The following is a 57,671-nucleotide window of genomic DNA, read 5'->3' on the forward strand; positions in this document are numbered from 1 at the left end:
AGTTTGGTAGCGGCGATGAAAAACCAAATCCGCAATCTGCCGAACGGCAAAGGAAAAGGCGTATTCTATTGGGAGCCTCAGGCTACCCCTGGTTATAACGGTGGCTATAGCAAAGGCGCATGGCAATCGAATGGTGTGCCAACTGTGATCATGGAAGGATTTATTGACTAGGAACGGTGGGTAGAAGTACGGGCTTTGGGGCAGCGTGGTGGGCGTTCCGGTGGCGGATCGTTCTTATGATCGCTGTTATCCCCAGATTTTTATGAATTCCCTTATAGGGGGAAAATCCGGGGATAGCCTATGCTTCCGATGTAGCTTTCTTGCAGAAAGCTTTTAGGCGCACGCTTCGCTTCTTCAGAATCAATTCCGCCCCCTCCACTACGTTGCTGCTCTATGAGGTACTTCTAAAACCGTGTGTAGTCAAATGGATTAAGTAGTAAGGTAAAACAGGCAGAGAGCGCTACCCCGGTGGGAGTAGCGCCTTTTTTTTGCGTTGAAGCGAGCTGTACAGCTGAGGGTTGCAATTTGGTGTGTTGGAGGGTGCTGCGGGTGGCAATTTCAGGGGCAGACCGTTCTTATGAGCAGGCTGAACGCAGATAGTCTTTTCGCTTATATATGAATATAATAAGATTACAATCATGCAAGACTTGGGATAACTTATTTCAGAGATGGGGAATATGTATGAGTTTTTTAAAAGGCATGGGTCAATTGGCTGGGGAAGTTACCGGGAAAGTATTGGGCGGCAGTGTGAGGGTTGTGGGTGAACTTGCGGGAAGTCCCTTTATCAAAGAAATTGGGAACGGCGTAGAAAAAGCTACCATTAATACAGGCAAAACTGTTGGACAACTGGCTAGCGGGACATATGATCTGGCGAGTGGTGCAATTCGAAAAGACGATACCGCCATAGACGCGGGGCTTGCCGATATTGGAGGTGCCGTAACCAATACTGCAAAAGGTGTAGCGATATCAGCTAAGTATGTGTATAAAGGTGGTAAGGATGTCGTCGTGGGCTTGAAAGAAGATGATACGGACAGAGTTAAGCTTGGCGCCAAGAATCTTTTGGCTGCTGCTGCGGTGACAACGCTCGCTGTCGGTGTGGTTGATGCAGTTGATGGGGTTGAAGGTGTGGAAACGGCAGAATCCGGATTAGATCATCAATAACACGATAACCGAAGAAACACAGCCTAGCAGGGCAACAAAAATATGGAGACAACTAAATGAGATTTTTTCAAGTAAAATCCGTTGTTTCTTCTGGATAAAGCATGAGTAGATGAACACCGTGACCACAATGGGCAGATATAAATGAATATCCGGACCATCCGTGCTCGGTAATAGTTCATTAATATATCTACCTATCGTTTCGTTGATCATCATAAATCCATATATAATACCGAGTATTGCTGAAATAAAAAACTGAAACAATATCTGAACTACATCATTCTTTAAAAAGAACAGACCACGTTTACGATACAGGTCACTAACCATAATATATCTGTTGCCTCCTCGTTTTTTAATTACTCTTTTTGATTACCGCTCCTGTATTTTACCATATTGATGATCCGCTGCCTTCTTAGTTTTGTCGATCCATCGTTCCCCAACAAACGAAAAACGGCCCTATCCACCTTATTGGTAGACAGGGCAGTTTTGACGATGCCAGGGATGCTCCCTTGTTCAGCTTGCCTTAGCGAGTCTCGTGGCACGCACCGATGCGGCAGCGTATACGACGAGTGATGTCCAGATAAGTGCGAAACCGACGAGCAGAACTGGCGATACCGTTTCCTTGAACACAAACACGCTCAGGATCAACATGATCGTCGGTCCGATGTACTGTACAAAGCCGAGCGTGGACAGTGACATCCGGGCAGCTGCCCGTACAAAGAAAAGCAGCGGCAGCGCCGTCACCACGCCGGAAAGCAGCAATTCGAAGAACATCGGCGCAGGCAGCGTCCATGCTGTTGCTTTTCCCACGACGGCCAAGTAGATCCAGTAGCCCAGCGCCACGGGCAGAACTACAGCGGTCTCGGAAAATAAGCCTACAGAAGGATCTTGCTTGATCTTCTTCTTCGCCAGACCGTATAAGCCGAATGACACGGCCAACGAGATCGCAACCCATGGGAAACGCCCGTAGTCGATGGCTATGATGAGTACCGCTACCCCAGCGATAGCAATCGCGAGCCATTGGCCGCGGTTTGGCTTCTCACGAAGGAAAACAACCGCCAGTAGCACATTCAGCAACGGGTTCAAATAATAGCCAAGACTTGTCTCAACGACATGACCGTTGTTAACTGCCCAGATGAAGATGAGCCAGTTGATAGCAATTAGCAGCCCACTGGCGGTAAGGGACAGCAGGGTCGAACGACTGGTCAGAATTCGCTTCATGTCACCCCAACGACGCTGGATGGCAACAAGAATGCCCATAAAGACGAATGACCAGACTACCCGATGTGACAGAATTTCTCCTGCCGGTACTGTGCTAAACAACTTCCAATAAAGTGGAAGAACCCCCCACATGATATACGCAATAATAGCGTTGATTAACCCATTGTTCATCTTCCATTCATTCCCTTTCTTCTGTGCTCCAATGCCTCAACGGATTATACACCTCGCATGATGAAGAGTACAAATGAACTTGTATAGCCCTTATTCAGTTGGTCGTAACCGCACAGGACGGTACTGTAAAGCCGTATACCTTTGTCATGCATTAAGTTCATGGATAATCATGGCACGTACTAATAAATCGCCCGCACTTGGTCACAGTATGCGAGCGATTTTATTTTTTGGACGCTATTGGTTTAGAGCATTTTTTTCATCTCATAATACTCGGCTTTTGTCTCATCGCCGCGCTCCCTATAAAACTGAATCAGAATATTCAGTGCATTGTCGAACATTACCTCGTAAGGTTGCTGTATACTTAACGTCCATGAATAAGGCTTATTTTCAAATAACATGCCTTTGTACACTTCCACCAGCTGCTTGAGGCTTTCCATGTTACTCTTATCTTCATTATAACTTTCATTGAAGTGTTCGAACTCCAACAAATCCACTTTCATGTCTTCGAGATTGAGACTAATATTCCCGAGTCTGCTCTTGAGCAAATGATGGATTCCAAACGTGTCAAACCGCTTCTTTAAGTTATATTGCGTTGTATATAAGTTCGCATAACCTTTATCCATCACCAAATCCGGCCATAAGTCATTAATGATTCGTTCTCTGGACACCGACTTGCCGTTCATACATACCAAATAGGCAAAAAGCTCCTCTGTTTTTTTGGTTCTCCAATTGTCGTCGATCACTTTCCCAGCTATAGAAACGGCAAAATCGCCAAAACACTTGATCTCGACTCGGTGCCCCATACTGCTTTTACTTCTAATCTTCTTTATTTTTTCCACTGTGACATAAAGCTGTTCGAACTTCACCGGCTTAACGAGAAAATCCAATGCTTTTGTTTCAAGTGTGTCTGTCACATAGGCATGGTGAGCCGATGTAAAAACAAAATCCATATCCGGTCTTTTTTTGAACATCATCCCGAGCAAGGCTATCCCATCGATCTCTGGCATTTCGATATCCAGAAAAGCGAGGTCAGGCTGTATTCTGCTCATTTCATCCAAAGCTATTGCAGGATCTTCATACATGGCAACAACTTCGACACCCGCAATTTTCTCCAACTTGCTTTTCAAGTTCCGCAGCGCATAATATTCGTCGTCTACAATAATAACTCTCATGGCTGCTCCTTAATGGGTATATGAAAATGAACCGCAGTTCCTTTACCCTTCTCGCTGACGATTTGAAGCTGTGTTCCATACTCGGCCTGAAGCCGCGCGTTTATACTGGCAAGCCCAATACCCTTGCCTTTCGAGTATTCAAGCAGGTTATGTTGGTCCGCGTCTTCAATGCCGACACCGTCGTCTTCTACCGATATGAAGTAGCCCTGTTGTAGCTTTTTGATTTTGATCGTAACTGTTCCTGCAATGTTCCTTTTTCGTATCCCATGTTTAATCGCATTCTCTACCAAGGGTTGAATAACGAAGCGCGGCACCTTCAACTCAGTATCTGTATCAATGTCATAGTGGATAACTATTTTCCCAGGGAACCTGGCTTGCTCAATGCGAACATAAAACTTGATTGCATCCAGCTCCTCATCGATAGAAATATATCTCTCCGAATTGCTGTAATCGAATATATTTCTGAGATAATGGGATAAATCGTTGACCAGGCTTCCCGCTTTTTCTTGGTTTTCAGCAATAACTCCTTCGATCACGTTCAATGTGTTGTGAATAAAATGTGGGTCCATCTGCGCTCGTATAAAAGCAAGCTCAAACTGCCTGGATTGTATTTCGGAATTTTCAAATAATGTTTGATTGTATTTCTTCTCTTCATCTAGACTATTGATGATTTCTGCGAGAGATAAGGCAAAGGCAATAGCCGACACACTAGAAAGAAAAAATATGTAATATACCATAATGTAACTTTGAGGTATTACTCCGAAAGCCATCATATAAAACAGAACTACCGACACAAAGCACAGGAGCCATGCAGCTACGAGTTGTGGTGAACGCAAGTTTTTGCGCCTGATTCCTCTAATCATAATTATAAAGTACAATACAAACATCATAGCAGATGCGATTGCACCCAATCCCCCCAACTCTTTACTGATGAAAAAAAAGATCAATAGAGTAATGGGGAAGCAAATGATGAGCACCTTCAAACAAGAATCGATCATGGGAAACTTGGTTTCAGTCTGAAAAATCGCTCTAATAAAAATGGCTATGGAAAGCGACATGAGAATACCGAACCCTGTGGAATATTCCGCAAGCAGGTAAACGTATTTGAAGCCCGTGATATTTATAAGTCCGGCTGTCGCTATGTTCCACAACAAAGTAGTGAATACATAGAAACAGGATTTTAAAAACGTTTTGTTTTTTATAGCTAAGCCCATGATTAGATTATAAAAAAACAATGCCAGCAAAACGCCGAATAAGATGCCACTCGCCCAGACGTTTATCATACTTGTCTTTCTGAAAAGTTCATCATTTACAATTTGAACAATAAAGTTCTGTCCGTATAACGATTGGCTTGTCATGTATATGTACTGATTAGGATCAAAATGAGGCGGAATTTTGATTGCTGGGTAGACATAATCGATCTCATCCGAATGGCTCTTATATGCGTACCCGAAATGCTTTGTTATGTAATCGTTACTTGTCGGGAGGTACAACGTTACATCTTCAAACAGAGGGTTGTTTATTGTAAGGTAATTCAATTCATCCGCGTCATATTGGTTTACTTTTATTTTGAACCATAAGCGAACCGGAGAATAGCCAACTTTGGAATAGTTTCCAGGTAAAGCTGCGAATTGATCGCTGACTTTAACATCGGACAAGGTCATGTTTCCTGATTTGTCCCGTAGAACTTCCATACGGATATCATCTTTAGATTTGTTCACATCCTGAAAGTAAACGACGAAAACGAATCCGGTGCAAAGTGATATTGCTAAAAAAATAGTTATTACTTTGATTCTAAATATAATGAATTCTGATCTCATTGACATACTCCCCAGTAAACTCGAACGTTGTCGACTCTTGGAGTAATTTTACCATGGTTCCGTCCATCCTTCAAAAAGATTTATTATCAATTTTGTTATACTAGGCACTATTACAGAACAATAAGTAAACGGACGCCAATCTGTCGAGATCAGCGTCCGTTTGTTATATTCATTATTATATTTAAAAAGTATTATCTCACTTCTCCAACAACGGTAAAGCGCTCGTTTTTGTGTTGTGGATTCTCGATCTCATCAACCAAAGCAATTGCATAGTCTGCATAACTGATGTAACTGTTACCTTCGCTGTTGACCATAATTACGTCATTACCTGCTTGATATTTGCCTGTGCGTACGCCTTCCGGATTAAAGAATCCAGCTGGGCTTAGGAATGTCCATTGCATACCAGAGGATGATTGCAGATCCTTCAAGTTAAGGCCTTGGTTCGTTGCAGTTGCCTTGTAAGCATCAGGGAATCCTGGGGATTCAAAGACACGCAATGTCTTGGACTCGTCTGTGAACAGGCTCCCTGCCCCGCCTACAACGATCAGACGAGTGTCTGGTGCATCCTTCAGAATGTTGATTAACGCTTGTCCTACTTCTACATGCAGGTTTTCTTTCCCCGCTGGAGCACCAAAAGCATTTACAACTACATCGAACGCTTTAAGATCTCCAGCTGTGAGGTCGAATACATCTTTCTCCAGCATACTCAGACTTTTATCTTCCAATTTGGATGCATTACGAACAATCGCCGTCACTGCATGCCCTCTGTCTGCCGCTTCTTTCAAAATCACATTTCCTGCTTTGCCTGTTGCACCAATGATTGCAATGTTCATCATCAATCTCTCCTTTGATTTCACGTTATTCATGTTTGAACTTCATAATGTAACTATATAAGTTACAACTATTTTTGTCAACTTTCTTTATTCTAACGTTTCGTTTTTTCTTTGAAACTATGCGTTTACCTTTATTTATAAATGAATGAATCAATTTCATAATACCTTTAGCTGCTTCAATTAAGGCTAGATATAGATCGAAACGGTTCATTTTGTCTATATCTAGTTACAAAAAATCCATTTTAGTGAGTTATGAAATTGATTCGAATCCATAAACAAAAAGACCTCCACAACGTCATTAGTACAAGACTAATACGCCGCAGAGGTCGTAATTACAATCTTAACAATCTTTATCCGGTACGCCCGCTTCTTCCTTCGTACGGAAGGATGATCCGCAGCCACATGTGGCTACTGCGTTCGGGTTATGAATGGTGAATCCACCGGTCATGCCGGATTCTTCAAAATCAATTTCCAATCCATCCAGGTATTTCAGGTTTTCCTTCTCTACAACAACCTTCATACTTTGAATATCCATATACAGGTCCTCATCGGACTCTTTATCGTCAAAGCCCATGGCGTACGAAAACCCGGTACAACCGCCCGGTGTTACGCCAAGACGCAGGAACATGCCAGGTGCCTCTTGCTGTGCAAGCATCTCTTTCAATCTGTCAGCAGCCGTTTCGCTGATGTTAATCATGCCAGGTCACTCTCCTTTTCATTAACGCTTCCTTAAATTATACTCCACCCCGTCAAGGGTCTCAAGTCATGTTTGCCTCTTTCCGCGTTCCCCCTGAACTCCTTTTTCTTCCCAGTGTATTGAACCCCCGGGACACGAGGTTTATAATGAATAGGTGGTCGCACTGAAATGTCGATAGTTTGTCATGACTTATTCAGGTGTTGGTCGTAATTGGAGTTGTAATTTTTTTCACATTTCGAGACTGCAACGCAGTCCCCAATGCATATATGAGTCAACCGACTCAAACTTTTTCGAAAAAAATAGCTTTCACTTGCAGCATACGCTGCACCGGGTAAATAAGAGTTAGTCTATATAAGAAAGCGGCAGATGACCGCATCTTTGCTATGTAGTTCTGTATGCAGATCCTACACACAACTCAAGTCCGGTTAAGAACAGGAGGAAACAGTATGTCTACATTGGTAACACCGTTCACAGACAAAAGAATGGCTGAGATCGTTGAGAAAGTGCAGAACGGCGTAAGGCTGAACTTAGAAGACGGCGTATATCTGTACGAAACAGATGATCTGCTGACTTTGGGCCAGCTGGCCAATGAGGCCAACCTACGGAAGAATGGCAAGAAAGTATATTTCATTGAGAACATGAGTCTTTATTTTACAAACGTATGTGAAGCTCACTGCGCTTTCTGTAATTTCCGCAAAGACCAGGGCGAAGATGGCTCTTACACATTATCCGGTGAGGAAATGATCGAGTATGTTGAACAACATATTCATCCGGGCGTACGTGAATTCCATATCGTAGGCGGACATAACAACCATGTTCCTTTTCAGTATTATGTCGATTCCCTACGTGCTCTAAACGAGAAATATCCGGACGTTACGCTGAAAGCCTACACTGCAGCCGAAATTGATTTCTTCACTCGCATTAGCGGTCTGAGCATCACGGAAGTTCTCCAAGAGCTCCAAAAAGCAGGCTTGAAGTCTCTAACAGGTGGCGGCGCCGAGATCTTGTCCGATGAATATCGCAAAAAAATGCGTGTGGACAAAGCGAACGTGGATCGTTATCTCGAAGTACACCGGACAGCGCACAATCTGGGTATGCGTACTCATACAACGATGCTGTACGGTTCCATCGAGTCTTATGCAGACCGCGTCAACCATATGATACAGATCCGTGAGTTGCAAGATGAAACCAACGGATTCATGGTCTTTATCCCGCTCTCCATGCAACCTAAGAGCAAAAGTGCGAGCATTATGCGTCGTAACTCGGCGTATGAGGATCTCAAAACCATTGCGATCAGCCGTCTGATGCTGGATAACATTGATCATGTTAAAGCATACTTCATTAATATTGGTCCACAACTGACTCAGGTAGCGCTCAGCTTCGGGGCTTCTGACGTGCATGGTACGATTGTACGTGAGAAAATCAGCCACGCTGCCGGTGCTCTTACGCCCGAAGGATTAACACGCAAAGAGTTGATCTGGCTGGTCAAAGGCGCAGGCCGTATTCCGGTGGAACGCGATACGTTCTACAACGAAATTCAGGTCTACGAATAGCATAAGCACTTATTTCCACCTATATTGCACCCGCATCACTCCAGAACGCTACTTTCATTGTACAGGAAGACGTTTGAACCCGAGTGATGCAAACTGCTGAAATATATCTTTAATTTTCAATTCCCATTTTTCAATTATTCAAATAAAAACAAAAGGAGCAGCTATGTTATTGCATAGCTGCTCCACAGGTTGCAGCCCCGTTCACACGGGACTGATGTAGAAAGGAAGCCGAGTCATGAAAAATTTCGTCATTCTTGGAGGCGGCTATGGCGGCCTCACGATTATCAAGGAACTTTTGGAAGGCAAGATCCCGTCAGACACCCAGATTATACTCGTGGACCGTAGCCCCTTTCAGGGATTAAAGACCGAATATTACGCACTCGCAGCAGGGACCGTATCCGACTATGACCTGCGCATCCAATTTCCAGTGAGCGATAAAGTGACGTACCGTTATGGAGAAGTCACTTCGATTGACCTGGAACAGCGTCAGATTGAATTTGAAGGCCAGGACCCGCTCGTTTATGACAAGCTTGTCATTGGACTTGGCTGTACAGACCGTTTTCATGATACGCCAGGTGCAGAAGAATACAGCTGCACGATTCAAAGCTTCAGCAAAACACGTGAGACCTACCTGCGTCTTAATGAGATCAAAGCCTATGGAGACGTGCATATTGTTGGCGGTGGGTTAAGCGGCGTCGAGATCGCAGCCGAGCTTAGAGAGAGCAGACCGGATCTGAATATCAGCATTCTGGACCGCGGTGAACGTGTATTATCCGCTTTCCCGCAACGGTTGTCCGTTTATGTTCATGAATGGTTCAACGAACACCAAGTAGATACGCGCGGGCATATCGCCATTTCACGCGTTGAACCCAACGCCATCTTTAACCGGGATGAACAGATTCTGACCGATGCTGTAGTCTGGACCGCAGGTATCCAGCCCGTTAAAGTGGTACAGGATCTGGATGTTACCAAAGACCCTCAAGGTCGTGTCGTTCTGAATGAATACTACCAAATTCCGGAATATACCGATGTTTATGTCGTTGGTGACTGTGCCAGTGTACCTTATGCACCTAGCGGTCAGGCTGCAGAAGTACAGGGTGAACAGATCGCTCATATTCAGCATGCCCTCTGGAAAGGCGAAAAACCCAACCCGCAATCACTCAAGCTTCGTGGCACACTCGGTGCTCTCGGCAAGAAGGCTGGGTTTGGGCTAATGGGCAAAACGTCCATGATGGGACGTGTACCTCGTATTCTAAAAAGTGGTGTGCTCTGGATGTCCAAGCGCCATCTCGGTTAGTCGAGATCAAGCGCATCCCAAGCATCGGCTTCAGCAATTTTGGCCAGAATGGCGTTATATAAATCTTCCACTTTGTCCGTGATGACAACTTCGCCGTTCACCAGTGCATAAGGAGTCATATAACATTGACCACAGCTGGTCAGGCAGCCATATTCAATCACATCATAGTCTGGATTTTCATCCAATTGATCCATGACTTCATCTGTGCCAAAGTGCATATTGTTAGCACAAAATTCAATAATAGGTCTCATTTAGGTTCACCTGCTTTGTTTGACCATTTTAATTTATGGTCATTTGTAATATAATATAGGAAGGAAAGGAGTTGAACAATATGAGCGAAAACGCACAAGACACCATGTATGATGAGGTATCTGATGTTCTTGACAAGCTTCGTCCGTTCCTGCAACGCGATGGCGGTGACGTGGAACTGGTCGACGTGGAAGACGGGATCATTAAGCTGAAACTGGTCGGTGCCTGCGGCAGTTGCCCAAGCTCCACCATTACCTTAAAAGCCGGGATTGAACGCGCCCTTCTCGAAGAAGTTGAGGGTGTACAAGAAGTCGTCCAAGTATTCTAATCAATCCTTCAAGAAATAAACCTCAAGAGCCTTTCGCTTCGCATGAAGCGGAGGGCTTTTTTTTGTTTAAGCTCAGGCATCCTCACGCTGTATTGTAGGTCGGATCGGATCAAGCCCTCCCGATATATCCATAATGTTGCCTGTAATAAAATCAGAATGATCCAGACACAGATACGTAATGACTCGTGCGATATCTTCACCACTGCCAGGACGTCCGCGTGGCGTCTCCTCGTCCGTTATACCTGCCACTTCATCGATCGTTTTCTCTTTGTTCGCACCGCGAATGTCACCTGGACATATCATGTTGACCGTAATTCCGTAAGGAGCTTCTTCAACCGCAAGTGTCTTCGTAAAAGATACCAGACCTACCTTGGCAGCCGCATATACTGCACGATGAGGCCATGATCTCGCTTCTCCGGCATGACTGAAGCCAAAATGGATAATGCGCCCCCACTGCTTGCGCCGCATCTCCGGCAAAACACGTTGATCCAGCAGCATAGGTCCCAGCAAATTACCCTGCACCAGCATCTGGACCTCAGCTTCGGAATATTCGGCAAATAATCGACGCTCGCGGACAAATGGACCCGCGTTATTCACCAAGATATCGATACTGCCCAACTTGTCTTCCACCTGTTCAACCAGTATGGCTATCTCTTCAGCTTTGGATATATCAGCCTGGATGGCAATACACCGCACTCCCTTGGCTGTAATCTGAGCGCTTAACGCCTCAGCTTCTGTTCTACTGTGTACGTAATTAAGGGCAATATGACATCCCTGATCTGCCAGACTGAGGGCTGTCATTTTACCAAGACCTTTGGCACTTCCCGTTATGAGGGCAATCTTCCCCTTCACGTCCATCCCCCTCTTCAAAGAGCAGTCACTCATCCAGTATAAAAGATTTATCCTCCCCTCACAACTTGCTTATCGCCGCCAATCTGTCCCATATTTACATTGAAGGAATTTTTGAAGAAACATTCATGCCCATAAGTCAGCATGCATACAGAATAAAACATAAAATAAGCCGTATACCTCTTCTGGAGAGATATACGGCTTATGGTGTCGATATTCATGTCAATCACGTAAAGTTAAATCAGGAACTCAAAATTTAATTTATTCCGTTGCAGGTTCAACTGCACCTTGATAGCGCTCTTTAATGAATGTTTTCACTTCTTCGGAATGCAGGGCAGCGGCCAGTTTCTGGATGGCATCTGCATCCTTGTTGTCCTCACGGGATACGAGGATGTTCGCGTATGGATTACCTTGCAGATCTTCGATCAACAAAGCATCTTTGGCCGGATTCAGGTTGGCTTCCAATGCATAGTTGGCATTGATGAATACCAGATCCGCTTCATCCAGTTGACGAGGCATCATAGCAGCATCCAGCTCAATGATCTCCAGGTTCTTCGGATTTGCTGTGATATCTTGAATCGTAGATGTGATATTTGTGTTGTCTTTCAGGGTAATAATGCCTTCCTTCGCGAGCAACAACAACGCACGTCCACCATTGGATGGATCATTTGGAATGGCTACTTTTGCACCATCTGCCAATTCATCCAACGACTTAATCTTTTTGGAGTATCCACCGAATGGTTCAACATGGACAGGTGTTACGGTAACAAGATTGAACCCACGTTCTTTATTCTCAGTGTCCAGGTACGGCTGATGCTGGAAGAAGTTCGCATCCAATTTTTTATCAGCGAGTTGCTGGTTAGGTTGAACATAGTCATTGAACGTGACCACTTGCAGACGAATACCTTGTGCTTCAAGTTCAGGTTTGATGCTTTCCAAAATTTCTGCATGTGGTGTAGGTGAAGCTCCAACTTTCAATTCTACTGTACGTGGAGCACCTGCTGCATTGTCTGCACCGCTATCGGCGTCCTTATTGTTTCCGCAAGCTGCGAGTACGGCAATCAGCATAAGACTAAGTAGAGCAAAAGACCATTTTTTCATCTGTAAAACCCCTTCTTCATTCAATTTTGTTGTCTATGTGTTATTTCCTGGTGAACCTTTTAACCAAGTAATCGCCAGCCATCTGAAGAACCTGCACCAGAATGATCATGGATATAACGGCTATAATCATAATCTCATTTTGATACCGATAATATCCGTAGTTGATTGCCAGTGTTCCCAGACCTCCACCGCCGACCATACCTGCCATAGCCGTGTAGGAAACAAGCGTAACGATGGTAATGGTGATTCCTGCAAGCAGGCCAGGCAGTGCCTCAGGCAGTAATACACGTCTGACGATCTGCCCGGTTGATGCTCCCATTGCCTGTGCTGCTTCAATGACACCCCGATCCACTTCACGAAGTGTATTCTCCACCAAACGGGCAAAATAAGGAGCTGCCGAGATAACCAAAGGCGGGATCACGCCGAGTACCCCTGTTGCTGTACCGACAAGTGTACGAGTAAATGGAATAAGAGCAACAATCAATATAATAAAGGGTACGGATCGCAAAATATTAACAATCAGGGATAGTATCGTGTACACGACCCTTGACCGGGTTGAACCAGATCGAGCTGTCATGAATAGCAGCACCCCAAGAGGTAAACCAAGAATAACGGTGAACAAGCCTGATACGGCCAGAATCTGCAAGGTTTCAATTGAAGCCTTACCAACCTCTTCCCAACGCACGGTTGAAAAATCCATATTAACGTAGCACCTCCACATCAAGTCCCTCTGAAGTCAATTCGGATATAGTCCGGTCAATCGCACCCGGCTCACCCTCAAACCTAACGGTCAGTTGCCCATAGGGAACCTGTTTGATCGTAGAGATCGTGCCTTGCAGGATAGCAAAGTCCACGCCGGTTTTACGTACCGTTCTGGACAAAATGGCTTCGTATGTTTTGTTGCCCAGAAATGATATCTTCACCAGCTTGGAAGCAGTACCCGCCTGCATATTAACATTTGAATTCGCCAAAGCCGTCTCTTCCAGAGCAAGTCCAGCTTCCTGGTCACGCATCATGAAATCCCGCGTTATGGCATGCTGTGGCTTCAAGAATACTTCCGTTACAGGACCCTGCTCCACAATACCACCTTGATGAATGACAGCAACCTTATCACAGATGCTCTGGATGACGTGCATCTCATGGGTGATCAGAACAATCGTAAGATTATACTTTTCGTTAATGTCGAGCAACAACTTCAGGATCGAATTCGTCGTCTGCGGATCCAGTGCAGAGGTAGCCTCATCACAGAGAAGTACATTCGGATCACTCGCCAGAGCTCTTGCAATCCCTACACGTTGTTTCTGTCCCCCGGATAATTGAGCTGGATATTTGCTGCTATGGTTCTCCAGACCAACCAGGGTAAGCATTTCTTTTACTTTGCGATCGATGGCTTCCTTGGGTGTATTCACAAGCTTTAACGGAAAAGCTACATTGTCATATACTGTTGCCGAGGATAGCAGATTAAAGTGTTGAAAAATCATACCGATCTTGCGTCTCTGTTGCTGCAATCCGGTTTTGCCCAGTTCAGTCAAGTTGATCCCGTCCACCCATACTTCGCCCTCCGTAGGACGTTCCAGCAAATTAATACAACGGATCAATGTACTTTTGCCCGCTCCAGAGTGACCGATGACTCCATAAATTTCACCTTTTTGAATACTCAAATTCAAATCGGATAGCGCCGTTGTCGTTTTTGCACCTCTGCCGTACGTCTTGGTTAACCCATGTAGTTCAATCAATATTGCTTGCTCCTCCCCACCACTTACATCTATCTTTACCCGAAAGAAAGGAAATCTCCCCTTTACGTACAAAAAAGAGCCCTTTGCAGATACAAAGAGGGCTCTTCACGTGAATTTACCTTCTCATCTGCCAAAATCGTGTCTTGCACCATTTTGTAGGAATTAGCACCTAACATCTATAACGAATGACACAGTGTCATCCATTATAAATCGGTTGCCGGGCTTCATCGGGCCTGTCCCTCCGCCGCTCTCGATAAGAAATATGAGGTTGTAAGATTCTATAAGTTCATTTTATATTCTGTTCCAAAGTTAAATATAAACTGTAATTCATGTACCATTCGATCTGGAACTCAGTATAATCAAAGTATTCCGATTTGTCAAAGGGAATTATTGCATTCATTTTATTGCGTTAACCTTCTGATTCCTTGCTTATGCCATATATGATTAATGTAATTGTACGAAGTTTTTAATGTTTCACAGACCATTTCTACGCCCTGACGCATTTCCAGCACATGCTGATCCAGATCCTCAAGCTTCACTTTTCCTTGCAATGTCTGGTGTAATTGCCACAGATCATCCTGCATTTCAGAGTTCATGTAATGAATCTCCATATTACGCCGTTTGCGAAGTTTGCTCATTGGTTCACGATATGAATCCTTGATCTGAATCAATCGCAAGGCAAGATCATGATGTTCCCTGACATAATCAAATTGTCTTAACATTGTAAAATAAGAAAAATGGGCTTTCGTATTCGACGTATTCAGCTGGAATATTTCATTTAATACTGTACCGATTTTATCCAGGATGGCGAAGCAGCGAATGAAGCCATCTTTATAAAAATAAACATACCGGGCATACTCCGCTTTTTCGGCCAGTGTCATATCGTCCGTGGAACCCGCAACCACTTTTTTGCGAAAATGAGCAGCAGCGAAACTACTTTGCTCCAGCTCATCCAGTGAGGAGATGAGTCCCTGGGTCCACACATACAATTTACGATAATCAAGAGTGGGATCATGGTCCACAAGCATTTGTCGCTGAAATAGCTCAAGCGTATGTGCCATGGATTCCATCGCTTCTTTCAATACCCCTTCGTTTATACGCGGCTTTTCTCCCAGCAACGTTCGCAGCATAAATAACCTCCTTTGTCCCAATCGAATCAACACACATTCATCACCATAATACATAATCAGATACATAACCCATTCCGTGTATACGTGTAATTCCTGCTTGCCATAGGTTGCCCTGATCCCTCTGACATCAAACAAAGTCCACCTGTCCAATGATGTGCATCACTGGATGGTGGACTTTCATATTTAGGCCGAGCGAAGGATTAAATTTAGAAACGATTAACCGGACGATGAAGCTTATACACCAGGAAACTCATATACGTTAAGACCCCGAACAATATGGCGATATCCAACATGTGAGCCAGAGCTACAAACATGTATACTTCCGGACGACTCATGGTCAGCATCATGCCAATACCAATGACCACTTGCATCAGAATCAGAACTACAGATACCACGCCCAGTGTCCGCATTTCCTTGTTTTCCGGATGATTACGATAAGCGAAGTGACCTAGAATAGCAATAACAATGACAAGTGACGCCGCTGCCACACGGTGAGCAAAAGCAACGGCTACACCGCCCGAAAGCTCAGGAATAATCTGCCCGTTACAGAGTGGAAATCCGGAACATCCCCCTGCTGAATCTGTATGGCTCACAAATGCGCCCGTGTATACAACAAGGTACGTGTAGATCGTGGAGAACCAGACCAGATTCCTGAATTTTTTACTGACCCGAGGGTATTTATTCAGGCGCTCCAATCCGCCATCCCGTGCTTCCTGCCTTATGCCCAATGCCATCATAAGGGAACTGGCAAAAGCAATCAGCGCGAAGCCGAAATGTAAAGCCATGACTGCTGAAGATTGAGAGAAGACGACGGCAAATGCCCCCATAATTCCCTGAATAATTACAAATACCAGAGTCAAGAAAGAAAACAATTGCAGGTCACGGCGTGATTTGCCAAACCGCAGAAAAGCAACAAACGAGGCGATAGCCAACAATCCAGCCAGTGCGCTTACAGCGCGGTGGGAATATTCAATAAGTGAGGCCACAGTATGAGCGGGAACCAGTTTTCCGTTACATAAAGGCCATTCCGTTCCGCAGCCAAGGCCCGATTCCGTTTTGGTTACGATGCCTCCACCAAAAGTGGCTAGAAACATGACGATACAGGTTAATACGGTTAACCATTTAAACAATGTTAAGTGCTTCAACTTTTTCTCACCCGCTGTTGGTTTAAGATGGCGAAGAATATTCTCCGCTTGTTTCGGTACTTTGACACTTCTTTCACAACTAAACTTATTATACCGGATAAAATGTTCATTGACGTCGCCCTTTGTGACAAAATGTTAACGTCTGACGAAATATTGACCCACAGGTCATTACGGGATTATGTATCTGATCATCCTACCCGGATAAACGCTGAACATGCAAACGCCACTTCCCTGTACCAAGAGAAATGGCGTTCCTTTTATTATAACCTTTCACAACATGAACCTGTCATGCTTTTATATAAGTTCAATTAAACATTTACACAATAACGGAGAGGACAGAAATAACCAGAAGAAGCAAAGCGTTCGCCTCTAGCCCCGGATTTCCCCTTTATAAAAGGGATCAAAGAAATCTGGGGATAACAGCGATCAGAAGGTTATTCTGGCATCGGAGTGTCTGTGTAAATATTCTATAGTTGAACTTATATAATATTATTTATGAATCGTGTTGTACACTTCAACTGCACGATCCAAGAACTGCTCAATTTCTTCCCGTGACTTGCGAAGCTTGTTCACATATCTCACGAGTTCCCGGCCATCCGTATACGCCACAAAGCTGGGAATACCAAGAATATTCTGCTCCTCACTAACGGTCCCTACCTGATCCACATCGACCTCAATCAATGTCAGTTCACGTGCATACTTCTCTTCAACCTCAGGCATAAACGGATCGATGTATTTACAGTCTCCACACCAGTCTGCCTTGAATACGGCAATCGTCAAACGTGGGGATTGGATCGAAACATCAAATGCCGGTTTGGATGTAATCTGTTCCATTCAATTCATCTCCCTTTCTGTACCTTGTCTAGACCTAAGTGAAGCAAATTGGCGAGTGGAAGTCAAATGTTCAGCGCATACTTAGAATAAACCACATGACCCGAGAAATTAAACACAGAACATCATGAAAGGATGTCAACTCATGACTTCCACAAGAACCGATTCTTCTTCTAGCCATCCGCATCACGAGTCCATTCTGCAAATCATGCGTTCCATTCCGGGTGCAGCCTGGGAGGTATGGCGTGGCAAACAGGCTGCATGGCAGGCTTCAGCACAGTTACGTCACCCCATCCGAGACATAGACTGGAACACGGATATGGCCACTGCCCTACAGTCAGAGGTGGAGCGTATATTGCCAACGAGCGGAAAGCCTTTTACACGTAACGATCAGGTCCAAAGTGCACTGGTCTGCGAAGAGGACTGCATCATTCTCGAAGAAATTAAGTCCCTGACACAAGAACATAACCGGAGTAACATCACCCGTACGGCAGCTTATCTGGATTGTTACGAGCAATATCCCGAACTGCATTGGGCACTGCTGGCCCATATGGTCTCTCGCAACGGTGGATATCACATGACTGATCTTCGAAGTGACCTGATGCATAACTTGCAAAATCCTATCGATCGCGAGCATATGTATCGCCTGCTGGAGCGATGCAATGCACTTATATTCCAGGATGCGTATCCTCAGCTGCTGCTCTATATGAATAGCCGCCGAATTGGGCGAAGCTGCTTCCATCTGTTGCCACACTTTCACGTATCGGCGTTCATGACGCCGTTCTGGGAACGCTTTTGGCTGGAACGATGCAGTTCCTTGCTTAGTGTGGCATTAATTATTAATGAGCAGAACTACATTGAGAGCCGGGTGGTGCAGCATCCTTATTTTCAAAAAGCAGTACTCTCCAAGCCCGCATTCCATCTGCATAATCTGGCAGGTCTGAATCATATCGTCTTTCCTCTGGGACAGGGAGCGGGACTTGCAGGGCGGGTGATTGAACATTTTGGTAAGCTTGATGAGCGAATCATGTTTGGCAAAGGTCTATATGCCCTGTTATTTGGCGTGGAACAAGTATTCAACGAAGTACTGAACTTTGCACGTTCCGTACCTCATCGGGGTTCGCGAGCCGAATATTGGCCAGGCCTGTTTACCAAACATGAGGAGGAAGCTGATGATGATGAGTTGTATGCGCAAGAGCTTCTGAATGAAGAGTGGCTGCCTGAAGGACAACGTTTATATAGTCCGGAACTTCTTGCTGTATGGGGAGACACGCCTTATGAACCGATCACCAGACAGGACTGGCTTGAGACATCGGATTGTCTCGGTTATCTAACAGCACCACGCCGTCCATGGTTATTTGAAATGAGTCATGAACACCGATATGGCATGCTGAAAACGGCTCTGGCTCATGATGTAAAAACCTTAACACACTGAAATGTTCCCTTTTCTTAGAGAAAGGCAAGATGGTATGTAATACAAAAAAAGCCCTGTCCGCTTCAGCAGCAGACAGAGCTTGTATCCTATTTTGACAGGAAAATCATGTTTGAATGGAAATTTGCAGGTTTATCCTCTTTGCCCCGCTCCACGTTGGAGACGCATAAGTGGACGAAGGATTTTTTGCAGAATACGCGGGTAATTGCCCAGCTCGTCCTTGCGCAATACACGCAGCACAACCATCAGGACCAGATACACCACAACCACAAGCACACCAACCACAAGACATGTAAGCAAGAAGGATACACGTGCTGGCAGGAATAGTCCAAAGATCTGATTTCCAATCCAGTTTGTTGCAAAACCAACACCTGCTGCAAACAACACGGTTATGATGAAACCTTTCCAGCGATCTCCCATGATGGAGAAATCAACAATCTTGCGAAGTACCCGCAGATTCAGGTACGTGATTACCAGGAAACATAAAGCTGTAGCAATAATGATACCGTAAATGCCAAAAATTGGCGCCAGAATCAGACTTGCAATCAGTTTGATCACAACACCTGCTGCCACACTGACCATCGTAATCCGCGGTTTACCCACCCCAAGCAAAATGGAGTTGGTGGTCATCATCGTAATCTGGAAAATGGTACCGAATGTCAGCAATGCAATGATCGGCGTTCCATCCAGATTGGTAAACAGTAATCCGTTAACCGAATACGCTGCCGCACAAAGTGCAATGACAATCGGCATTCCTGTCAGAATCGAAATGCGCAAAGCGAGTGTAACCTGATTCTTCAGATGGGCTTCATCCTTGCGCACAAAAGCGGCCGAGATGACAGGTACCAATGATTGACTCAATGCAATCGCCAGAATGGGCGGGATACCCGCAATACTCTGAGCTTTGGCACCCAGGATGGCGAGTACGCCTGTCGCTTCATCGAGTCCGATTTGACCACTAAGCAGCGGGACCACAAGGGATGAATCGATAAAGTTAATGGCCGGAACCGCAAGTGAGGACAACACAATCGGAATCGAAAGCTTGAAGATATCACTGTAGATACCTCGCATAGGCAACTGTTTCACACGCTCAACATCCAATTGGGCCGCACGGTCACTACGTCGCAATTTCAAGGTGAAGTATAACATGACACCAAACGCACCAACGCTTCCTAATACGCCACCAAATGAGGCACCTGCAGCAATGGTCTGATCATCGTAATTCCACTGTAACATGACATACGCCACAATGATGGCTGTACCTACGCGTGCAAATTGTTCCACAATCTGTGAAATGCCGCCTGCCGTCATGTTGCCGCGTCCCTGGAAGTATCCACGCATCATCGCAATGGCCGGGAAGAGCAACAACGCTGGAGCCAAGGCTCGAATGGCGCTTGCCGATTCCGGTACTTTGGAGATATACGTGGCATAATAAGGCGCAGCGAACCATAGCAAGGCAGACATGACTAATCCGGCGACAGCCGCAAAGATCAGCGCTGCACGATAGATCTGCTGTGCTTCCCCAGCGCGTCCAAGCGCGTAGCGTTCCGATACCATTTTGCTAAGAGTGCTTGGTATGCCCGCCGTTGCTACGGTTAACAGCATTAAATACACCGTATTGGAGATGGTAAACGATGCGTTACCGATATCGCCGAGGATATGCTCCAGCGGCACCCGTTGAACCAAGCCGAGTACCCTTGCGATCAACGCAGCTGCCGCCAGAATGAGCGTACCCCTAATGAATGTTTCTTTCTTAGACAAACCCATTCCCCTTCTTTCCCCCACACCGGACATGCATCCAGTTGAAGCTAATCCCGAACTTTTATGCGAATCTTACGACCCAGATAATAAACAGAACAATCATGACGATCTGCAAAATAATTTTCATCACCGTGCTTGTAAACAGCCCTACCACAGAACCAAACCCGACTTTGGAAGCTTTGGAAGGCGAAGACCCGCCGATCAGTTCCCCGATAAAAGCACCGATAAATGGTCCTAACACCAGTCCGAATGCCGGAATGACAAATGGTCCAATGATTACGCCAATCGTACTGAGCGTTGTCGATAGCTTGGAGCCGCCGAACTTCTTCACGCCCCATGCACTGACGACATAGTCAGCCACGAACAGCACCACCACAATCAGAATCTGGATAATCCAGAACCATACACCAAACGGATCAAAGCTGAAGAACCAGCCGTAAACCAGAAACGCGAAGAAAATCGCTACAGCACCAGGCAGTATGGGATATACTGTTCCAGCCATTCCCACTGCAAACAGCAGCACAATTAAAATCCAGGCAATGGTTGCGAGCAAAGGTTATTCCCCCTTCAGAATATGTTCGCGGATGAGATGAGCGATGCCATCCTCGTTGTTGCTTGCGATGACCAAATCTGCCGCTTCCTTCACCTGCTCCTGGGCATTACCCATCGCTACACCCAGACCCACAGCCTCAATGACGGACAGATCATTCAGGCTATCTCCAACGGCTACCACTTCGGACATCTGTATGCCCAGCAGCTTGCAGACTTCTGCTACCCCGCTTGCTTTGGATATACCCGCTGGATTAATCTCAATATTGACCGGTGAGGAGTTCGTCATTTGTAAGCCACCCATCTGTTGCAGCTCCATCATGATCTGATGACGGACCTCATCCACTTCGGTATTGAATCCGAATTTCAGCCATTCTAGACTTTCAATATTATCCGTCCAGCGATCACGGTTGAACAGTTCTTCCACGGAGTATGCCCAGTACCAGCTATTATATTTCTCACCAATCTCCTGCATTTGACGAATCAATGCCGGGTCCATCAGATGACGCATATGCAGATCATGCGGGGCTTTCCAGACCTCACTACCGTTTACTGTAACCATCGGTGTTTCAAGCCCCAGCTGTACTGCATATGGCATCGCATGGAATACGGCTCTTCCCGTGGAAAGGCACACATGTACACCCCGGCGAATAGCGATCTGAATCCACTTGGCCGTCTCCTGCGTTATCTCATGATTATCATTCAGCAATGTCCCATCCATGTCCAATGCCAGCAGTTTGTATTTAAGTTCACTCATGCCGTATTTCCTCCTAAGTTGTCTCTCTCCAAATTGAACTCATGGATATCCATTCAGGCACTACGCGGGCAGAAAACCTTTCGATCGCTGTTATCCCCTGATTTTCTTGATTCCATCTACAATGGAGAAAATCCGGTTATAAACGCGACCACTTCGTTTCTCTAGGTCCTTTCTGCCCTCTCCGTTCCACAATGGTTCTCCAGTTCAACTTAAAGGTTCTCTTTATCTATTTTAAACATTCTTTCACAACAAGATCGCCCGGCACCCGTAACAACGGACGCTCCGGACGTCACAGCTAACGACATTTTACCACAGATCATCCGTATGCAACAAAATAACCCGGAATCGGAAGCCTGACACGTTACTACAGATATATATTTTATATCCCACATCAGATTGCTCTGTTAAAGGATAGGATACTACGCGCAAAAAACCGTCTGCATCGCAGACGGCCTCTGGTAACTTGCTTGTAGTTAAATGTTACATTGCATTTCAGTTGCACAGCACTTGAGATTCGATTAACGTGACGCGAATTTGCGACGAGCGTAGCGGAATACAATGCCATGTTTTGGAGATAACAGCAGTGCGAGAACAAATAAAATTCCAGCAACCGCCACCATGCAGCCAGCGATCGAAGCATCCAGGGCATACGCCATGATGTAACCTCCAACCGAGGAAGCAGCTCCAATTAGAACGGCATACAGAATCATTTTGCCCAGTCGATCCGTAAGCAGATAAGCCGTAGCCGCAGGTACAATCAGCATACCTACAACGAGGATGGACCCTACACTTTCAAAAGAAGCCACGGACGTCATGGAAACAAGCCCCATGAGCAGATAGTGGAACAATACTACCGGAATGCCGCAGGCCGCAGCCAGCGCCGGATCGAAGGCACATAGCTTGAACTGTTTGTAGAACAGTCCGATAACCACGAGGATCACCAACAAAGTGATGCCCAGCATCCAGACTGCCCTCGGTCCGACATCCGTACCCCCAAGGGTTAATGTATCCCACTGGACATAAGCGATCTCACCGAACAACACACAATCCAGATCCAGATCAATATGCTGGGCGTTCAGACTAATTAGAATGACACCTACTGCGAAGAGAGCTGTGAACACAATCCCGATGGAGGCATCAGACGATAGTCCACCCGCCTGCAAACTCTGGATGAAAAATACCGTCAGTAATCCAAACACCGTTGCGCCGAGTAGCATCCACAATGAATCCCTGGAGCCGCTCCACAGGAATGCAATCGCAATACCGGGGAGAACGGCATGACTGATGGCATCACCGACCAGTGCCATTCGCCGCAAAATCAGAAAACAGCCGAGGATGGCACAGGCTGAAGATACTAATACCGCCGTTAATATAATCCAAAATGTTGCCATTACATCTCACCCCGTTCCTGCTGGTTTCGCTGTGCGGCGAGAGTCTGGAGTGTAGCCCGCTCTTCACGCATATAAGCGGACTTCGCCTGCATACTACGCAACCGTCGAGCCAGCAATCCACGGCGTGGAGCCAGCAAAGCTGATCCGATAAACAGCACCGTAGCGGCAAGCACCGTTACAGGTCCTGTCGGCAGATTCGGCACAAGCGTGCTGAAGATGGTACCTGTCGCTCCGCTCAATGCACCAAATATGCCTGCCAACAATACCATGAATGCAAGGGAGTCGGTCCAGCAGCGCGCCGCTGCTGCAGGTGTCACCAGCAAGGCCGCAACAAGCACTACACCAACCGCCTGAATTCCAGCAACTACGGCGATGACCGTCAAGAGCAGAATCAGCTGCTCCAGCATAGCCACTGGCAGACCCATGCCTCGTGCAAATCCCGGGTCAAAACTCACCAGTTTGAATTCCTTGAACCAGGCAAGGCAGGCGATCAGTAATACGAGACACACACCACCCATAACATATACATCCGTCATGACCATGGATGCCGCCTGCCCAAACAAATATTTATCCAGTCCGCTTTGACTTCCACTCGCTCCATGTTGGATACGCGTCAGCATGACTACACCAATCCCGAAAAATACGGTCAGCACAATCCCCATCGCCGCATCCTGCTTGATCCGGGAGTAGCGTGTAATCCACGAGATTCCAAACGTAGCCACAATGCCGGCCACCAGAGCACCGAACAGAAATAATCCGACGGACTTCGTTTCCGTTAACATAAACGCAATACAGATCCCGGGCAGAGCTGCATGAGCGAGTGTATCCCCCATCAGGCTCTGCTTACGAAGAAAGGTGAAGGTGCCAATAATTCCACTACTGAATCCCAGTAACAGACAGCCAAGCAATATCCAACGTGTATTAGGGTCTGACAAGATGGCGACAATCCAGTTCCACATGCACTACACCTGGCCTTTCTCCGTCCGGCTTCCGATCATCGCAATCCGGCCTCCGTACGTCTCTTGCAGGGTATCCGGTACAAACACTTCGCTTGTCGGTCCACCTGCCACCAGTCGTCCATTGAGCAGCAACACATGGTCGAAGTATTCCTCCACCGTCGCCAGATCATGGTGGACCACCAGTACCGTTTTGCCTTGTTTCTTGAGCTGTTCCAAAAGCGAAATGATAGCCTTCTCCGTTGTGGCATCCACACCTGCAAACGGCTCATCCATGAAATACAAATCGGCGTCTTGTACCAACGCTCGCGCCAGGAAAACACGCTGCTGCTGTCCGCCGGACAGCTGGCTGATCTGGCGGTACATGTAATCGCCCATCCCAACCTGCTCCAGACAATGTGCGGCGAGATCACGTTCCTTTTTCCCCGGACGACGGAACCAGCCCAGATGACCATAACGCCCCATCATAACCACATCGAGCGCATGAGTGGGAAAATCCCAGTCCACTGATTCCCGTTGTGGTACATATCCGATCCTACGACGTTGTTCACGGTAAGACTGACCGAAGATTCGCACCTCGCCATGCATCTTGGGTACAAGTCCCAGAACGGCTTTGATCAGGGTTGATTTCCCTGCACCATTCGGTCCGAGAATACCGATGAGCTGGCCCTCCGGGATATCGAAGGATACGCTGCTGAGCACCGGCTTTTTGTGATATGCAACGGCCAGATCCCTCACACTAAGAGGAGCCGATGTTGGCTGCGTTCCCTGCAAGTGACTGTTGTTCAAATGGGAAAAAGATTGTTCTGATAAGGTTGCATCATTCATCATTCATGTAACTCCTCTCTTCACGTGTTTTTCTATTTCAAGGCGGCCACGATCGTCTCCACATTGTGACGAATCATACCGATGTATGTGCCCTCTTCTGTTCCTTCCGCACCCATGGCATCCGAGAACAGTTCTCCGCCAATCTTGACTGTATGCCCTTTTTGAGCTGCTCCGGCAATAATGGCTTCCATCGCCTTCGCAGGTACACTTGATTCAACAAATACGGCTTTGATATGATTATCTACGAGATAATCCCGCAGTTCGCTAACATCCTTCGCACCGTACTCCGCGGCAGTGCTGATGCCCTGAAGCCCCATCACTTTCATCCCATAAGCTTGACCGAAGTATCCAAATGCATCATGCGCCGTGACCAATACCCGGCTTGCCTCCGGAATCTCCAGGATCTTCTCTCGTACCTCGGCATCCAGAGCTTCCAGCTTCGCCAGATACGCCTCCGCCTGTGCATTGTAATCTTCGGCATGTTCTGGATCTGCTTCAACCAGCGTATCACGTACAGCTTCTGCCGCATGCATCCAGTGGCTGACGTTAAACCAGACGTGTGGATCATATTCCGTGCCGCCTGTATCTTTCCCTGAGTGCAATTCCTCGACTGGAATATTCTCAGTAACGGCTGTAACCAACTTACTGTTGGACATTTTCTCCAAGATGTCTGTCATCTTGCCTTCGAGATGCAGTCCATTATAGAAAATGACTTTCGCTTTCTCCAACTTGCGAATATCCCCTTGGGACGCCTTGTACAAGTGGGGGTCAACACCCGGGCCCATCAGCCCGGTAACATCAACATATGCCCCGCCCACCTCACGTGCTACGTCTGCAATCATACCCGTTGTAGCTGTTACTTGTACTTTGCCGCTACTGCCTGTCTCCCCATTGCTTGAGCAAGCAGCAAGCACGATTACCAGAACCAGAGCCGCAAGCGTAATGAATCCTCTTTGAATACTCCTCATTTTCACCATCAACAATCCAAACCTCTCCTTTCCCTCACCTAAAATATTTGTCCACATCTAATTTTGTTGTACAAGGTATTTAATTTTAACCAAGTCTAATAATGTTTCCCTTGTGCAAATTTTATCCGAAGCTAAAAAAAAAGGCAAGGGATAATTTCCCCTGCCTGTCCAGATTCATATGTTATTCACTTCATTAACCTGTTGGATATGATGTTATAAGAGCTACATCTGCCTCGTTTCTTTTACATTACTCCTTGTCTTTCCCTCCGTCTTTCTTCCCTTTTGGTGTTCCATCGAGACCATATACTTCATCATATGCATCGAAAATTTTCCGTGCAATTGGCGAAGCACTGACTGACCCGAAACCACCTTCAGGTACAACGACAGCTACAGCTAGCTTCGGATTATCCCGTGGTGCAAAGGCAATAAACACACCGTTTTCCTTTTTATTTGGCCCTGTACCCTGCTCTGATGTTCCTGTCTTTCGAGCATAGTCGTACGGGAACCCGTCAAATGCACTTACTTTAGTGACCATACCTTTATGAACTTCATTCCAGTATGCATCGGCGAAATCAACTTCATTGAGTACCTTAGGCTTGATCGCTTTCACCACATTGCCATCCGCATCACGGATTTCCTTCACTAAGTGAGGCTCCATCCGTTTGCCTTTATTGGCAAGCATCGTGGTGTATTGTGCGAGTTGCATCGTAGTGTACTTGGCTTGCTGCCCAAAAGAGGCAAATGCCAAACGTGTTAGAGCCGATTCGTCTTTATTAGTATATTCTAGCCTACCCAGAAATTCATTAGGCAGATCTACACCAGTGGACACACCCAAACCGAAACCCTGCATGTATTTGTGCCAGACATCGATGCCTTTTTCTGAGCCATATTTGCTTAACAAACGTTTACCCACCATATCGATCATGAACGCATTCGAGGATTTCTCGATTGCTCTTCTCGCCGTAATAGAACCATTATAAGCAGAATGCGAGTTCTTCACTTGTCGTCCGTCTTTCCCCAGAATGGCATATCCCTGATCATGATAGGTTTGTCCGGCTGTAAATAGTCCCTCTTTCAATCCGATCAGCACACTTAGCGGTTTGATAACCGATCCAAGAAGTACTACGGATTCGGCACGACTAGGCTTAGCATCATTCGGTGGGAACGACTCCGTGGTTCCATTCCGAAACACATACTTGATTTTGTCATAATCCCAATCGTTCGGATCATAATCGGGCATACTCGCCATGGCCACTATATTTCCCGTATCTACTTCCATGGCTACTGCGTATCCCGTAATCGCCTTTGGAAGCCTGCGCAATTCATCCGTTATCGCCTCTTGTGCAGCCATCTGAATTTCCTTATTGATTGTGGAGACTAGACTGTAACCTTTCTCCGGTGGAGTCTGTAGCATCGTTCCATCTGGCAGATTACGTGCATCAATATCAATGGACTGATATCCGCTACGTCCACGAAGTTCTTCCTGATATTGCAGCTCCAGCCCATCGAAGCCAACCTTCTCCTCCTCATGGTATACAAGTCCAGGATCACGCTGGGTACTTGCCCCCTCACGGATGGCTTTGTATTTGACAAGGCTATCTGGTGCTCGCTTGAACTCTCTTGTATACCCGACCACTTGAACGGCTACCCCATCCGGGTCATATTTTCTTATGTTCTCTTCCAGCACCATAACGCCCGGATATTCTGCTTTTTTCTCCATAAAGAACGCAATTTCTTTGGTCGACAGATCCGACTTCACCAGCCTGGGCACATAGCCGAATGTTTTCTGATAATCCAGATCCAGTCGTTTGATAATCTCCTCTCCATCCGGTTGCTCCTTGTCCCCTGGATTAAACTGTTTGAACACAGCGGCTAGATCATGAGCCAGTTCCTCCGCTTCCTGTCTGCGTTCATCATTCCGATAATCCTCATACAACAACACATACAGGGACTGTACAGGTTCTGAATAGGCAAGTGCTACTTCCCCTGTCGCATCATAGATGGGACCCCGAACAGGTGCAAGGGGAATGTCTTTGGTATTTCGACTCGTTTCCATATACGTCAGTTCAGGACCCTCCACAAATTGCACAAAGGCCAATCTGAAAATAAGGATGCTGAATATCACAAATGCCGCGAAAAAAAACAGATTCAGCCTTGCGCCTGAAGGCTTGTTGACGGGTGTGTCTTCCTCAGTCATGGATTTCTTTTTCAATCGGTTAAACATATTTTCAAGTCTCTCCCGTTCCTCTATAAAAATAATGTCCTATCTGTATTGTGCACGTGTTCAATCCGATATTTAATCATCTCTCAACCAAGTCTACCAAAGCTTAGCTGTCACGTCTTTCAATTTTTGGTTACATTTTCGTAAACAGAACCGTTACATTAACCAATCTACCGATTCCAATGTAAACACTGACATATAAATTCTATCCCGTTCTTCCAACAGCGTTTACCCTTCTCCTTTATAAACGTGGTACAGCTCATTTGGTTACACATTAATGCAATTAATTAGTTCACTTCCACGATCCGTTCTCTGCGTGAATACAAAAAAAAGGACCCAAAGGGTCCTCTCTGTAACCAATGCCGCACATCACTGTGTGCCTGATTCCGATTCTGAATCTTTATTTTTGTCTTTTTTCGGTACACCGTCGAGACCAAATTCCTCGTCATAGGCATCGAAGATCGCACGTGCAACCGGAGCGGCACTGCTCGAACCAAAGCCCCCTTCGGGGATAACCACAGCGACAGCAAGCTTAGGATTATTACGTGGTGCATAGGCGATAAACACCCCGTTATCCACCAGTTTACCGCCGACGAGTTGCGTCGATGTCCCTGTTTTTCTAGCAAAATCATAAGGAAAACCGCTAAATGCCGAGACCTCGGTTGCCATGCCTCGTTGCACTTCATTCCAGTAAGCATCGTTAAATTCGACCGTACTGAGTACCTTCGGTTTAACTTTCTTAACCACGTTGCCTTCCGAATCCCGGAACTCGCTAACCAGTTGTGGTTCCATCCGTTTCCCTTTGTTCGCAAGCATGGTCGTATACTGTGCTAACTGCATCGTTGTATATTTCCCTTGCTGTCCAAAGGAGGCATATACCAGACGTGTTAAAGAACTTTCCAATTTATTCTCATATTCTTTGAGACCAGACTTCTCATTGGGCAAGTCTACTCCTGTAGACACACCAAGACCGAATTGCTCCATGTACTTATCCCATACGCCAATTCCCTCTGCGCCATACTTCGAGTATAGCTTCTTCCCAATTTCATCGATCATGAACACGTTAGAGGAATGACGAATCGCATCATGCGGACGCAATGCGCCATACACATGGCCCGATGAGTTCTGCACTCTGCGGTTGTCTCCACCGAAGGTCGTTGAACCTCTATCCGAATATACGGTATTGGTCGTAAAGAATCCTTCCTTCAAACCGATCAATACACTGAGCGGTTTAATCGTTGAGCCGAGCAATACGACGGATTCTGCACGTTTACCTGATTCATCCGGCGGGAAACCTCGAATCGTACCATTCTGATAAATATATTTAATTTTATCGTACTCTTCATTGCTAATACCGCCTGTTCTCCACACATTGGTGTCGTAGTCAGGCAAACTCGCAGCAGATACAATTTTCCCCGTATCAACTTCCATCGCCACGGCAAATCCCGTCTTCGCATTCGGATGCAATCTGCCGGATACCGGATTCCGATGAAGCCAGCTCAACTGATCCAAGATGGCCTGCTCCGTTTTCACCTGCACGTTCTTGTTGATGCTGGAAATCAAGTCATACCCTTTCTCCGGTGGGGTAGAGCCTGCCACACCTTCAGGCAAGTTTCGCAAATCAACATCAACGGACGTATATCCACTTTTACCACGCAGAACATCCTGATATTGCAGTTCCAGTCCGTCAAAACCAACAAATTCATTCTCTGTATACACCAGGCCAGGATCAGTCTGCTTTTTATTGGCCTCGTCCACCTCTTTATACTTGTTCAAGGTTTTCGAACTTTTGAATTTCTTCAAATAACCAATCGTCTGGACCGCAACGGTATCGGGATCATAGAATCGTACACTCTCCTCAACGACCTGAATGCCTTTGAATTCATCCTTATGTTGCAGGAAGTAAGCTACCTCACCCTCAGACAGATCGCTCTTGATGAGACGCGGCATAAATCCGTTCGCCTTACGTGAATTCAAGTCCATCTCTTCGATAATCTGCTCCACCGTAAGTGGCTCTGATTCCTTCAGCTTGTACTGTTCAAACACATCATGCAACCGGGTTGCCATGTCCTGTACTTCAGCTATATTCGGATTCGGCTGCCCGTCCACATCTCCATAGTTTTTATACAACGTCAGGTACAGGGATTGTATTGGCTTGGAATAAGCCAGCTTCACCTCACCTGTGGAATCGTAGATCGTTCCCCTCACAGGAGGGAGAGGCACATCCTTGGTGATGTTGCTTGCTTCTTCCTGACTGAGTTCAGGGCCTTCCACAAATTGCAAAAACGCCAAACGTACAATAATAACGCTAAAAATAACAAAGGAAGCGAAGAAAAATACGTTCATTCGGTAACTGAAACGCCGTTTGTCCGTTAGTTCATCCTTCTCTTTTGAATGATTGTTCATCCATCCTACCTCTTTCATGACTTGATGCATACCGTTCGAATCACATCGTTCTGGTATGCTAACCTGATAACTTCGTCATATTCCCGGCCCATATCCGGCGTAGTGCTAAGCTGTCTGATCTTTCAGATGGGTGTCGGCAAAGTTCGGAGGATTAAACCAGTCTCCACTGATCGCCCATGTCGGGTCAAGCGGAATCCAGCTCTCGGAATCACTTAAATAAATTTCATTCCATGCATGCGGGCCGTAACCTCCCTGACCGTTATACCCCAGACCTGTTACGACCTTTACTTCCAGGCCCTGTGAACGAGCCATAACCGCATATAGACGGGCATAATCAATACATACCCCAGTGCGTGTATCAAATGTATTCTGCGGCGTCTGTTCATGCCAGATTCCCTTTTGCTCATAGTCATCCACTTTGCCATAGTCATATTGAATACGGGAACCTACCCAGTCGTACAGTGCCCTTGCTTTGGCTTCTTCTGTCGATTGGCCTTTCACAATCTCACTTGCCGCAGATTCAATATCTGCCGGAATACTATGGTCAATAACTTCATACTTTCGTTGCAGAATGCCGCCCAGTTCCTTCTGAACCGCCTGCGTAAATACAGGAAGCTTGTCCTTGATCAATGTTCCAGACAATGGTTCAATAACCGATTTGGCTCCTTGCATATAGATGGGAGATGCCTCCACATATCGGCTAAACATGCTACCTGGATAGAGACTGACAATCATGAACAGCACCGCAATGACAATCATTCCACGCACTGAACCTATAATCGTGCCAATCAACGCACCTGTTACTCGGCTAATCATGCCTTTGGGGGCACTTTCCTCGGCTCCCCCTTGTCTTCTACTAAACATAAATGAAGAGAACAGTCCGAGAATCAATCGGATGATTCCATAGCTAAGCACAAATAACACGGCAAACCGCATCAGCGGAAAATCTGCAATGGCTGTAACCAACGTATAATACATCTGTTCCCACCGGCTCAGCTCACGGTTAGGCATGGCTGAAGCATGCTCAGACAGCCACTGCTGCACATATGGCGCAAGCCACAGCGTTAAACCGATGGACAACAGAATACCGATCACCGCCATAATACCATCCATCAGGAAGCCAAAGAGCCTTCCCGCGGATCGTGAAGCCCCTCTGGACCATCCCTGCAATAAAGAAGCAGCTACAATCAGCAACAGCATAATCGTGATGCCGTTGAACTCCTTCAGGCTGTCCAGCCAATTCTGCAGCACGAACTGATTCCCCCTTTACTACGATGCTGGTGCTGTCTTGTTCTCCTGTGCCTGTTCGACAAACGTACGTATCGTTTCATTGTCGAGTTTCCATTCGCCAAGTGAAACCCCGCGGAAGATCACATCGACTTTATTCGATTGGTTTCTTCCTTTAATTTCAACATTGGGACTTGTAATGGTAAACGCTCCATCCTGTCCCGTGACGTATGTCGCTTTGGAAGCTTCCTTCAGCATCATGCTGGTCGCTTCCTTTTTCAATGTGTCCATCGTACTAGACTGCACATCAGTAACGGTCTGCTTGATTTGATCCATGGAGATGCCGCTGTATATCAGTAGAGCCGCAATAATGATGATGGCAATCGCCCATTTCAACACGGTTTTGACCACATTCAGAACAAAGAACAAAATGATCAACGCAACCACAATCACCAGCCAGTTCTGCATCACAAACTCTTTGATTACTTCTATGTTCATGACTACACCTTCCGTATTAGAGTTCATTCGTAACACTTCCCGAATATTATACATGATTTCCGAACCTGCTGTCAGCTAAGCCCTCTCTCCGAAAAATAAACGGTCTAAGTTCGTCCTGCCGGGCGTACAAGTAGTACCATGAGGTTCTGCCGGGCGAACGGGAACATGTTCTAGACCTGTAGTTCGAACATGCATCGCTTAACAAGGAGGGGCTTATGTGAAAACAGCCATCTGGCTATACCTGTTTTTGTTCCTTGCCGTATTTGATTTGCACGCTCAGTATCCCATTCTAACCCCTTTTGCCATCTCGCTCGGAGCCGCTCCTACCTTCATTGGCTGGATGATGGGCATCTATTCATTAACACATCTTCCCGGCAATCTGATTGCCGGAACGCAAATTGATAAACATGGCAGTCGCCGCTATATTGTATTCAGTCTGCTTGGGGCAGGATTCATCCTGCTCTTGCAAGCCCATGTCCATACGCCTTGGCAACTGCTGGCTCTGCGTTCCATCAGCGGTTTTGTGCTTGCCTTCCTGTCTCCTGCATGTCTCGCCCTACTTGCCCAATTATCCAGCGATCCGGTGAAGCAGGGGAAGTATATGTCAGGTCATGGTGTCGTGCACACATTGGCCTCTGTTGTATCTCCAGCAGCCGGAGCGATTATCGTTGGCTCCATGGGATTCTCGGCTACCTTCTCAAGCCTGGGCTATTTGCTCCTTCTCACAGGGGTCATTGCTTTCATGACGATGCCTCGTGGCCTCGTTCAGCAACCGGAGAGAGTGACTGAACCTGCCAAGCCTGAACCTTCACCAGCCACTTCGACCAAAACGTTCATACCCGTATCCTGGCGATACTTCGCCCTGCCTTTGGTCATTGCCTGTGCTCAAGGGATTCTCTTCTTTGAATTGCCCCTGCGAGGAGGAGGACATTCATCCATGATGTCTACTGGACTACTGTTCTCCATCATCAGTATCGGGGCCCTCTTCACGCTCAGCATGCTGTTTCTCAATCGGTATTCACCCAAACTACGTTTGGTTGCGGGCGTGCTGCTGATGTCCCTGAGTTTTTTTGTCATGGCGGCTATTCCACAGATTCCGTTGTCTACCGTATTATTTGTACTCGGAATGTCCAAAGGCATCATCTTCCCAGCAATGGCCACCCTCTTTATCCGCTTGAGCGGAGGTAGCAAGCTGGGACGAATTTTCTCGCTGCAATCCATCGCCACCTCTATTGGTTCTTTCATCGGCCCCATCACAGCCGGGCAACTGCGTGTTGGGTTATCACCCTATTTCATCGCCTTTGTTTTGTTAATGATTGGTATGCTGCTGCTTCCATACTATACATCCAGACGCGAAGCTTCCCTGTCCGATCCGAAAAGTATACTACATTAAATTTCGATCAGTCTCTGTATCCTTACTGTTATGACAGCAATTAGGCCAGTATTTTCATTAGCTTTGCATCATTCCCCCATTTACAGCTAAACTATATAAAATGGACTGATGTTTTACACACGAACGGAGCGGCTCAGGGATGATAAGCGCCGTCTTCAAGATTTCATCTTTTTCTTAAATATCATCATTAGGTATGGACGATCATTAGAAGTAGTAAAGGGGACGGAATCGATTTTGAAGAAGCGATAGCGTTCGCCTTTGTCTCCATATTTCAACCTATAAAAATTCAATCAGAAATTTGGAGACAACAGCGATCGAAGGAACGATCCGTAACCGTAACGGCCACTTCTGATCAGAATTAATTCCTGATGTATGTGAAAAAGAATTTAGAAATCAGAGGTGCTCCTGTCCGCGTGGTGAACAGTGTAAAGAAAGGAGTCCATTTTATATAATTAGTCGATTTTCGCTGCAACATTTCCCGGGGAATGTCGACATAAGCTCTCGAACAAGAGGTGAATATCATGCCTATTCATGTCATTGTGGAAGGTAAGAATGACCGAAGCAAACTTAAACGTCTGGTGGGACCCGAGATCAACATTCTATGTACGTTCGGAACACTTAATTCACTCAAGCTGGAGACACTGCGCAAGCAGGTCGGCTATGATGAAGTCTTTTTATTCATGGATAATGACAGTTCAGGCAAAAAAATCAGAGGTGTGCTTAGGGATGCTTTCCCGGATGCAGTACAGATGTATACACGACGAGGATATGCGGGTGTGGAAGGAACACCTGATGAGTATATCATTGCCCAGCTTGAGAAAGCCGGGTTAGAGACCTACATCCAATATCCCGAACATCCCTCCTACTAAAAGGAAACAACAAAAAAGGCAGTCTCTGGGTTGATTTATCCCCTGAAGGCTGCCTTTACTGTTTTAGAGCAGATTATCATTCGTTGATCAGATTACGAATATCCTCGACAATAACAGCAGGCACCACGTCCTCTGTATTGAACGCATTATATACCTTGCGCAGCTGATTGTTCTGGTCCACTAGCCCAATCATATTCATATGGGCAAAATTGTCCTTGTTCTCCCCATCAATAAGGATCTGGAATGATTCTTTGGCGAGCTGCTTCGTTTTGTCCATATCCCCTCGCAAGAAGTACCATCCGGAATAATCCGCATGAAAGCGGTCCGCGAACGTCTTAATCTTCTCTCTTGTATCGACTTTCGGGTCAAATGAAATGGATACAAACGAGACATCTTTGCCAAACGTATCGTCCTCTTTCAACAGATCCTGCACTTGGGATAACGTAAATGTTGTAATCGGGCAGACATCCGGGCAACTGGTGAAATAAAAGTAGAACAAACGGACTTTCCCTTGCGTATCCTCCAGTGTTACGGTACTGCCATCTACATTTTCCATGGAAAAGGATTGGATCTCCCTGATCTCGGGTAATTTTTCCTTACTGGCAAATACGGTGCCCCACATCAGATACACAGCCATGATCAATGCAAGCCCCAATAGCATCCATGTCCATTTGTACTTTTTTAACATCATCTTCGTCCCTTTCTAAACGCTCTCTTATGAATACGCATACATATTTGAACCCAAAAATACACTTTCATTTCGCTTAACCCATGCCATGTGACATATGTATTCAAAGAAACCTACTTTTTATGAGATTCTATATTATTGTAACGGTTCGACGACATAATGCCCATGAATTTATTTTTCAGGAATCTAGCTAGGCAATCTCTGGCGAATTCCCCCTTATGTATCCGACATAAAGTTTATCATAGGAATTGCTGAAATAGTTTGACAAACTTCGTACATTTGTTGGGTATAATACTTATTATTGTCATAACCTTGAATTTAGGGATGTTTTGCATCCTGACAGGTGGATATTATACACTATATATGGGTATCACCTAGATACAGAAGTATTATGCCTTAGAACGATACACCACACAAAGGAGACGTTTATGGATACCTCTACACATTTTGTCATGGGGATTGGATTGGCCGGTCTGGCTTATGTCGATCCTGTCGTCGGGTCAAATCCCATGCTTGCAGCTGCAGTAATGGTGGGCACGATCGCTGGTTCCCAGGCTCCTGACATCGATACTGCACTACGTCTCAAAAGTAATTCGCTCTATATTCGGAATCATCGGGGCTTATCACACTCACTGCCATTTCTCCTGTTATGGGTTCTGCTCATTACTGGCGTTATTGCACTGATTTTCCCGGGAGTCCCCATCGGGCACGTAGCTACCTGGACTGCTGTAGCCGTAGGCGTTCATGTATTCACTGATCTGTTCAATACCTATGGGACCCAGGCAGCCCGGCCTTTTACGGAACGCTGGATCGCCTGGAACATCATTCATATTTTTGATCCATTTCTATTCACCACGCATGTCGTGGCGATCCTGTTATGGGCCTTCGATCTGATCGCCCCTGCACCACTATTCGTTACGTTGTATATCTTGACTGGTTTATATTATGTATGGCGGACGATTGCGCGTGCGCTGGCAGTCAGCAAGGTCAAACGACTCGACAAGAGTTCGGGTCATCCAAGCTATATCGTCATTCCGACAATTTCCTGGAATCGCTGGCATGTGGTTAAAAAAGTTGAAGATGGCAGTTATGAGATCGGCAAAATGGACGGGTCCAACCTGGCATGGAGTCTGCACGCCTCGTCTTCCACACATGCGGCCGTTGCTGCTTCACGCAAATCGCCCGAAGTCAGTGCATTCCTGTACTTCACTTCATACGCCGTGGCTGAGGTAGAGGAATTGCCTGCCGGTTATAAGGTTCGCTGGGCAGACGTACGTTATCGACACCGGAAACAATATCCATTTGTCGCTGTAGTGGTAATGGATCGGAATTTCGAAACAGTCGATACGTATGTGGGCTGGTTAAGCGATGAGAAGATGGATAAAAAACTTTTATCCGCGCGCCCTTGACGTAGTGAGTATGGCAAGGCACAATCAGACATAGGAACTGATGCGCGAGAAAGCCCGGAGCGTTTCCGCTCCGGGCTTTCTGTTTTGTTGCTTGTTTGGTTAAGATAAATTATTTGCCAGACCCAGCCAGAGACTGCTCAGCGATTTGCACCAGACGTTTGGTGATATACCCACCCAGAGATCCTGTCTCACGGGAAGTGTAGTTACCATAGTAACCGTCTTGAGGGATAGTTACACCCAGTTCCTGTGCAGCCTCCATTTTCAATTGTTGCAGTGCTGCGGTCGCTTGAGGTACCACCAAGTTGTTTGAAGAACGAGATCCTTGAGCCATATTTTATAATCTCCTTTCAATCTGTGTCTGTAATGTATTGCAAGCTTGCAAGATTATTATGGCTCGCACGCTTCAGGTTATACGGGATTTCATTAAATTTGTAGATGGAGGTTTTTCCCAATGAGCAAGGGTTTATCCTTATGGTTTGCATTCTCTTCGATTATTTTGTTAGCGGTTACGGCGATTATGATCTCCTACTCCGGTTGGTTGGCCTCCCTGCTGTTTGTCCTGTCCATTGCCAATATCGGCTGGGGATTTGTCATTCGTGCCAAGAAAGAGCGTCAGGAAGGTCGCGCAGCTTCAACTTCAGAGTCCGCCTCTTAAACAGGCGCATGGCGTAACTTTGGCTGAATCTTCATAAAAAAAAGAATGAAAAGCGGCTCTTCCAAAAGTTTTAACAACAAAACACGAAAGGGACAAGGCAGAATGAATCTCTGCTTCGTCCCTTTTTCATGCGTGGATGTTATGGGTTTTCACCCATATTCTTTTGAAGGGCTTTTGAGACAACCCTTTATTCATATTAACCATTCATTACGTTAATTGTAGTTAAACCGCTCACGATTACTAATGTTTACTTGCGTCTAGGAACAAACCCCATACGCTCTTTCACTGCATCCAGCGTTTGGGATGCGGCCTCTTCTGCGCGGCGGGCTGACGTCTCCAGCACATCCATGAGTTCGCCAGACTCGCGAATCTCCTGATACCGCTGCTGCAGAGGTTCGATTACAGATACCACTACTTCAGCCAGTTCTTTTTTGAACGGACCATACATTTTACCTTCATACCGTTCTGCCACTTCTTTTAGCGTAAGCCCTGCACATTCTGCATAGATACTCATGAGGTTGCTGACTTCCGGTTTGTTCGCAGGATCGTATACGACTTCGCGACCAGAATCCGTTGTGGCACGGCTGATTTTTTTGCGAATAACATCCGGCGGGTCCAGTAGTGCAATATAGCTACCTGCATTGGGATTACTTTTGCTCATCTTCGACGAGGCATCGTCGAGCGACATGACCCGCGCACCCACTTGTGGAATATACGGATCTGGAATGGTGAAATACTCCCCATAACGGTGGTTAAAGCGCCCTGCCAAATCACGCGTCAGTTCCAGATGTTGCTTCTGATCCTCTCCTACCGGCACAAGGTCAGCATTGTACAACAAAATATCAGCAGCCATCAATGATGGATATACGAAAAGTCCGGCACCAACGGAATCTTTACCCGCTGATTTATCCTTAAACTGGGTCATGCGTTCAAGTTCACCCATAGAAGTCAGCGTAGTCATCAACCAGCCCAATTCCGCGTGCTGTGGCACATGGGATTGCAGAAACACATTCGATTTCGACGGATCTATTCCTGCTGCAATGAACAGAGCTGCTACGGCTTCAGACTGCTCACGCAGTGCTGCTGGTTCCTGTGCCACGGTAATCGCATGCAGATCAACCACCATGAAATGGCACTTATAGTCATGCTGGAGTTTTACAAAGTTTTTGATTGCACCAATATAGTTGCCCAATGTGAGCTTACCGCTTGGTTGAATTCCTGAAAGTACTGTTTTCATTTCACATGACGCCTCCCTGATTGGTATATTATAAAGCTCCCGCCATTCTCTGCGAACGCAAAAAGGCCCCACATCCGCAAGGGACGTGAGACCGTGGTGCCACCCTTATATTCGCTTTTCTTCAATTGCCCTTGACCTGAATCAAGTCAAGCAGAAGAAATGCCTTCATTGTTCCGTAACGTGGATTATCCGGCAGATTCTAGTGGGGCAGCCCATCTCTGGCGATGCCTGTTCAAATCTACACTCAAGGGTCCATTCGGTAAAGAGTTCACACCGGTTCACATCAACCACCGGCTTTCTGGAGAGAATTCTCTTGGCCTACTTATCCCTGTCATCGATTTCATGTCATTCAATTTAAATAAAAGCTTTTAGAGTTCCATCTTAATGCGCACAAGCACGAATGTCAAAATGAGATGAGCTTTTTTTACCCGATCCACCTAAATCTGTTATGATGGAATTGCTTATCCTATTGCCCTGCTTCACTCGAAGTAGAGCAGGAAATAGCTGGCATGTACACAATGACACGCCTGCAGCAGTATAACATAAAGACTGTTTGCAGACAGATTTCAAGTGGGAAAAGGAGCATCGATATGAAACAAGTGACCAAAGGCCAATGGAATGGTTACGACACGTATATCCTACATAGCCGTGATTTGGAAATCACCCTGCTGCCGCGTCTTGGTAATAATATCATCTCGATTCGTGATTTAGTGCAGGATCGCGATGTCGTTCGACGTCCGGATGAAGACGATCTTGCCTTTTATTTGCAAAAGCCCTACCACTTTGGCGTTCCTCTTCTCATTCCACCAGGACGCATTCATCGGGGCAATTCGAATATGAAGGTGTTCGTTACCAGTTCGATCAGAACACGGCGAATGACAACCATATTCACGGTCTCCACCGCACCCAATCCTGGTGTGTCAGCGACATTGAAGAAGATGAAGATGGCTGTGCAATTACAACCGAATTACTAACTGAAAATGAAGAACACTGGATGGCTCAATTTCCGATTCCCTTGAAGCTTGAGATGACGTTCAGATTGCAAAATGCTGTACTTAGCCAGCGTTTGCGCGTGACCAATCTGAGCTCAACGCCTGCTCCTTTCGGGATGGGATATCATACATGGTTTTTGCTAGACGGCAAACCTGCCGACTGGACGCTGCAACTGCCTGTTTCCGGCATATACGGACAGAATGAAGAACAACTCCCCACAGGTGAACTTGAATCCTTGGGTGAATGGTCTGCGCTTAACGAAGGGATCAGCATGCAAGGACGAAATTGGGATACCCTGTTGAAAGCTACTGAGAGTGTACCCGCCACTGCCTACTTGCGCAGGCAAGACGGTTATACATTGAAATATTCAGCTGATGAAGCATTTTTCAAACACTGGGTTCTCTATACCAAAGGAGAATCAGATCAGTTTTTGTGTATTGAACCTTACACATGGCTCTCGGATGCGCCCAATTTGGCATTATCGGATGAGGAAACCGGATTAATTCGTCTGGAACCGGAACAGCCTGTTGAGCTATTTACGCGCATTGAGGTTATGCAACCTACAGACTAAGGGAGCTTACCTCTTCCATGTTGTTCCTGAGCATATCACCTTATATTCTGACTTTTCTATAAAGCTTGCCGACCCGCACTGGGTCGGCTTTTTCATGTGACATATCCATGCTTTATTACCCATATTTTCCCTTACGCCATAACATGTATATTTCCTTATTCTCTAACCATACTAACATCACCAAGCTATAAGGAGGTGAGACATATGTACGGAAATCAAAACCAAGGTAGCGGTAGCCGCTCCAACAATCTGGTCGTTCCCCAAGCATCAGCAGCATTGCAACAATTGAAAATGGAAGCTGCGCAAGAGCTGGGTGTAACTATTCCACAAGATGGTTACTACGGTAACTATACTTCCCGTGAGACAGGTTCTCTCGGTGGATACATCACCAAACGTCTGGTACAAATCGCTGAGCAGCAATTATCGGGTCGCTCGTAAGCTCGTAATTATTGCTTGAAGTGTGAAAATCCAAAGCGGCCTTCTTAGGAAGTGCCGCTTGTTTTTCTTGTGCGTACAGTTATGAAGTGGACTCCATTCCTGAATCTTTGTATGTATTGGTTCTAGGATAGCGAATCATCAGATTTGCCATATTGTAATTGGATTCCATCGTTGCATCTACCAAAATCATACCTTGTCTTACTCCAAAGTCATACGATATTTCTCCATGTGTCCAATTGCGCTTCAATTTCAAAGTTTCCAGTGCCATCGCTCGGAAAGATGATCTCTGGGTTTCGTTTAGCCCCCCTCCTCTACATCCATCTGCCCATCACGTCCGGTTATCGGATTATGTCGAATACCGAACTTCCCAATTACGTTATTTCGTATTTGCACAAAAACAACACCTGAATCTAATCCTGACAACTCATGATCTAGCTCTTTGAACACCAGATCCAACTGTCTTGCTAATGAAAGCTGGTCAATTTTCATATTAACGCTCCTTCTATATGCTTATAGTCCTATTCATCAAGGACTTACGACTCATTATATGACATCATTTGCACTCCTTCAACAAAGAACAACAAACTTGGGTAATTTTAACTACAATTTGCACAATTAATTGCCATTCAGGTTCCTTAAACCGAGTTTTTTCACTTATTTACGACAAAATATTCGAAGAGTTGAACCTTGGGATTGTGAACAAAAATAGCTGCAATCCGTGTCTGTTAACACAGGATTGCAGCTATTTCATATATACAACCTATTTTTCGATTGCTGTCATCTCCATAAATTGCTCGATATCGGCTATGACCAGGTTCGCTGCATTTTGCCAGAAATCCGGTTTTGTCAGATCTGTACCCAAATGCTTCTGAGCAAGTTCCTCAACCGTCATTCGGCCAGTATCACGTAACAAATCATCGTATTTATCTGCAAATGCCGTCCCTTCCTGCTGGGCTCTGGCGTAGATCCCTGCACTGAACATATAACCGAACGTGTACGGGAAGTTATAGAACGGTACACCTGTCAGATAGAAATGCAGTTTGGATGCCCAGAAATGCGGATGATCTGTTGCAAGCACTCCGCAGAACGCTTCATGTTGTGCCTCCACCATTAATTTGGATAGCTCATCCGCGTTGACCAGACCTTTTTTGCGTTGTTCATAGAAACGATTCTCGAAGAGGAAACGGGCATGGATATTCATGAAGAAAGCTACACTTCTCTGGATCTTGTCTTCCAGCAAAGCCAGCTTCTCTTGCTCATCTGTTGCCGCCTGCACCAGGGCATCCGCTACAATCAGTTCAGCAAAAGTGGAAGCCGTCTCCGCCACATTCATCGCATAGCGCTGATTCAACGCAGGTAACTCTTCCATAATGTGCTGATGATACCCGTGACCAAGTTCATGTGCAAGAGTCGATACATTCGACGGCGTGCCGGAGAAGGTCATGAAAATCCGGGTTGCTTTGCTACGTGGCAAGGATGTACAAAATCCTCCAGGACGCTTGCCAGGACGGTCTTCTGCTTCAATCCAGCGTTTCTCAAAAGCCATCTCCGCAAACGTAGAAAGTTTGGGACTGAATTTGGCAAACTGTTCAACTATATTGATTGCTGCCTCATCATACGTCATTTTCCCACCCGACTTGCCTACAGGTGCATCTACATCGCTCCAACTGAGTTGGTCTACCCCAGCAGTTCCGCTTTGCGCTCCAGATATCGAACCAGCGCCGGTTTAGCCCCGTTAATCACATCCCACATCGTATCCAGCGTTTGACGTGACATTCGGTTGATCGCGAGCGGCTCTTTGAGGATATCATCCCAGCCACGCTTCTCATATAACTTCAGACGGAATCCCGCAAGGTGATTCAGAGTGTCTGCACAGAAATCTTCGACATCGGTCCAGGCCTGCTCCCAGCTTGCGAATACCGTCTCACGCACATTCCGATCACTGTCACTTAACTTATTTGCCGCCTGTCCGGCGGACAGCATCACTGTTTCCCCAGCTTGCTCAAATGGAATGTTCACCTTGCTGACAATCGTATTGTAGAATTTGCCCCAACCATGGTAACCATCCACACCCAGATCCAGAGCAAGACCTTCTAGTTCTGGCGACAGCTTCTCACGAGCCAGCGTGCGACTCTCGTTCAATGCAAATGCCAGCGGCTGGATATCTTCCCGAGCAATCCACGCATCCCACACCGAATCGGATGTCTGACTAAGTGTATTATCGAACTTCGACTTACTGCCATTCAACATCGCACCAAGGGAACTAATGGCTCCCTGAAGCTGCGTTGCTTTCTTGTCCTTCTGGTTTTGTGATGAGAGGCAGGATACAAACGCAGATCCTTCCGATATGCGGACATAGCAGCTTTGCAGCAGTTCCAAAATGGGATAAAATGCAGCCGTCTCTTCTAATGAAGTCGGTGCGGGTGTTTCGTTTAACAGATGTTGCAGTTGTCGAACATCCTGTTCCAGTTCAATCAGATACGTGGCAAATGCTTCGGAGGAAGAACCTCCACTAAAAATGGACTCCAGATCCCATGTAGGCTGTAATGGCGTTTTCATTTAATAAGGCACCTCTCTCTATAGATTGGATCGTTAGGATTGAATTAAAAACTGGTTTTATGCGTGTCATATCTCTATACTAGAGAAATAGTTATAGAGGTTGTTCAAAAAGTCCACTTTTGATTACGAATCATGCCTAGCGGCATCATCAGCATCGAACATGAAATTCAGCCGAAATGAGCAACTCCATTTCTAGCTTCATTCCATCTTCTCGGTACTGAAAACCAGACTTTTTGAACTCTCGCACTTATAGCAACTTTCAGGAGGTAAACGTATGAAACCTTTACAAGTATCGGCTGACACAGCCGTCAAATTAGCAGAATCTCTGGGCGTACCTTTGGAGCATCTGATGCATATGCCGCAACATATTTTGATGCAGAAGATTGCGGAACTTGCCAAACAAGAAGCATCCAAACCTGCCGCAACAGAAGGCGAACAGGAATGATTCCGTTTGAAAACAGCTGGCCTTACGATATTGTCATGGGAGACATCTATGTACAGCAATGTCCTTTCTGTCACGCAAGCAATGTGCTGCTTCCCTCAAACCCAAAGAGCTTGTGCTCATTCGCGAAGGCAAAAAGAAATTGCTCGTCTTTCCCTGCTGTAATGCCAGCATAACCGTGATCGACAATGACAGTGACTACTTACTATCCAGCCGTCCTGTCCGTAACTAACCCATATTAATCTAAAGGGGGCTGCGCTTCGCAGCCCCTTTGTCTGCTTCCAACATCTCTTCAGGAAGTTCCATTTTGCCTGAGATCATCTGTTCGCGCAGCAATGCCCATTGTTCCCTTGAGGCACGAATCATTGAAGCATCGGTGATCCGCTTGTCGTGAATGACTTTGCCGAACCATTGAACAGCTTCATTGAACCGACCTACTCTGCGGTTCAATTCCCCGAGCAGATACAACAGTTTGGCTTCATTGCCGCCCGTTCCTTCCCGTTCGAACACCTTAACATAAGCTTCAAGGCTAAATTCAAGAAACCGATGTTCCTGTGCATGATCCTCCATATACCGATACAGCCAAGCAATATGATGCAACAAGCCGGCGACAACACGGTCTTTCTCCTGAATAACCTGTGCACACAGTAAGGCAAGCTTGTACGTAGCCAGCGCCTGATCCAGTGTCCGCGCTCCACTATAATCCCGTTTTACCCAGCGGTTACCGACCTGTTCTTTGAAGGCTTTGCGTTGAGCATCATTCAAATTCTCCGTTGCGTTCTCCGTGGAGGCAAACCCGCAATGCGGGCAGATGCGGACCACATAAAAATCCGGGTTCTCCAGCTTGTAATAAGCACAAAAATCAGAATCCGTCCGGTAGGGCCGTTTCAAGCTAGGTCTTACCCGTGAGGTATCATACTCGGTCTCGCAATAATGACACGTCACCTTCACCTTATACAGCGGCTCTAATTCCAATTGCTTTCCCCCTCTCCGGTACACTACTTCTATTCGTATCAACATTTTACATCATTGGATTGAAGTAAAATGGCTCGTATTCGGAACTATGGCGTATTCACGAAATGATGTGCCGGGCCGGATAAACGCTTCAGAATAAACGAATGCAAGGGCTCCTCCACACCAATCTGTGTTAATGCTTGATTCATACATGCAAGCCAGGCCTCAGCCCGCTCAACGGTGACTTCGAAATGCATATGACGGGCACGCATCATCGGATGTCCAAAGGCTTCGGAAAATAACCCTGGTCCACCAAAAAACTGAGATAAAAACATATACTGCTTGTCCATAACTGGCTGAATATCTTCCGGGAAAAGCGGAGCCAGCTGCTCATTCTGCTGCACGATCGGATAGAAAGCCTCGACCAATGCACGAACACCTGTCTCACCGCCAAGATTGTCATAGATACTCATACTGGGATTCATTTGTCTGCTCCCCCTTTCTGATGTCGAATTCTGTCATATATTCCACGTTCCATGAACATTGTGAAAACTGTAACAACATGAAGGCCGCAAAAGCCTTTATCTCCATTCTATCAAAAAAAATCCAAAAGTCCTATATCACATGGAATCTTCAGAAGCGCTTTAGCCATCTGTATACAGGACCTTATTCTGTACATGATTCAAAAAAAGCGCCAACCGCATAGGTTGGCGCACTAGTTATTCCATTAATAACTCCGCCAGTCCTCTTCCTCTGAGCGTACCAGCGAGGCACGTATCACATATACAAAAGCACAGACCAGGATTCCGGTGACAAGACTCATGATCATCACTCCATCCGAATTGAATTCCACCTTGGAGACAATTAGGTGACGTTCAGGCGTTTTTCTCATTTTAGCACACATCATTCAAAAACACAGCCACTTTTGCAAGCGCTTTCCAGGTATTATTTTGTACTGTTTGTCCACTTTTTTTCATATATTTGAAGGCAAAGCTCTTCACTCACTACCGCATATCAACCATTTTAAAATAAAGGAGAAGAACACATGGCTGCTCCACAACGACTCACCCATGTCCTGGTCACACTTGCTCTCCTGATCCTTTGTGTGTTAATGGTCCTGTTTCCAGCGGAAACCTGGCATGCAGGCGTACGCGGATTGTCCATCTGGTGGGATGTATTGTTCCCCTCCCTCTTCCCTTTTCTGGTACTGTCCGAGCTACTGCTCGGCTTCGGAATTGTTCATTTTCTCGGCACATTGCTGAATCCCCTGATGCGTCCATTGTTTCGAGTTCCCGGAAGCGGGGGATTTGTATTCGCCGTGAGCTGTGCTTCCGGTTATCCCACGGGGGCTAAACTGACCGCCCAGTTATGGGAACAGAAATTGGTGACCCGGGAGGAAGGAGAACGTCTCGTTGCCTTCACCACATCTTCCGATCCGATCTTCATGATTGGAGCGGTATCGGTTGGTTTTTTCCACAATGTTGCGATCGCTCCGGTACTGGTTGCATCGCATTACGCTGCCGCCTTTCTAGTGGGCGTGCTCATGCGTTTCCATGGCGGATCCGTAAAACACACACAGCCTGTCTCTCTGCCCACTTCTACTGAACAGCTACATCGCAACAGACTCATCCGGGCCATCTATGCAATGCACGCGGCCAGACAGGCCGATGGACGGGCATTTGGTGAATTGTTACGTCAGGCAGTCTCCTCATCCCTTCGCCTTATTATTATCGTAGGGGGGCTGGTTGTATTCTTCTCGGTCATGATGGAGTTGCTTGTACAGACGGGATGGCTTGGTGGGCTATACGGAATAACCGAGCAATGGTTACGACACATTGGATTGCCTCCATCCTTATCACATAGCCTGGTCGGCGGATTATTCGAAGTCACGCTGGGGGCCAAGGAAGCTGGCGGTGTTGGCACGTCCATACCACTCGTCTACAAAGTAGCCGCAGCAGCTTTTGTTCTCTCATGGGGCGGATTATCCGTCCATGCCCAGATTATGAGTGTTCTTAGCAATACACCCATGAGATACGGGCCTTTTCTGTTTGCCAGAGCGATTCATGCGCTTATCGCACCTGTGCTCGTCCTGATCTTATGGACACCGCTAATGGGCCATTCCTCTTCACCAGTAATAGCCGAGCCAGGGTTATTCCCATCACTATCGACGTACACACCGGACTGGGAACTAATCTTCTTGGCAGGTATGATCGCATTGGGAAGTGTGCTTGTATTATTGCTATGTTTGGCGGTATTGAGTTCTATTCTCTTGCCCAGACAGGCCAAAAAATGAATGCCCCACCCATCTATATTGAACTGAAATATGAATCGGGCGTTGTGTTCTTCCGCGGAATTGATTATCATCGGTAGTATAATGACCACAAAGGAGCTTTCATCTTGAGATACTATGTTCAAGACCGCGGAGACCAGTTATCCATTGATCTCAGTCAGCAGTTTCATGCGCTGGCGAAGGAAGAAGGGTTTAAGCTGGATGCAGAATCGCCGGAGATTGTCATCTCCATCGGAGGCGATGGTACGATGCTACAGGCATTTCACAATTTCATCGACCGTATTCCGGATATCGCTTTTGTTGGGGTTCATACAGGCCACCTCGGCTTCTATGCTGATTGGAAGAAGGAAGAATTACGGGAACTCGTCAGACTGATGAGTGGCAAAGGAGATCCGGAACGACTCAAACCACGCATTGTGCAATATCCACTCTTGGAGCTGGAGATTCGCAAAAAGTCAGGTAACTCCTCTTATATTGCGCTTAATGAATTTACGTTAAAAGGTGTGGACGGAACTGTCGTAGCTCAGGTCGATATTAATGACGTGACTTTCGAAATGTTCCGTGGGGATGGGATCTGTGTATCCACGCCTTCTGGTAGCACAGCGTACAACAAGGCCCTTGGCGGCGCCATGGTGCATCCGACCATTGAGGCGATTCAGATTGCGGAGATTGCTTCCATTAATAACCGTGTCTATCGGACACTCGGTTCACCGGTAATTTTGCCCAAGCACCATCATTGTGATATTTTTTCTCGCAAGGATCAGCGGTTATTGCTGACCATCGATCATGTGAACGTTATGGTGGAAGATCTGATATCCGTGCGTTGTCAGGTATCCAGTCACAAAGTCAGTTTCGCGCGTTTCCGCCCTTATCCATTTTGGAACCGGGTCCGCACGGCATTTCTCGACTAAAACCATGTATCAAAAAAGCGGTCCTTCTCAGGAACCGCTTTTTGCTTTGGATTGAGGTTGATCTTTGCTCTTATGCAACACGAAGTACGCGCAGCCAAAGTTACAATATTCATTGATGTAATCCACCATGCTTGAGATCGTGGAATCCTTTGTTGCTTTGGGGTGGTTATCGCGGTAAAAACCTTTTAACCGCAACTGACTGTATCCCCAGTCCCCGATAATATAATCATAACGCTCCAGCACTTCACTGTAACGATCACGAAAGACCTCTGGATTCCAGCCCTCTTTGTGATTCTGTACGATTTCATAATTTTTCCCACCGATTTGTACAATGACGGGTTCTTTGGGTGTCTCCTCAACCAATTCCTGAACGGGTTCGTGAACCTGTTCCTCCGTCTGTTCCTGAATCTGTTCTGTAATTTTATCTTCTTCCAATCCAGACTCCTCCATCACGCATGTGTTGCCGCCTGTTCCGCATGTTGGGTAGCAGATTTCACCTGTTCATGCGCACGATAGGAGCTGCGTACCATCGGGGCAGATTCGACGTGGCTGAATCCACGTTTCAACCCTTCCTGTTTCAGTGCAGCGAACTCCTCTGGCGGATAGTACTTTTCAACATACAGATGTTTCTCCGATGGCTGCAAATATTGACCAATCGTCATAATATCACAGTTCACCGCACGAAGATCATCCATCGTTTGCAAAATTTCATTATATTCCTCACCCACACCAAGCATAATGCTTGATTTCGTTGGGATGTCAGGTTGCATTTCTTTGGCACGAGCAAGCAGCTCCAGTGAACGTCTGTATTTCGCCTTAGCACGTACTTTGTCTGACAACCGCTCAACCGTCTCAATGTTGTGATTCAGAATATCCGGTTTGGCATCCATCACAATCTGCAGGGATTCGCGATCACCCAGAAAGTCCGGAATGAGTACTTCAACACTGCATAGTGGCAATCTCTGCCGCACAGCCTTTACCGTCTCGGCAAAGATCGTAGCTCCCCCATCTTTCAGGTCGTCTCGAGCTACACTTGTAATGACACAGTGTTGCAGATTCATCTGTTCTGATGCTTCTGCCACTCGTTCTGGTTCCTGCAAATCAAGCTCCGTTGGCAAGCCTGTAGTTACCGCGCAAAAACGGCATGCCCTGGTGCAAATGTCGCCCAAAATCATAAAAGTGGCCGTTCGATTGGCCCAGCATTCATAAATATTCGGACACCGCGCTTCCTCACATACGGTATGTAGCGTTTTGGAACGCATCATTGTTTTCATTTCCTGATAGTTATCGCCGGTTGTCAATTTGATCCGAATCCAATCCGGTTTCGGCTCTTTAACACGTTTAGCCAATGCATAAACCTTCTTTCTACTGAAGTTAGGCTGTTGCTCGGAACATATTATACCATGAAAGCGCTGGAAAAACCCCAATTTGTCACATCTTGTGCATTCAAGCCTTACATGCATATTTTGCATATTTGGATTTATGCCAAAGCCTTACATGGATAAAATCAGGTCTTTTGAAGAACGATAGGATATAGCTTGGTTTAACGGGCACCATGTGCATCATCTTAATGGAAAGGGGTTGCTTCCCTGTGCTACAACGCACGACCTTCTTCAATACGTATCGCTTTTGGATCAAAACATTACTTGCAGGTACTCTGCTTCTCCCGTTCTTGCCTGTTGATGTGTACGGTGAACCCATCACGACGAATTCCAACCCACAGGTAGCTGAGCTAAAGCCGGCAGAAATCTACGTAGCACGTCGGCATCTCTATGAGAGCATTGGTCAGATGACTCAGATTCCCTGGTACAGACTGGCCGCAATTGACCAGTATGAACGGACGATCACCCGCGCACATCCGAAGGACCGCAAGCATCCAGAGCGGCTTACCGGTATTTTCATGACCTCTCCGGCATGGAGAGGATGGCTTAACCCGGATGAGGCGGATCAACAGCCGAACTCCATTCTTTTTTTCAACGGATATGGACGTGATGGTTCAGGAGACGGTATAGCGGATGCCAATAATGATCAGGATGTGCTGTACAGTATGGCTTCTGTTATTCAGGGTTACGGGAACAAACAAGAGGACTTCAACATTGCCTTGTGGGAATATTACCACAACTCCCGAGCAGTACAACGGATACAGCAATTCGCGAAGTTATATGAGCATTTTGACAATCTGGATCTATTTGGACATGCCTTTCCGGTGCCGCTCGGAAACAACTACTCCTATCGTAGCACCTGGGGTACGAAACGAAGCTGGGGCGGCTATCGCATTCATGAGGGAACCGACATCTTCGCTCCACATGGCCTGCCTGTACGCAGCACCTGTTATGGAGTCGTAGAAATCAAAGGCTGGAACCCGTTTGGCGGCTGGCGCATCGGAATACGCGATTTGAACAACCATTATCATTACTACGCCCATCTGTCGGGTTTTGACAAAAGTGCACATATTGGTGAAGTTGTCACTCCAGGCCAAGTCGTCGGATGGGTTGGCAGCTCGGGTTACGGAAAACCGGGGACACAGGGCAAATTCCCTCCGCATCTTCATTACGGAATCTACCGGGATAGCGGTCTCCATGAATGGTCGTTCGACCCTTACCCGCTTCTGAAACATTGGGAACGGGAGGAACGCAGACAGAAGAATACGAAAAGTAAATAAGACGAGAATTTCGAGTCTGTGCATGCGGTAGAGCATAATGGGTATGAATTAGACCGAGGTGCATACGTGGTTTACGATGGGCAAATTCAGTATCACCGGCTTGATGCATGATCGACATTCATAAGGGGGCTGTCTCAAAAGCACTACAAAAGAATAGGGATGAAAAACCATAACATCCACGCATGAAAAAGGGACGAAGCAGAGAAATATTCTGCCTTGTCCCTTTGTGTTTTGTTGTTGAAATTTTCGGAAATTCCACTTTATAATCTATCTCCACATGAACTCCAGCAGATGATTCGAGCATTTTGGCTAACGAACTGAGGTGACGCTATGGGGTACATTTCAGTTCATTTGAAAATGTAACGAATCGGAGGCGCGCTATTTTCATGTTTTATGCGTGTATTCGCCTTTAATCGCAGTTTTCGGATGAAATAGCGTCGCTGAGATTCGTTACGTTTATCACCTCTCCAAAATCACTAAAATAAGGCGTGTGTGATCCGTTAGCACATGGCATGGCTCTCTAAATGGCTAACCTCTGGATGAAGTATATTTGATTACTATACTTTTGCTGCCCAAATCTCGATTTCAATTTTAATCTCGGGCAGACCTAATTCCGTAATATATCCAATCGTCATCGCAGGATACTCACGACTGAATAATTGTCCCCACTCCGCATATAAGAAATCCCAGTCTATTTTCTCCGTTGCCCATACGTTCACTTTAATAATATGTTCAGCATCCAAACCCTCAGATTCCAAAACAGTTCTGATATTGCTAAATGTATTGGTAACTTGTTCATTCAGACTGTCGGGAAATTGTCCACTGATATCTGCTCCAATCTGCCCCGATGTCACGAATAACTCTGCATTCCTCGGAATTCTTGTAATATGCGTATAATTCCCTACGGGTGCTGGCATATTCGATGGATTTTTTCTGGTGATCTTATCGTTCTTCATGTTCATTACCTCGTCATTCTTAAGATTTTTCTACGGTATTCCCTCATTTTCATCCCCATTTGGGCAGACTTCACCCTTGGACTAGATTCTAGAAAAAGACCGCAGTGGAGTATCCATATCCCGAAGATATAAACGCAAGTGATTTTTTCTTCATGATTGGATGCTCCTCCCTTCTTAGATGACAAGATTCTCTTGATTACTAAATTATATTCAAAAACATATCATGGGTCAAACTCATCCCTCATTTTCGTTTCTCATTTTTTCATAAATGTTAATCGAATTATGGGTGCGTATCCTTATTAAGCTGCGGGCCGCTGTCCACATCAGGCAGATCTGGCTCGAATTCAAGTTCGTTCCCATGCAAGCTATCTGCCGGGGCCTGTTGCTGGTCCTGGCTTTGGGGATTAGAAGTCACTCCGTTACCGCTCGATGCACCCGTCTGACCTGATGGCAGCGCAATAGTCGGAGCATTACTACCGTTACTGCCCACTGGCTCACCCTGATTATCGTAATAATACATCGGTACATCCCCAACAACCAGTAGATAGGAAATGGGTATTTCCGTATCAACCGTTTCGGGTTCCATGTCGAAGGGCACCACTACAGCAACCTCGGCAATGATATGAATGTACACTTCCACTAGAATCATGTTGATGCCCGCATTCTGCTGACGGGTGTTCAGATCCACTTTGACAGCGCCCTGAGGTTCAATACGAACCGGTATACTTGGACCAAATGAAGCCAACACCGGGCTGCCTAGCGCCTGACCAAGCGGAATTTTTTCTTTCAACATATGCACATTCTGCAGTGTGGATTGCACAATATTCATTGTACTTGCGGTGATTCGCATATGCTCGTTGTAGTTTAACATGAACCCGGACACTTTCCCGGAGGTATCCGTCTTCCAGTCAATCAACCCCTCGTTGGACTTTCCATCTGCAACCTGCGCTGTAATCGCCTTGTTGATCGCTTCTGTCGCAATCTGCTTCACTCTGATCTTGGCTAGATGCATAATGGGCGGCTTCATTTTCTTATCTACATAGGCGAAACCCTGCATTAAACAAAACACGGTCACCAATAAAATGATCAACCACATTCTGCGCTTGCCACTAGGCTTCTTAGGATGTCGTCTCCGGCTGTGCCATCTTCTTCTCATCATCGAAGTGTCCCTCCCCTACGGGATGAGCTATAGGCTATATGTTATCCATATGCACCATTGTCCCGAAAAAGAAGGACAGCACCCAGACGCTGGACAGAAACTAATCAACGTCAAATCAGAACAACCAGCCACTTGGCTACACCGGATTATACGAAAACAGTAAATACAAAAAACCTCCCACCCGCAAATTAATCTGCACAGGCGAAAGGCTTTGTTTTCAGACTCCCCGAAGACCGGGTAATCATTCAATAGGTTATTTTTAGTTTTTCTCTACAGCGTGACCGCCAAATTCGTTACGCAACGCAGCTACCACTTTACCTGTGAACGTGTCTGTTTCCAGGGAACGGTAACGCATTAGTAAGGACATCGCGATAACCGGTGTTGCTGTTTGAAGGTCAAATGCTGTTTCTACTGTCCAACGTCCTTCACCAGAGGAATGCATAACGCCTTTGATTTCATCAAGGTTGGCATCTTTGGAGAAGGCACGTTCTGTCAGATCCATCAACCAAGAACGGATAACGGAACCGTTGTTCCATACGCGAGCCACTTGTTCGAAGTCGAAATCAAATCCACTTTTCTCCAATACGTCAAAACCTTCACCGATGGATGCCATCATACCGTACTCGATACCATTGTGAACCATTTTGAGGAAGTGACCACTACCTGCTTTACCTGCATACAGATAGCCGTTCTCCACAGAAGTGTCCTTGAATGCTGGCTCAACAATTGCCCAAGCTTCCGGGTCGCCACCAATCATGTAACATGCGCCATTCCGTGCGCCTTCCATACCACCGGAAGTACCTGCATCCATGTAGTGAATGCCTTTAGGTTTCATCTCTTCGTAACGACGAATGGACTCTTTGTAGTGGGAGTTACCCGCTTCAATGATAATGTCGCCTTTGGAGAGCAGCGGGCTTACTTCTGCCAGCACCGCATCAACTACATTGTGAGGAACCATAATCCACAGTACGCGTGGGGATTCGAGGGAAGCCACCATCTCTGCGTAGGAAGTTACGCCTTCAGCGCCGTATTCTTTCATTTCTTTTACCGCTTCAGCATTCAGGTCAAAAGCAACCACTTCGTGTTTGTGATCAATCAGGTTTCTTCCGAGGTTTAATCCCATTTTTCCTAATCCGACGAGTCCAAGTTTCATGATAAATCCTCCTGTTATGAACAATGTTTAAATTTCATCTTTGTTGCAGAGCTCTAGACCACATTCCCGTTTCGCAGCAACCGTTCCGGTTACGGATCGTTCTTTCGATCGCTGTTGTATCCAAATTTCTTTGCATCAACATTTAAATTGATGAAATTTGGATACAGAGGCGAAGTGTCTGCTTACGAAGTAGCTTTCTTTCAGAAAGCTTTTAGCTTTGCTTCTACAGAATCGATTCCGTCCCCTACACTGCGTCGCTACTTAGGCAAAAAGCTCAGTGCGTCCGCTAATCTATATTCAAAAATTTTCACGGCCTTCTGGTTGCAATAACCGGAAGGACTTATGCAAAATTGGAACGGTATAATGCAATAAAATTCATAGTGATACTGTGTGTATATCAGCATTTTGCATCATTCGATCCAACTTGTTTCCGCGTACAAGCTCTGGATGAATATAAGCGATTCATTCTAGATCCTGCTGGCTTGGAAAATGCTTTTGGATTTATTGCTTACCACCAACGATAACCGTCTTCGGCTGTCAGACGTTCTGCTGACTCTGGTCCATGCGAACCTGCGCTGTACGTATCCAGTGGCACGCTGCCCGCTTCGAATGCTTCCTGAATTGGTTGCACCCATTGCCACGCCAGTTCAACTTCATTCCAATGTGCGAAGAAGGTGGAATCTCCACGCATCGCATCGAAGATCAGATTCTCGTAAGCTTCAGGAACATTTCGTTCGCCAGAGTTGAACGTCATATGCATCGGTTCGACTTCACCATGGTTCAGCGGATTCTTTGCATTTAATTGAAGCGAGATACTTTCACCTGGACCAATTTCAATCGTTAGCAGGTTAGGTGCCGTAGTATTTTCAGATTCATGACCTGTTTTGAGCGGAGCCTTGAATTCAACAACGATTCTCGTGGATTTCTCAGCCATGCGTTTACCGGTACGGATGTAAAATGGAACCTCGCTCCAGAACGGATCATCGATCCATAGTCTTGCGGCAACATACGTCTCATTCTGAGAACCTGCTGGAATGCCAGGCTCGTCCAGATATCCAACAACCGAATTACCTTGAAGCTCGCCAGCTCCATATTGAGCACGAACGACTTCGGATGCGATATTTTCTTTCGTCAGTGGACGAAGCGCTTCAGCAATCTTTTGTTTTTTGTATTGAATCTCTTCCGGTGTACATCGTTTTGGCAAATGTAGACCGATCATCATCAATACCTGAAGCATATGGTTTTGGAACATGTCACGAAGAGCACCACTCTGGTCGTAATACGCGGCACGCTCTTCAACACCCACCGTTTCACTTGCCGTAATCTGTACATTGGCAATATAACGGTTAGACCATAGCGCTTGAATAACCGGATTCGCGTAAGTTAGCGTTTCAATATTTTGCACCATCGGTTTGCCCAAGAAATGGTCAATGCGATAGATTTCTTCTTCTGCAAAGGTATTGCTTAGCTTTTCATTTAATTCACGCGCAGATTTCAGGTCGTGACCAAATGGTTTTTCGATAATCAGTTTTTTCCATCCTTTGGTGTTACCCAAGCCACTTTCCTGTATGTTCAATGCGATTGGTTCAAAGAATTCCGGTGCTACTGACATGTAGAACATGCGGTTTTCGGGAATATTAAGCTCTTGTTCACGTTGCTCAACCAGCTTCAGCAGTCGAGTGTAATCCTCAAGCTTCGTATTATTCAGTGAACAATAGCGGAATGCTCCAATGAAATCACGTACTTGAGAAGCTTCTTCAGGTGTTTGTCGTGAGAATTCATGCAGCGACTTTTCAACATTCGCCTGGAAGTCTACATCAGACAATTCGCGTCGTCCAAGACCGATGACGGAGAAGGATTTTGGCATTTTCTGATCCACGTACAAGTTATATAATGCAGGGTAAATCTTGCGTTTGGCTAAATCGCCTGTTGCCCCGAACAGGACAAATGTCATTGCATCCATTGGAGTGCCTCCTGTGATCTGTGCAGTATAGTATATGATGTTGCAAAATGTTCAAATCCAAGCATGACAAAAGACGGAATAAGTGGGTATGTTGCCCGCCTAGCCTCCGTTATATCACACACCTGAATTCAACCATGGAACATTCCTTCTCTCCACAACCTTAAACCAAGGTTATAAATTGTAACCATTTGAATTAACGTTACCCATATTACACCTGTCGTCACAATTCGTCAACATTCGTGACGAACCTGTGAACCCCAGTGTTTATAGGGCTTTTATTGAATGTTAACGCTTTATGTGGTAAGTTTAATAACAATTGGTATGTGATATTTGATACATATGACTTGTGGACAAGTAGGTTACTATAAGTATACTAATGATATTATAAGTAATACTAAACCGAAGGAGTACAATTATGAGCGATGATGAGAATGCCAAGCAAATATGCGTAAAGGTGGAACAATCTTATCAGATCATTGGCCGGAAATGGGTAGCCCTCATTATTCATACGTTAATGGAAGAACCCAAACGCTTCAGTGAGATTCACGCTTATATTCCCGATTTAAGCAAACGTGTATTGAATGAGCGAATGAAGGAATTGGAGGAAGAAGGTCTCGTGGTTCGCCATGTTGTCACAGAGCGTCCGGTTCGTACTGAATATATGTTGTCACGCAAAGGCACGGAACTGGGGAGAGCATTAAGCGCCGTGGAACATTGGGCTGATAAGTGGCTGTAACATTGAGGAAGCATAGTAACATACGTAATAACGTCATTCCAAAATTTGAATGGATACATTCAGTATAATTTTAGAGTACGACGGGTGTCACAGACCTAAAAAAAGATGCCATTTCTCAATGTAATGAGACGGCATCTTTTTCACGTCATATATTACGAATCCAACTTGCTCCCGAGCGTAATACTTGAATCCTCGAAATTCTCCACCGTCGTCTTCTTTTCATAAAAGTGTACGGCATGTTGCATAATTCCTTGCCTTGTATAAAACTCGTCATTATCTCTCATTGGAAAAGTAATCTTTTCTCCTGTACTCGCCGATTTATAGATTCCTACAATCAGTTCAAGTGTATTCCGACCACTTTGGCCATCCACCAATAGCGGTGATCCTGTCTCAATAGCGTTTAACACATTCTCAACTTGTCCAGCGTGACCGACATGAATAACATCCGGTAACTCGTCAGCGAGCTTCTGAATCTGTTGTTCCAACTCTCGATTCGATTCCGGAAATCCGTTACTCCGTGCGGTAGAAGCAACCACTTTCCAAGGTGCAGACACCCGGGCTTCTTTGCCCTGGAAAATTAATTGCTGCTCCTCTCCGTGATGTACGACGGAACTGGTAATCATGCCAAGCGCTCCTTCCTGAAAGCGGAGCATCGCCATAGATATATCCTCGACTTCGGCATTATCATGTGCCGTATTTGCCATCATCGCCTGTAATTCCACTGGAGGTCCCATCATCCAAAGCATGGCGTCAATGTGATGCACCGCATGATTAAGGGTACAGCCTCCACCTTCTTTTTCCCATGTTCCACGCCACCACAGATCATAATAATTGTGACCTCGCCACCAAAACGAATCAACCTGCACATGTACTATAGGACCCACCTGTTTACTGTCTAACACACCTTTCAGCTTCATCATCGGTGTCGTAAACCTATTCTGGGCTACAACGGATAGTAGCCTGCCACTTTCTTGCGCTACTTTCAGCATCAGATCCGCTTCCTCCAGGGAGGAAGCCATCGGTTTTTCGACCAATACATGCGCACCTGCTTGCATGAAATCACACGCAATTGAAGCATGCGTATACGGCGGCGTACAGACGGATACCAGATCAATGTTTTGAGTAAGTAACTCCGTATAATCCGTAATGACTTGTGCACCCTCCAGTCCATATTCGTTCATTCGCTTCTGTGCTTTATCCACGTACAAATCGACTACAGCAACAATCTGACATCGTTCAGGAAATTCCAAATATGCTGAGATATGTGTTCCACTAATTGCACCTGCTCCGATAATCGCCACTTTTAACATCGTTGCATACCTCCCTTATTCCCTTCACAATACACAAT

At 46.0% G+C, this 57,671-nt stretch carries 54 protein-coding genes, 4 pseudogenes, 1 riboswitch and 1 other annotated feature (1 of these 60 running past the window's edge); of the genes and pseudogenes, 18 read left to right on the forward strand and 40 right to left on the reverse strand.

Translation table 11 applies throughout. The features are described from left to right. Nucleotides 1-171, forward strand: the end of a protein-coding gene (locus tag C0Q44_RS24765) for a glycoside hydrolase family 53 protein (RefSeq protein WP_105409875.1). The gene continues 879 nt to the left of window position 1, outside the view; the window shows 171 of its 1,050 coding nt (coding positions 880-1,050); its start codon lies off the left edge, out of view; the stop codon is at nucleotides 169-171. Nucleotides 172-681: 510 nt separating this feature from the next. Further along, entirely contained in the window at nucleotides 682-1,161 is a 480-nt protein-coding gene (locus tag C0Q44_RS24770) for a hypothetical protein (protein ID WP_105409876.1), read from the forward strand. Here the strand turns inward: C0Q44_RS24770 and C0Q44_RS24775 are convergent. The 6 genes from C0Q44_RS24775 to C0Q44_RS24800 form a co-directional block, all read right to left on the reverse strand. Beyond that, on the reverse strand, nucleotides 1,147-1,485 hold the full coding sequence (locus C0Q44_RS24775; protein ID WP_105409877.1) for a hypothetical protein: 339 nt from the start codon (nucleotides 1,483-1,485) through the stop codon (nucleotides 1,147-1,149). The genes C0Q44_RS24770 and C0Q44_RS24775 overlap by 15 nt on opposite strands. 186 nt (nucleotides 1,486-1,671) lie before the next feature. Then, nucleotides 1,672-2,550 (reverse strand): EamA family transporter RarD, encoded by an 879-nt coding sequence (rarD, locus tag C0Q44_RS24780; protein ID WP_105409878.1) that lies wholly within the window; start codon nucleotides 2,548-2,550, stop codon nucleotides 1,672-1,674. 242 nt (nucleotides 2,551-2,792) lie between these two features. Further along, on the reverse strand, nucleotides 2,793-3,722 hold the full coding sequence (locus C0Q44_RS24785; protein ID WP_105409879.1) for a response regulator: 930 nt from the start codon (nucleotides 3,720-3,722) through the stop codon (nucleotides 2,793-2,795). Further along, nucleotides 3,719-5,443 (reverse strand): histidine kinase, encoded by a 1,725-nt coding sequence (locus C0Q44_RS24790; RefSeq protein WP_181151165.1) that lies wholly within the window; start codon nucleotides 5,441-5,443, stop codon nucleotides 3,719-3,721. The genes C0Q44_RS24785 and C0Q44_RS24790 overlap by 4 nt, the downstream gene beginning before the upstream one ends. Before the next feature lie 290 nt (nucleotides 5,444-5,733). After that, entirely contained in the window at nucleotides 5,734-6,375 is a 642-nt protein-coding gene (locus tag C0Q44_RS24795) for an NAD(P)-dependent oxidoreductase (RefSeq protein WP_105409881.1), read from the reverse strand. A 340-nt stretch (nucleotides 6,376-6,715) separates the two neighbouring features. Then, a complete protein-coding gene (locus C0Q44_RS24800) occupies nucleotides 6,716-7,072 on the reverse strand; it encodes a HesB/IscA family protein (RefSeq protein WP_105409882.1) in 357 nt (118 codons plus the stop codon). 446 nt (nucleotides 7,073-7,518) lie between these two features. Here C0Q44_RS24800 and mqnE point away from each other — a divergent pair, with 446 nt between their 5' ends. Next, nucleotides 7,519-8,625 carry an aminofutalosine synthase MqnE gene (gene mqnE, locus C0Q44_RS24805; protein ID WP_105409883.1) on the forward strand — a complete coding sequence of 369 codons (1,107 nt, stop codon included), beginning with the start codon at nucleotides 7,519-7,521 and terminating at the stop codon, nucleotides 8,623-8,625. Nucleotides 8,626-8,860: 235 nt separating this feature from the next. Continuing rightward, on the forward strand, nucleotides 8,861-9,922 hold the full coding sequence (locus C0Q44_RS24810) for an NAD(P)/FAD-dependent oxidoreductase (protein ID WP_105409884.1): 1,062 nt from the start codon (nucleotides 8,861-8,863) through the stop codon (nucleotides 9,920-9,922). Here C0Q44_RS24810 and C0Q44_RS24815 read toward each other — a convergent pair. Further along, complete coding sequence (locus tag C0Q44_RS24815; RefSeq protein ID WP_105409885.1) at nucleotides 9,919-10,173, reverse strand: YuzB family protein; 255 nt, start codon at nucleotides 10,171-10,173, stop codon at nucleotides 9,919-9,921. The two genes, C0Q44_RS24810 and C0Q44_RS24815, sit on opposite strands and share 4 nt — an antisense overlap. 80 nt (nucleotides 10,174-10,253) lie before the next feature. On the opposite strand from C0Q44_RS24815, the gene C0Q44_RS24820 reads away from it, so the two are divergent. Next, nucleotides 10,254-10,499: a NifU family protein gene (locus C0Q44_RS24820; RefSeq protein WP_062837977.1), complete on the forward strand. Its 246-nt coding sequence runs from the start codon at nucleotides 10,254-10,256 to the stop codon at nucleotides 10,497-10,499. 72 nt (nucleotides 10,500-10,571) lie between these two features. Here C0Q44_RS24820 and C0Q44_RS24825 read toward each other — a convergent pair whose 3' ends face one another. The 7 genes from C0Q44_RS24825 to C0Q44_RS24855 form a co-directional block, all read right to left on the reverse strand. Then, nucleotides 10,572-11,351 carry an SDR family oxidoreductase gene (locus C0Q44_RS24825; protein WP_105409886.1) on the reverse strand — a complete coding sequence of 260 codons (780 nt, stop codon included), beginning with the start codon at nucleotides 11,349-11,351 and terminating at the stop codon, nucleotides 10,572-10,574. A gap of 258 nt (nucleotides 11,352-11,609) precedes the next feature. Next, nucleotides 11,610-12,449 carry a MetQ/NlpA family ABC transporter substrate-binding protein gene (locus tag C0Q44_RS24830; RefSeq protein ID WP_105409887.1) on the reverse strand — a complete coding sequence of 280 codons (840 nt, stop codon included), beginning with the start codon at nucleotides 12,447-12,449 and terminating at the stop codon, nucleotides 11,610-11,612. A 40-nt stretch (nucleotides 12,450-12,489) separates the two neighbouring features. After that, the gene (locus C0Q44_RS24835; protein WP_105409888.1) at nucleotides 12,490-13,149 is read right to left on the reverse strand and encodes a methionine ABC transporter permease; all 660 of its coding nucleotides are present in this window, start codon (nucleotides 13,147-13,149) and stop codon (nucleotides 12,490-12,492) included. 1 nt (nucleotide 13,150) lies between these two features. Beyond that, entirely contained in the window at nucleotides 13,151-14,185 is a 1,035-nt protein-coding gene (locus tag C0Q44_RS24840; protein ID WP_105409889.1) for a methionine ABC transporter ATP-binding protein, read from the reverse strand. Between the two features lie 120 nt (nucleotides 14,186-14,305). Next, nucleotides 14,306-14,445: riboswitch (SAM riboswitch) on the reverse strand. A gap of 141 nt (nucleotides 14,446-14,586) precedes the next feature. Then, nucleotides 14,587-15,315 (reverse strand): Cthe_2314 family HEPN domain-containing protein, encoded by a 729-nt coding sequence (locus tag C0Q44_RS24845; protein ID WP_105409890.1) that lies wholly within the window; start codon nucleotides 15,313-15,315, stop codon nucleotides 14,587-14,589. Nucleotides 15,316-15,521: 206 nt separating this feature from the next. Then, the gene (locus C0Q44_RS24850) at nucleotides 15,522-16,409 is read right to left on the reverse strand and encodes a COX15/CtaA family protein (protein WP_374955150.1); all 888 of its coding nucleotides are present in this window, start codon (nucleotides 16,407-16,409) and stop codon (nucleotides 15,522-15,524) included. 540 nt (nucleotides 16,410-16,949) lie between these two features. Beyond that, complete coding sequence (locus tag C0Q44_RS24855) at nucleotides 16,950-17,294, reverse strand: thioredoxin family protein (protein WP_105409892.1); 345 nt, start codon at nucleotides 17,292-17,294, stop codon at nucleotides 16,950-16,952. A 142-nt stretch (nucleotides 17,295-17,436) separates the two neighbouring features. Here C0Q44_RS24855 and C0Q44_RS24860 point away from each other — a divergent pair, with 142 nt between their 5' ends. After that, nucleotides 17,437-18,726 carry a DUF2515 family protein gene (locus C0Q44_RS24860; RefSeq protein WP_105409893.1) on the forward strand — a complete coding sequence of 430 codons (1,290 nt, stop codon included), beginning with the start codon at nucleotides 17,437-17,439 and terminating at the stop codon, nucleotides 18,724-18,726. Between the two features lie 129 nt (nucleotides 18,727-18,855). Here C0Q44_RS24860 and C0Q44_RS24865 read toward each other — a convergent pair whose 3' ends face one another. The 11 genes from C0Q44_RS24865 to C0Q44_RS24915 all read right to left on the reverse strand — a co-directional run bounded on the left by C0Q44_RS24865 (nucleotide 18,856) and on the right by C0Q44_RS24915 (nucleotide 32,312). After that, entirely contained in the window at nucleotides 18,856-20,484 is a 1,629-nt protein-coding gene (locus C0Q44_RS24865; protein WP_105409969.1) for a putative polysaccharide biosynthesis protein, read from the reverse strand. A 61-nt stretch (nucleotides 20,485-20,545) separates the two neighbouring features. Beyond that, nucleotides 20,546-20,986: a DUF456 domain-containing protein gene (locus C0Q44_RS24870; RefSeq protein ID WP_047841365.1), complete on the reverse strand. Its 441-nt coding sequence runs from the start codon at nucleotides 20,984-20,986 to the stop codon at nucleotides 20,546-20,548. Between the two features lie 54 nt (nucleotides 20,987-21,040). Further along, on the reverse strand, nucleotides 21,041-21,790 hold the full coding sequence (locus C0Q44_RS24875) for a Cof-type HAD-IIB family hydrolase (RefSeq protein ID WP_105409894.1): 750 nt from the start codon (nucleotides 21,788-21,790) through the stop codon (nucleotides 21,041-21,043). Between the two features lie 518 nt (nucleotides 21,791-22,308). Then, complete coding sequence (locus C0Q44_RS24880; RefSeq protein WP_105409895.1) at nucleotides 22,309-23,181, reverse strand: metal ABC transporter permease; 873 nt, start codon at nucleotides 23,179-23,181, stop codon at nucleotides 22,309-22,311. Then, entirely contained in the window at nucleotides 23,181-24,140 is a 960-nt protein-coding gene (locus C0Q44_RS24885) for a metal ABC transporter permease (protein WP_105409896.1), read from the reverse strand. The genes C0Q44_RS24880 and C0Q44_RS24885 overlap by 1 nt, the downstream gene beginning before the upstream one ends. A gap of 3 nt (nucleotides 24,141-24,143) precedes the next feature. Then, nucleotides 24,144-24,965, reverse strand: a complete 822-nt coding sequence (locus tag C0Q44_RS24890) for a metal ABC transporter ATP-binding protein (protein WP_258166556.1) — start codon at nucleotides 24,963-24,965, stop codon at nucleotides 24,144-24,146. A gap of 32 nt (nucleotides 24,966-24,997) precedes the next feature. Further along, a complete protein-coding gene (locus C0Q44_RS24895; RefSeq protein ID WP_105409970.1) occupies nucleotides 24,998-25,942 on the reverse strand; it encodes a metal ABC transporter solute-binding protein, Zn/Mn family in 945 nt (314 codons plus the stop codon). 238 nt (nucleotides 25,943-26,180) lie between these two features. Further along, complete coding sequence (locus C0Q44_RS24900; protein ID WP_105409897.1) at nucleotides 26,181-28,157, reverse strand: peptidoglycan D,D-transpeptidase FtsI family protein; 1,977 nt, start codon at nucleotides 28,155-28,157, stop codon at nucleotides 26,181-26,183. A gap of 366 nt (nucleotides 28,158-28,523) precedes the next feature. After that, entirely contained in the window at nucleotides 28,524-30,560 is a 2,037-nt protein-coding gene (locus tag C0Q44_RS24905; protein ID WP_105409898.1) for a peptidoglycan D,D-transpeptidase FtsI family protein, read from the reverse strand. Between the two features lie 105 nt (nucleotides 30,561-30,665). After that, on the reverse strand, nucleotides 30,666-31,811 hold the full coding sequence (locus C0Q44_RS24910) for a transglutaminase domain-containing protein (RefSeq protein ID WP_105409899.1): 1,146 nt from the start codon (nucleotides 31,809-31,811) through the stop codon (nucleotides 30,666-30,668). 18 nt (nucleotides 31,812-31,829) lie between these two features. Further along, nucleotides 31,830-32,312: an ATPase gene (locus C0Q44_RS24915; protein WP_181151166.1), complete on the reverse strand. Its 483-nt coding sequence runs from the start codon at nucleotides 32,310-32,312 to the stop codon at nucleotides 31,830-31,832. Nucleotides 32,313-32,502: 190 nt separating this feature from the next. On the opposite strand from C0Q44_RS24915, the gene C0Q44_RS24920 reads away from it, so the two are divergent. Together C0Q44_RS24920 and C0Q44_RS24925 are read left to right on the forward strand one after the other, a co-directional pair. Beyond that, nucleotides 32,503-33,678, forward strand: coding sequence for an MFS transporter (locus tag C0Q44_RS24920; protein WP_105409900.1), 1,176 nt, complete (start codon nucleotides 32,503-32,505; stop codon nucleotides 33,676-33,678). A 521-nt stretch (nucleotides 33,679-34,199) separates the two neighbouring features. Continuing rightward, entirely contained in the window at nucleotides 34,200-34,547 is a 348-nt protein-coding gene (locus C0Q44_RS24925; protein ID WP_036605733.1) for a toprim domain-containing protein, read from the forward strand. Between the two features lie 76 nt (nucleotides 34,548-34,623). Here C0Q44_RS24925 and C0Q44_RS24930 read toward each other — a convergent pair whose 3' ends face one another. Further along, a complete protein-coding gene (locus C0Q44_RS24930; protein WP_105409901.1) occupies nucleotides 34,624-35,235 on the reverse strand; it encodes an SCO family protein in 612 nt (203 codons plus the stop codon). Between the two features lie 428 nt (nucleotides 35,236-35,663). Here C0Q44_RS24930 and C0Q44_RS24935 point away from each other — a divergent pair, with 428 nt between their 5' ends. Beyond that, on the forward strand, nucleotides 35,664-36,644 hold the full coding sequence (locus C0Q44_RS24935; protein ID WP_105409902.1) for a metal-dependent hydrolase: 981 nt from the start codon (nucleotides 35,664-35,666) through the stop codon (nucleotides 36,642-36,644). Nucleotides 36,645-36,753: 109 nt separating this feature from the next. Here C0Q44_RS24935 and C0Q44_RS24940 read toward each other — a convergent pair whose 3' ends face one another. Further along, on the reverse strand, nucleotides 36,754-36,975 hold the full coding sequence (locus tag C0Q44_RS24940; RefSeq protein WP_056702318.1) for an alpha/beta-type small acid-soluble spore protein: 222 nt from the start codon (nucleotides 36,973-36,975) through the stop codon (nucleotides 36,754-36,756). Between the two features lie 120 nt (nucleotides 36,976-37,095). Here C0Q44_RS24940 and C0Q44_RS24945 point away from each other — a divergent pair, with 120 nt between their 5' ends. Continuing rightward, a complete protein-coding gene (locus tag C0Q44_RS24945) occupies nucleotides 37,096-37,299 on the forward strand; it encodes a hypothetical protein (protein ID WP_105409903.1) in 204 nt (67 codons plus the stop codon). Between the two features lie 247 nt (nucleotides 37,300-37,546). Here the strand turns inward: C0Q44_RS24945 and trpS are convergent, their stop codons facing one another. After that, nucleotides 37,547-38,536 (reverse strand): tryptophan--tRNA ligase, encoded by a 990-nt coding sequence (gene trpS / locus C0Q44_RS24950; RefSeq protein ID WP_105409904.1) that lies wholly within the window; start codon nucleotides 38,534-38,536, stop codon nucleotides 37,547-37,549. Between the two features lie 76 nt (nucleotides 38,537-38,612). Continuing rightward, nucleotides 38,613-38,880: a binding site (T-box leader), on the reverse strand. Nucleotides 38,881-39,126: 246 nt separating this feature from the next. On the opposite strand from trpS, the pseudogene C0Q44_RS24955 reads away from it, so the two are divergent. Together C0Q44_RS24955 and C0Q44_RS24960 are read left to right on the forward strand one after the other, a co-directional pair. Continuing rightward, nucleotides 39,127-40,100, forward strand: a pseudogene (locus C0Q44_RS24955) (aldose epimerase family protein). A gap of 204 nt (nucleotides 40,101-40,304) precedes the next feature. Continuing rightward, complete coding sequence (locus C0Q44_RS24960; protein WP_105409905.1) at nucleotides 40,305-40,538, forward strand: alpha/beta-type small acid-soluble spore protein; 234 nt, start codon at nucleotides 40,305-40,307, stop codon at nucleotides 40,536-40,538. Between the two features lie 79 nt (nucleotides 40,539-40,617). Here C0Q44_RS24960 and C0Q44_RS24965 read toward each other — a convergent pair. Both C0Q44_RS24965 and C0Q44_RS24970 read right to left on the reverse strand, forming a co-directional pair. Then, nucleotides 40,618-41,027: pseudogene (locus C0Q44_RS24965) on the reverse strand (O-methyltransferase). A gap of 271 nt (nucleotides 41,028-41,298) precedes the next feature. Next, nucleotides 41,299-43,097 (reverse strand): annotated as a pseudogene (locus tag C0Q44_RS24970) (M3 family oligoendopeptidase). A 274-nt stretch (nucleotides 43,098-43,371) separates the two neighbouring features. On the opposite strand from C0Q44_RS24970, the gene C0Q44_RS24975 reads away from it, so the two are divergent. Then, a complete protein-coding gene (locus C0Q44_RS24975) occupies nucleotides 43,372-43,542 on the forward strand; it encodes a YycC family protein (RefSeq protein WP_105409906.1) in 171 nt (56 codons plus the stop codon). Continuing rightward, nucleotides 43,539-43,771, forward strand: a pseudogene (locus C0Q44_RS24980) (hypothetical protein). The gene C0Q44_RS24975 and the pseudogene C0Q44_RS24980 overlap by 4 nt, the downstream one beginning before the upstream one ends. Nucleotides 43,772-43,782: 11 nt before the next feature. Here C0Q44_RS24980 and C0Q44_RS24985 read toward each other — a convergent pair. The 3 genes from C0Q44_RS24985 to C0Q44_RS30395 all read right to left on the reverse strand — a co-directional run bounded on the left by C0Q44_RS24985 (nucleotide 43,783) and on the right by C0Q44_RS30395 (nucleotide 45,385). Further along, nucleotides 43,783-44,514 carry a DUF2225 domain-containing protein gene (locus C0Q44_RS24985; protein ID WP_181151167.1) on the reverse strand — a complete coding sequence of 244 codons (732 nt, stop codon included), beginning with the start codon at nucleotides 44,512-44,514 and terminating at the stop codon, nucleotides 43,783-43,785. Nucleotides 44,515-44,600: 86 nt separating this feature from the next. Next, the gene (locus C0Q44_RS24990; protein WP_105409908.1) at nucleotides 44,601-44,978 is read right to left on the reverse strand and encodes a globin domain-containing protein; all 378 of its coding nucleotides are present in this window, start codon (nucleotides 44,976-44,978) and stop codon (nucleotides 44,601-44,603) included. Between the two features lie 242 nt (nucleotides 44,979-45,220). Then, on the reverse strand, nucleotides 45,221-45,385 hold the full coding sequence (locus tag C0Q44_RS30395) for a hypothetical protein (protein WP_155984997.1): 165 nt from the start codon (nucleotides 45,383-45,385) through the stop codon (nucleotides 45,221-45,223). Nucleotides 45,386-45,538: 153 nt separating this feature from the next. On the opposite strand from C0Q44_RS30395, the gene ylbJ reads away from it, so the two are divergent. Together ylbJ and C0Q44_RS25005 are read left to right on the forward strand one after the other, a co-directional pair. Further along, entirely contained in the window at nucleotides 45,539-46,786 is a 1,248-nt protein-coding gene (ylbJ, locus tag C0Q44_RS25000) for a sporulation integral membrane protein YlbJ (RefSeq protein WP_105409910.1), read from the forward strand. 104 nt (nucleotides 46,787-46,890) lie between these two features. Further along, complete coding sequence (locus C0Q44_RS25005) at nucleotides 46,891-47,694, forward strand: NAD kinase (protein WP_105409911.1); 804 nt, start codon at nucleotides 46,891-46,893, stop codon at nucleotides 47,692-47,694. Between the two features lie 27 nt (nucleotides 47,695-47,721). On the opposite strand, the gene C0Q44_RS25010 is transcribed toward C0Q44_RS25005, so the two are convergent. Both C0Q44_RS25010 and lipA read right to left on the reverse strand, forming a co-directional pair. Beyond that, nucleotides 47,722-48,129, reverse strand: a complete 408-nt coding sequence (locus tag C0Q44_RS25010; RefSeq protein WP_258166543.1) for a YutD family protein — start codon at nucleotides 48,127-48,129, stop codon at nucleotides 47,722-47,724. A 14-nt stretch (nucleotides 48,130-48,143) separates the two neighbouring features. Beyond that, nucleotides 48,144-49,043 (reverse strand): lipoyl synthase, encoded by a 900-nt coding sequence (gene lipA / locus C0Q44_RS25015; RefSeq protein ID WP_105409912.1) that lies wholly within the window; start codon nucleotides 49,041-49,043, stop codon nucleotides 48,144-48,146. Nucleotides 49,044-49,285: 242 nt separating this feature from the next. Here lipA and C0Q44_RS25020 point away from each other — a divergent pair, with 242 nt between their 5' ends. Continuing rightward, a complete protein-coding gene (locus C0Q44_RS25020) occupies nucleotides 49,286-50,356 on the forward strand; it encodes a M23 family metallopeptidase (protein WP_105409913.1) in 1,071 nt (356 codons plus the stop codon). Between the two features lie 557 nt (nucleotides 50,357-50,913). On the opposite strand, the gene C0Q44_RS25025 is transcribed toward C0Q44_RS25020, so the two are convergent. The 4 genes from C0Q44_RS25025 to zwf form a co-directional block, all read right to left on the reverse strand. Beyond that, a complete protein-coding gene (locus C0Q44_RS25025) occupies nucleotides 50,914-51,312 on the reverse strand; it encodes a RidA family protein (RefSeq protein WP_105409914.1) in 399 nt (132 codons plus the stop codon). A gap of 280 nt (nucleotides 51,313-51,592) precedes the next feature. Continuing rightward, entirely contained in the window at nucleotides 51,593-52,471 is an 879-nt protein-coding gene (gene yunB, locus C0Q44_RS25030; protein ID WP_105409915.1) for a sporulation protein YunB, read from the reverse strand. Nucleotides 52,472-52,730: 259 nt separating this feature from the next. Then, on the reverse strand, nucleotides 52,731-53,624 hold the full coding sequence (gene gnd, locus C0Q44_RS25035; RefSeq protein ID WP_105409916.1) for a phosphogluconate dehydrogenase (NAD(+)-dependent, decarboxylating): 894 nt from the start codon (nucleotides 53,622-53,624) through the stop codon (nucleotides 52,731-52,733). Between the two features lie 508 nt (nucleotides 53,625-54,132). Beyond that, nucleotides 54,133-55,587 (reverse strand): glucose-6-phosphate dehydrogenase, encoded by a 1,455-nt coding sequence (gene zwf / locus C0Q44_RS25040; protein WP_105409917.1) that lies wholly within the window; start codon nucleotides 55,585-55,587, stop codon nucleotides 54,133-54,135. Nucleotides 55,588-56,002: 415 nt separating this feature from the next. On the opposite strand from zwf, the gene C0Q44_RS25045 reads away from it, so the two are divergent. After that, nucleotides 56,003-56,323, forward strand: a complete 321-nt coding sequence (locus tag C0Q44_RS25045) for a winged helix-turn-helix transcriptional regulator (protein WP_105409918.1) — start codon at nucleotides 56,003-56,005, stop codon at nucleotides 56,321-56,323. A 152-nt stretch (nucleotides 56,324-56,475) separates the two neighbouring features. Here the strand turns inward: C0Q44_RS25045 and C0Q44_RS25050 are convergent, their stop codons facing one another. After that, nucleotides 56,476-57,633, reverse strand: coding sequence for a Gfo/Idh/MocA family protein (locus C0Q44_RS25050; RefSeq protein ID WP_105409919.1), 1,158 nt, complete (start codon nucleotides 57,631-57,633; stop codon nucleotides 56,476-56,478). Nucleotides 57,634-57,671: the final 38 nt, after the last annotated feature.

The organism is Paenibacillus sp. PCH8, assembly GCF_002968835.1.
Classification (GTDB): domain Bacteria; phylum Bacillota; class Bacilli; order Paenibacillales; family Paenibacillaceae; genus Paenibacillus.

Bases quoted from the DNA above. Each gene is read 5' to 3' on its own strand.
- C0Q44_RS24875 (WP_105409894.1), bottom strand. From the start codon at position 21,790: ATGAGTGAACTTAAATACAAACTGCTGGCATTGGACATGGATGGGACA.
- C0Q44_RS24800 (WP_105409882.1), bottom strand. From the start codon at position 7,072: ATGATTAACATCAGCGAAACGGCTGCTGACAGATTGAAAGAGATGCTT.
- C0Q44_RS24975 (WP_105409906.1), top strand. From the start codon at position 43,372: ATGAAACCTTTACAAGTATCGGCTGACACAGCCGTCAAATTAGCAGAA.
- C0Q44_RS24795 (WP_105409881.1), bottom strand. From the start codon at position 6,375: ATGAACATTGCAATCATTGGTGCAACAGGCAAAGCAGGAAATGTGATT.
- C0Q44_RS24775 (WP_105409877.1), bottom strand. From the start codon at position 1,485: ATGGTTAGTGACCTGTATCGTAAACGTGGTCTGTTCTTTTTAAAGAAT.
- mqnE (WP_105409883.1), top strand. From the start codon at position 7,519: ATGTCTACATTGGTAACACCGTTCACAGACAAAAGAATGGCTGAGATC.
- C0Q44_RS24845 (WP_105409890.1), bottom strand. From the start codon at position 15,315: ATGCTGCGAACGTTGCTGGGAGAAAAGCCGCGTATAAACGAAGGGGTA.
- C0Q44_RS24885 (WP_105409896.1), bottom strand. From the start codon at position 24,140: ATGTGGAACTGGATTGTCGCCATCTTGTCAGACCCTAATACACGTTGG.
- C0Q44_RS24945 (WP_105409903.1), top strand. From the start codon at position 37,096: ATGAGCAAGGGTTTATCCTTATGGTTTGCATTCTCTTCGATTATTTTG.
- C0Q44_RS24850 (WP_374955150.1), bottom strand. From the start codon at position 16,409: ATGTTTCTAGCCACTTTTGGTGGAGGCATCGTAACCAAAACGGAATCG.
- C0Q44_RS24905 (WP_105409898.1), bottom strand. From the start codon at position 30,560: ATGAACAATCATTCAAAAGAGAAGGATGAACTAACGGACAAACGGCGT.
- C0Q44_RS24815 (WP_105409885.1), bottom strand. From the start codon at position 10,173: ATGAGACCTATTATTGAATTTTGTGCTAACAATATGCACTTTGGCACA.
- trpS (WP_105409904.1), bottom strand. From the start codon at position 38,536: ATGAAAACAGTACTTTCAGGAATTCAACCAAGCGGTAAGCTCACATTG.
- C0Q44_RS24860 (WP_105409893.1), top strand. From the start codon at position 17,437: ATGACTTCCACAAGAACCGATTCTTCTTCTAGCCATCCGCATCACGAG.
- yunB (WP_105409915.1), bottom strand. From the start codon at position 52,471: ATGATGAGAAGAAGATGGCACAGCCGGAGACGACATCCTAAGAAGCCT.
- C0Q44_RS24820 (WP_062837977.1), top strand. From the start codon at position 10,254: ATGAGCGAAAACGCACAAGACACCATGTATGATGAGGTATCTGATGTT.
- C0Q44_RS24895 (WP_105409970.1), bottom strand. From the start codon at position 25,942: ATGGTGAAAATGAGGAGTATTCAAAGAGGATTCATTACGCTTGCGGCT.
- C0Q44_RS24990 (WP_105409908.1), bottom strand. From the start codon at position 44,978: ATGAATCCCAGTATGAGTATCTATGACAATCTTGGCGGTGAGACAGGT.
- C0Q44_RS24835 (WP_105409888.1), bottom strand. From the start codon at position 13,149: ATGGATTTTTCAACCGTGCGTTGGGAAGAGGTTGGTAAGGCTTCAATT.
- C0Q44_RS24810 (WP_105409884.1), top strand. From the start codon at position 8,861: ATGAAAAATTTCGTCATTCTTGGAGGCGGCTATGGCGGCCTCACGATT.
- rarD (WP_105409878.1), bottom strand. From the start codon at position 2,550: ATGAACAATGGGTTAATCAACGCTATTATTGCGTATATCATGTGGGGG.
- C0Q44_RS24930 (WP_105409901.1), bottom strand. From the start codon at position 35,235: ATGTTAAAAAAGTACAAATGGACATGGATGCTATTGGGGCTTGCATTG.
- C0Q44_RS24915 (WP_181151166.1), bottom strand. From the start codon at position 32,312: ATGAACTCTAATACGGAAGGTGTAGTCATGAACATAGAAGTAATCAAA.
- ylbJ (WP_105409910.1), top strand. From the start codon at position 45,539: ATGGCTGCTCCACAACGACTCACCCATGTCCTGGTCACACTTGCTCTC.
- C0Q44_RS24925 (WP_036605733.1), top strand. From the start codon at position 34,200: ATGCCTATTCATGTCATTGTGGAAGGTAAGAATGACCGAAGCAAACTT.
- C0Q44_RS24890 (WP_258166556.1), bottom strand. From the start codon at position 24,965: ATGAATGATGCAACCTTATCAGAACAATCTTTTTCCCATTTGAACAAC.
- C0Q44_RS25045 (WP_105409918.1), top strand. From the start codon at position 56,003: ATGAGCGATGATGAGAATGCCAAGCAAATATGCGTAAAGGTGGAACAA.
- C0Q44_RS24960 (WP_105409905.1), top strand. From the start codon at position 40,305: ATGTACGGAAATCAAAACCAAGGTAGCGGTAGCCGCTCCAACAATCTG.
- C0Q44_RS24900 (WP_105409897.1), bottom strand. From the start codon at position 28,157: ATGTTTAACCGATTGAAAAAGAAATCCATGACTGAGGAAGACACACCC.
- C0Q44_RS24870 (WP_047841365.1), bottom strand. From the start codon at position 20,986: ATGGCTGGAACAGTATATCCCATACTGCCTGGTGCTGTAGCGATTTTC.
- C0Q44_RS25025 (WP_105409914.1), bottom strand. From the start codon at position 51,312: ATGAAGAACGATAAGATCACCAGAAAAAATCCATCGAATATGCCAGCA.
- C0Q44_RS24785 (WP_105409879.1), bottom strand. From the start codon at position 3,722: ATGAGAGTTATTATTGTAGACGACGAATATTATGCGCTGCGGAACTTG.
- C0Q44_RS25050 (WP_105409919.1), bottom strand. From the start codon at position 57,633: ATGTTAAAAGTGGCGATTATCGGAGCAGGTGCAATTAGTGGAACACAT.
- C0Q44_RS24940 (WP_056702318.1), bottom strand. From the start codon at position 36,975: ATGGCTCAAGGATCTCGTTCTTCAAACAACTTGGTGGTACCTCAAGCG.
- zwf (WP_105409917.1), bottom strand. From the start codon at position 55,587: ATGGATGCAATGACATTTGTCCTGTTCGGGGCAACAGGCGATTTAGCC.
- gnd (WP_105409916.1), bottom strand. From the start codon at position 53,624: ATGAAACTTGGACTCGTCGGATTAGGAAAAATGGGATTAAACCTCGGA.
- C0Q44_RS30395 (WP_155984997.1), bottom strand. From the start codon at position 45,385: ATGAGAAAAACGCCTGAACGTCACCTAATTGTCTCCAAGGTGGAATTC.
- C0Q44_RS24770 (WP_105409876.1), top strand. From the start codon at position 682: ATGAGTTTTTTAAAAGGCATGGGTCAATTGGCTGGGGAAGTTACCGGG.
- C0Q44_RS24855 (WP_105409892.1), bottom strand. From the start codon at position 17,294: ATGGAACAGATTACATCCAAACCGGCATTTGATGTTTCGATCCAATCC.
- C0Q44_RS24830 (WP_105409887.1), bottom strand. From the start codon at position 12,449: ATGAAAAAATGGTCTTTTGCTCTACTTAGTCTTATGCTGATTGCCGTA.
- C0Q44_RS24880 (WP_105409895.1), bottom strand. From the start codon at position 23,181: ATGGCAACATTTTGGATTATATTAACGGCGGTATTAGTATCTTCAGCC.
- C0Q44_RS24935 (WP_105409902.1), top strand. From the start codon at position 35,664: ATGGATACCTCTACACATTTTGTCATGGGGATTGGATTGGCCGGTCTG.